Origin of the sequence: Micromonospora sp. TSRI0369 (genome assembly GCF_001905625.1) — a bacterium.
Lineage (GTDB): Bacteria > Actinomycetota > Actinomycetes > Mycobacteriales > Micromonosporaceae > Micromonospora > Micromonospora echinospora_A.
Genome location: NZ_LIVU01000006.1, coordinates 114,937 through 172,607 on the forward strand (window position 1 = coordinate 114,937; position 57,671 = coordinate 172,607).

The 57,671-nt window shown below is 73.7% G+C and carries 52 protein-coding genes and 1 pseudogene (2 of these 53 only partly in view); 23 read left to right on the plus strand and 30 right to left on the minus strand.

Annotated elements, in window-relative coordinates; translation table 11 throughout:
• Positions 1–48 carry the 5' portion of a trypsin-like peptidase domain-containing protein gene (locus AMK25_RS21280; protein WP_073830159.1) on the minus strand. 1,425 nt of this gene lie to the left of the window's left edge, so only the first 48 of its 1,473 coding nucleotides appear in the window; its start codon is at positions 46–48; its stop codon lies off the left edge, out of view.
• Between the two features lie 234 nt (positions 49–282).
• Here AMK25_RS21280 and AMK25_RS21285 point away from each other — a divergent pair, with 234 nt between their 5' ends.
• The 4 genes from AMK25_RS21285 to AMK25_RS21300 all read left to right on the plus strand — a co-directional run bounded on the left by AMK25_RS21285 (position 283) and on the right by AMK25_RS21300 (position 5,891).
• Positions 283–1,605: a ribonuclease D gene (locus tag AMK25_RS21285; protein WP_073830160.1), complete on the plus strand. Its 1,323-nt coding sequence runs from the start codon at positions 283–285 to the stop codon at positions 1,603–1,605.
• A 101-nt stretch (positions 1,606–1,706) separates the two neighbouring features.
• The gene (locus tag AMK25_RS21290; RefSeq protein ID WP_073830161.1) at positions 1,707–2,900 is read left to right on the plus strand and encodes a thiolase family protein; all 1,194 of its coding nucleotides are present in this window, start codon (positions 1,707–1,709) and stop codon (positions 2,898–2,900) included.
• The gene (locus AMK25_RS21295) at positions 2,897–4,963 is read left to right on the plus strand and encodes a 3-hydroxyacyl-CoA dehydrogenase NAD-binding domain-containing protein (protein WP_073830162.1); all 2,067 of its coding nucleotides are present in this window, start codon (positions 2,897–2,899) and stop codon (positions 4,961–4,963) included. The genes AMK25_RS21290 and AMK25_RS21295 overlap by 4 nt, the downstream gene beginning before the upstream one ends.
• Before the next feature lie 184 nt (positions 4,964–5,147).
• The gene (locus AMK25_RS21300; protein WP_073830163.1) at positions 5,148–5,891 is read left to right on the plus strand and encodes a hypothetical protein; all 744 of its coding nucleotides are present in this window, start codon (positions 5,148–5,150) and stop codon (positions 5,889–5,891) included.
• A gap of 56 nt (positions 5,892–5,947) precedes the next feature.
• Here the strand turns inward: AMK25_RS21300 and AMK25_RS21305 are convergent, their stop codons facing one another.
• From AMK25_RS21305 to AMK25_RS21320, 4 genes are all read right to left on the minus strand, one after another.
• A complete protein-coding gene (locus AMK25_RS21305) occupies positions 5,948–6,334 on the minus strand; it encodes a VOC family protein (RefSeq protein WP_073830164.1) in 387 nt (128 codons plus the stop codon).
• A gap of 246 nt (positions 6,335–6,580) precedes the next feature.
• Positions 6,581–9,127, minus strand: coding sequence for a malectin domain-containing carbohydrate-binding protein (locus AMK25_RS21310; RefSeq protein WP_073830165.1), 2,547 nt, complete (start codon positions 9,125–9,127; stop codon positions 6,581–6,583).
• Between the two features lie 204 nt (positions 9,128–9,331).
• On the minus strand, positions 9,332–10,489 hold the full coding sequence (locus tag AMK25_RS21315; protein WP_176722869.1) for a sensor histidine kinase: 1,158 nt from the start codon (positions 10,487–10,489) through the stop codon (positions 9,332–9,334).
• Between the two features lie 2 nt (positions 10,490–10,491).
• Positions 10,492–11,157, minus strand: coding sequence for a response regulator transcription factor (locus tag AMK25_RS21320; protein WP_073830166.1), 666 nt, complete (start codon positions 11,155–11,157; stop codon positions 10,492–10,494).
• Positions 11,158–11,670: 513 nt separating this feature from the next.
• Here AMK25_RS21320 and AMK25_RS21325 point away from each other — a divergent pair.
• Positions 11,671–12,936 carry a peptidase C39 family protein gene (locus AMK25_RS21325; protein ID WP_241826437.1) on the plus strand — a complete coding sequence of 422 codons (1,266 nt, stop codon included), beginning with the start codon at positions 11,671–11,673 and terminating at the stop codon, positions 12,934–12,936.
• On the opposite strand, the gene AMK25_RS21330 is transcribed toward AMK25_RS21325, so the two are convergent.
• Complete coding sequence (locus AMK25_RS21330; RefSeq protein ID WP_073830168.1) at positions 12,937–14,229, minus strand: outer membrane protein assembly factor BamB family protein; 1,293 nt, start codon at positions 14,227–14,229, stop codon at positions 12,937–12,939.
• Positions 14,226–15,467 carry an outer membrane protein assembly factor BamB family protein gene (locus AMK25_RS21335; RefSeq protein ID WP_073830480.1) on the minus strand — a complete coding sequence of 414 codons (1,242 nt, stop codon included), beginning with the start codon at positions 15,465–15,467 and terminating at the stop codon, positions 14,226–14,228. Before AMK25_RS21335 ends, AMK25_RS21330 begins: the two co-directional genes overlap by 4 nt.
• 93 nt (positions 15,468–15,560) lie before the next feature.
• Here AMK25_RS21335 and AMK25_RS21340 point away from each other — a divergent pair, with 93 nt between their 5' ends.
• On the plus strand, positions 15,561–17,429 hold the full coding sequence (locus tag AMK25_RS21340) for a hypothetical protein (RefSeq protein WP_198937641.1): 1,869 nt from the start codon (positions 15,561–15,563) through the stop codon (positions 17,427–17,429).
• A gap of 13 nt (positions 17,430–17,442) precedes the next feature.
• On the opposite strand, the gene AMK25_RS21345 is transcribed toward AMK25_RS21340, so the two are convergent.
• Complete coding sequence (locus AMK25_RS21345; RefSeq protein ID WP_073830170.1) at positions 17,443–19,224, minus strand: hypothetical protein; 1,782 nt, start codon at positions 19,222–19,224, stop codon at positions 17,443–17,445.
• Entirely contained in the window at positions 19,182–21,026 is a 1,845-nt protein-coding gene (locus AMK25_RS21350) for a hypothetical protein (RefSeq protein ID WP_443189923.1), read from the minus strand. The genes AMK25_RS21345 and AMK25_RS21350 overlap by 43 nt, the downstream gene beginning before the upstream one ends.
• 240 nt (positions 21,027–21,266) lie before the next feature.
• Between AMK25_RS21350 and AMK25_RS21355 the strand changes: the two genes are divergently transcribed.
• The gene (locus tag AMK25_RS21355) at positions 21,267–22,457 is read left to right on the plus strand and encodes a hypothetical protein (protein ID WP_073830481.1); all 1,191 of its coding nucleotides are present in this window, start codon (positions 21,267–21,269) and stop codon (positions 22,455–22,457) included.
• A 255-nt stretch (positions 22,458–22,712) separates the two neighbouring features.
• Here the strand turns inward: AMK25_RS21355 and dxs are convergent.
• The 4 genes and pseudogenes from dxs to AMK25_RS21375 form a co-directional block, all read right to left on the minus strand.
• Positions 22,713–24,723 (minus strand): annotated as a pseudogene (gene dxs, locus AMK25_RS21360) (1-deoxy-D-xylulose-5-phosphate synthase).
• 58 nt (positions 24,724–24,781) lie between these two features.
• Complete coding sequence (locus AMK25_RS21365; protein WP_338013377.1) at positions 24,782–25,975, minus strand: anhydro-N-acetylmuramic acid kinase; 1,194 nt, start codon at positions 25,973–25,975, stop codon at positions 24,782–24,784.
• A 43-nt stretch (positions 25,976–26,018) separates the two neighbouring features.
• Positions 26,019–27,251 (minus strand): class I SAM-dependent RNA methyltransferase, encoded by a 1,233-nt coding sequence (locus tag AMK25_RS21370; protein ID WP_073830482.1) that lies wholly within the window; start codon positions 27,249–27,251, stop codon positions 26,019–26,021.
• Between the two features lie 44 nt (positions 27,252–27,295).
• Positions 27,296–29,347 (minus strand): APC family permease, encoded by a 2,052-nt coding sequence (locus tag AMK25_RS21375; protein ID WP_073830174.1) that lies wholly within the window; start codon positions 29,345–29,347, stop codon positions 27,296–27,298.
• Positions 29,348–29,505: 158 nt separating this feature from the next.
• Here AMK25_RS21375 and AMK25_RS21380 point away from each other — a divergent pair, with 158 nt between their 5' ends.
• Both AMK25_RS21380 and AMK25_RS21385 read left to right on the plus strand, forming a co-directional pair.
• A complete protein-coding gene (locus tag AMK25_RS21380; protein WP_073830175.1) occupies positions 29,506–30,171 on the plus strand; it encodes a potassium channel family protein in 666 nt (221 codons plus the stop codon).
• Positions 30,172–30,174: 3 nt separating this feature from the next.
• Positions 30,175–30,864, plus strand: coding sequence for a potassium channel family protein (locus tag AMK25_RS21385; RefSeq protein ID WP_073830176.1), 690 nt, complete (start codon positions 30,175–30,177; stop codon positions 30,862–30,864).
• 7 nt (positions 30,865–30,871) lie between these two features.
• Here the strand turns inward: AMK25_RS21385 and AMK25_RS21390 are convergent, their stop codons facing one another.
• The 4 genes from AMK25_RS21390 to dut form a co-directional block, all read right to left on the minus strand.
• Positions 30,872–31,552, minus strand: coding sequence for a DUF3159 domain-containing protein (locus AMK25_RS21390; RefSeq protein WP_073830177.1), 681 nt, complete (start codon positions 31,550–31,552; stop codon positions 30,872–30,874).
• Positions 31,549–31,929, minus strand: a complete 381-nt coding sequence (locus AMK25_RS21395) for an OB-fold nucleic acid binding domain-containing protein (RefSeq protein ID WP_030502986.1) — start codon at positions 31,927–31,929, stop codon at positions 31,549–31,551. The genes AMK25_RS21390 and AMK25_RS21395 overlap by 4 nt, the downstream gene beginning before the upstream one ends.
• 172 nt (positions 31,930–32,101) lie before the next feature.
• The gene (locus tag AMK25_RS21400) at positions 32,102–32,725 is read right to left on the minus strand and encodes a DUF3710 domain-containing protein (RefSeq protein WP_073830178.1); all 624 of its coding nucleotides are present in this window, start codon (positions 32,723–32,725) and stop codon (positions 32,102–32,104) included.
• Between the two features lie 25 nt (positions 32,726–32,750).
• Positions 32,751–33,248: a dUTP diphosphatase gene (dut, locus tag AMK25_RS21405; RefSeq protein ID WP_184689430.1), complete on the minus strand. Its 498-nt coding sequence runs from the start codon at positions 33,246–33,248 to the stop codon at positions 32,751–32,753.
• An 85-nt stretch (positions 33,249–33,333) separates the two neighbouring features.
• On the opposite strand from dut, the gene AMK25_RS21410 reads away from it, so the two are divergent.
• Complete coding sequence (locus AMK25_RS21410; protein ID WP_073830180.1) at positions 33,334–33,825, plus strand: DUF3093 domain-containing protein; 492 nt, start codon at positions 33,334–33,336, stop codon at positions 33,823–33,825.
• A gap of 54 nt (positions 33,826–33,879) precedes the next feature.
• On the opposite strand, the gene AMK25_RS21415 is transcribed toward AMK25_RS21410, so the two are convergent.
• Together AMK25_RS21415 and AMK25_RS21420 are read right to left on the minus strand one after the other, a co-directional pair.
• Positions 33,880–34,749, minus strand: a complete 870-nt coding sequence (locus AMK25_RS21415) for a hypothetical protein (protein WP_073830181.1) — start codon at positions 34,747–34,749, stop codon at positions 33,880–33,882.
• Positions 34,750–34,885: 136 nt separating this feature from the next.
• Entirely contained in the window at positions 34,886–35,182 is a 297-nt protein-coding gene (locus AMK25_RS21420) for a DUF4193 domain-containing protein (RefSeq protein ID WP_013284790.1), read from the minus strand.
• A gap of 440 nt (positions 35,183–35,622) precedes the next feature.
• On the opposite strand from AMK25_RS21420, the gene AMK25_RS21425 reads away from it, so the two are divergent.
• The gene (locus AMK25_RS21425; protein WP_192900273.1) at positions 35,623–36,138 is read left to right on the plus strand and encodes a LytR C-terminal domain-containing protein; all 516 of its coding nucleotides are present in this window, start codon (positions 35,623–35,625) and stop codon (positions 36,136–36,138) included.
• Positions 36,139–36,209: 71 nt separating this feature from the next.
• Here AMK25_RS21425 and AMK25_RS21430 read toward each other — a convergent pair whose 3' ends face one another.
• Complete coding sequence (locus tag AMK25_RS21430) at positions 36,210–37,031, minus strand: inositol monophosphatase family protein (RefSeq protein WP_073830183.1); 822 nt, start codon at positions 37,029–37,031, stop codon at positions 36,210–36,212.
• A 285-nt stretch (positions 37,032–37,316) separates the two neighbouring features.
• On the opposite strand from AMK25_RS21430, the gene AMK25_RS21435 reads away from it, so the two are divergent.
• Together AMK25_RS21435 and AMK25_RS21440 are read left to right on the plus strand one after the other, a co-directional pair.
• Positions 37,317–38,906 (plus strand): RNA polymerase sigma factor, encoded by a 1,590-nt coding sequence (locus AMK25_RS21435; protein ID WP_073830483.1) that lies wholly within the window; start codon positions 37,317–37,319, stop codon positions 38,904–38,906.
• 245 nt (positions 38,907–39,151) lie between these two features.
• Complete coding sequence (locus tag AMK25_RS21440; protein ID WP_013284786.1) at positions 39,152–39,385, plus strand: DUF7455 domain-containing protein; 234 nt, start codon at positions 39,152–39,154, stop codon at positions 39,383–39,385.
• Positions 39,386–39,547: 162 nt separating this feature from the next.
• Here the strand turns inward: AMK25_RS21440 and AMK25_RS21445 are convergent, their stop codons facing one another.
• The 3 genes from AMK25_RS21445 to AMK25_RS21455 all read right to left on the minus strand — a co-directional run bounded on the left by AMK25_RS21445 (position 39,548) and on the right by AMK25_RS21455 (position 42,370).
• Positions 39,548–41,281 carry a DEAD/DEAH box helicase gene (locus AMK25_RS21445; RefSeq protein WP_143194770.1) on the minus strand — a complete coding sequence of 578 codons (1,734 nt, stop codon included), beginning with the start codon at positions 41,279–41,281 and terminating at the stop codon, positions 39,548–39,550.
• Between the two features lie 179 nt (positions 41,282–41,460).
• A complete protein-coding gene (locus AMK25_RS21450) occupies positions 41,461–42,111 on the minus strand; it encodes a trimeric intracellular cation channel family protein (protein ID WP_073830185.1) in 651 nt (216 codons plus the stop codon).
• Positions 42,112–42,151: 40 nt separating this feature from the next.
• Positions 42,152–42,370: a DUF3039 domain-containing protein gene (locus AMK25_RS21455; protein ID WP_007456912.1), complete on the minus strand. Its 219-nt coding sequence runs from the start codon at positions 42,368–42,370 to the stop codon at positions 42,152–42,154.
• 88 nt (positions 42,371–42,458) lie between these two features.
• Between AMK25_RS21455 and AMK25_RS21460 the strand changes: the two genes are divergently transcribed.
• A complete protein-coding gene (locus tag AMK25_RS21460) occupies positions 42,459–43,385 on the plus strand; it encodes a pseudouridine-5'-phosphate glycosidase (RefSeq protein ID WP_073830186.1) in 927 nt (308 codons plus the stop codon).
• Positions 43,382–44,278, plus strand: a complete 897-nt coding sequence (locus AMK25_RS21465; protein ID WP_073830187.1) for a carbohydrate kinase family protein — start codon at positions 43,382–43,384, stop codon at positions 44,276–44,278. The genes AMK25_RS21460 and AMK25_RS21465 overlap by 4 nt, the downstream gene beginning before the upstream one ends.
• Before the next feature lie 41 nt (positions 44,279–44,319).
• On the opposite strand, the gene AMK25_RS21470 is transcribed toward AMK25_RS21465, so the two are convergent.
• Positions 44,320–44,676, minus strand: a complete 357-nt coding sequence (locus AMK25_RS21470) for a DUF3099 domain-containing protein (RefSeq protein WP_073830484.1) — start codon at positions 44,674–44,676, stop codon at positions 44,320–44,322.
• A gap of 106 nt (positions 44,677–44,782) precedes the next feature.
• On the opposite strand from AMK25_RS21470, the gene AMK25_RS21475 reads away from it, so the two are divergent.
• Together AMK25_RS21475 and AMK25_RS21480 are read left to right on the plus strand one after the other, a co-directional pair.
• Positions 44,783–45,094, plus strand: a complete 312-nt coding sequence (locus tag AMK25_RS21475; protein ID WP_241826439.1) for a hypothetical protein — start codon at positions 44,783–44,785, stop codon at positions 45,092–45,094.
• Positions 45,084–45,395, plus strand: a complete 312-nt coding sequence (locus AMK25_RS21480) for a hypothetical protein (protein WP_073830189.1) — start codon at positions 45,084–45,086, stop codon at positions 45,393–45,395. Before AMK25_RS21475 ends, AMK25_RS21480 begins: the two co-directional genes overlap by 11 nt.
• Before the next feature lie 4 nt (positions 45,396–45,399).
• Here AMK25_RS21480 and AMK25_RS21485 read toward each other — a convergent pair whose 3' ends face one another.
• The 3 genes from AMK25_RS21485 to AMK25_RS21495 form a co-directional block, all read right to left on the minus strand.
• Positions 45,400–46,632 carry a low temperature requirement protein A gene (locus AMK25_RS21485; RefSeq protein ID WP_073830190.1) on the minus strand — a complete coding sequence of 411 codons (1,233 nt, stop codon included), beginning with the start codon at positions 46,630–46,632 and terminating at the stop codon, positions 45,400–45,402.
• Positions 46,633–46,703: 71 nt separating this feature from the next.
• Positions 46,704–47,288: an HhH-GPD-type base excision DNA repair protein gene (locus AMK25_RS21490; protein ID WP_073830191.1), complete on the minus strand. Its 585-nt coding sequence runs from the start codon at positions 47,286–47,288 to the stop codon at positions 46,704–46,706.
• A gap of 118 nt (positions 47,289–47,406) precedes the next feature.
• The gene (locus tag AMK25_RS21495) at positions 47,407–48,627 is read right to left on the minus strand and encodes a S8 family peptidase (RefSeq protein ID WP_073830192.1); all 1,221 of its coding nucleotides are present in this window, start codon (positions 48,625–48,627) and stop codon (positions 47,407–47,409) included.
• 181 nt (positions 48,628–48,808) lie between these two features.
• On the opposite strand from AMK25_RS21495, the gene AMK25_RS21500 reads away from it, so the two are divergent.
• Both AMK25_RS21500 and dtd read left to right on the plus strand, forming a co-directional pair.
• Entirely contained in the window at positions 48,809–50,293 is a 1,485-nt protein-coding gene (locus AMK25_RS21500) for a DUF7782 domain-containing protein (RefSeq protein WP_198937619.1), read from the plus strand.
• Positions 50,293–50,715: a D-aminoacyl-tRNA deacylase gene (gene dtd / locus AMK25_RS21505; RefSeq protein WP_069089362.1), complete on the plus strand. Its 423-nt coding sequence runs from the start codon at positions 50,293–50,295 to the stop codon at positions 50,713–50,715. Before AMK25_RS21500 ends, dtd begins: the two co-directional genes overlap by 1 nt.
• Before the next feature lie 6 nt (positions 50,716–50,721).
• Here dtd and AMK25_RS21510 read toward each other — a convergent pair whose 3' ends face one another.
• Entirely contained in the window at positions 50,722–51,510 is a 789-nt protein-coding gene (locus tag AMK25_RS21510; protein WP_073830486.1) for a sporulation protein, read from the minus strand.
• A gap of 221 nt (positions 51,511–51,731) precedes the next feature.
• Between AMK25_RS21510 and AMK25_RS21515 the strand changes: the two genes are divergently transcribed.
• From AMK25_RS21515 to AMK25_RS21530, 4 genes are all read left to right on the plus strand, one after another.
• Entirely contained in the window at positions 51,732–52,718 is a 987-nt protein-coding gene (locus tag AMK25_RS21515) for a sigma-70 family RNA polymerase sigma factor (protein WP_073830193.1), read from the plus strand.
• 104 nt (positions 52,719–52,822) lie between these two features.
• Entirely contained in the window at positions 52,823–53,164 is a 342-nt protein-coding gene (locus AMK25_RS21520) for an ArsR/SmtB family transcription factor (RefSeq protein WP_198937621.1), read from the plus strand.
• Positions 53,161–53,652, plus strand: coding sequence for an SRPBCC family protein (locus AMK25_RS21525; RefSeq protein ID WP_073830194.1), 492 nt, complete (start codon positions 53,161–53,163; stop codon positions 53,650–53,652). Before AMK25_RS21520 ends, AMK25_RS21525 begins: the two co-directional genes overlap by 4 nt.
• Positions 53,649–54,056: a VOC family protein gene (locus tag AMK25_RS21530; protein WP_073830195.1), complete on the plus strand. Its 408-nt coding sequence runs from the start codon at positions 53,649–53,651 to the stop codon at positions 54,054–54,056. Before AMK25_RS21525 ends, AMK25_RS21530 begins: the two co-directional genes overlap by 4 nt.
• Before the next feature lie 114 nt (positions 54,057–54,170).
• Here AMK25_RS21530 and AMK25_RS21535 read toward each other — a convergent pair whose 3' ends face one another.
• Both AMK25_RS21535 and AMK25_RS21540 read right to left on the minus strand, forming a co-directional pair.
• Positions 54,171–56,726 (minus strand): bifunctional acetate--CoA ligase family protein/GNAT family N-acetyltransferase, encoded by a 2,556-nt coding sequence (locus AMK25_RS21535; RefSeq protein WP_073830196.1) that lies wholly within the window; start codon positions 56,724–56,726, stop codon positions 54,171–54,173.
• Between the two features lie 25 nt (positions 56,727–56,751).
• Positions 56,752–57,671, minus strand: the 3' portion of a protein-coding gene (locus tag AMK25_RS21540) for an acetoin utilization protein AcuC (protein ID WP_073830197.1). The gene runs 262 nt beyond the window's last position; the window shows 920 of its 1,182 coding nt (coding positions 263–1,182); its start codon lies off the right edge, out of view; it ends in the stop codon at positions 56,752–56,754.

Genomic DNA, 57,671 nt, shown 5'->3' on the forward strand with positions numbered 1-57,671 from the left:
ACCGCCCTGCCCCGGCACGCCGTCGCCGGTTCCGTACCCGCCTGTCATGCTCGACCGTCCTCCCCGTCGGCTTCGCCGACGCCCCCAACCGCTGTTGCCCGGCCCCGTGCGCCGCTCGCGGCTCGATGGACCGTACCGGCGGAAACGGGCTTTGTCTCCCCCACTGTCCGACCCTCTCACGGCCCCGCAACCCGGTTCGTTCCGGACACCTGGCGGCCGCCGCGCCGACACGCGCCGGACCGGCTGCGCACACCGGATCGTCCGGCCTACTAGGGTTGTCAGGTGACCGACGAACCACCCCTGCGCCGTCGGACCGCCGAAAGCCGTACGGGAGAGGTCTCCGCCGATCCGACGTCGGCCCTGCCGGAGCCGGCGGGCGCGGGGACCGAGACCGAGCCGGGCGCGGCCGTCCCTCTGACCGCACCGCGCGAGGGCACGCCCGCCCCGGTGGCCACACCAGCCGAGTTGGACGAGGTCGTGGCCCGCTTCGCGGGCGGCACCGGCCCGGTGGCCCTGGACGCCGAACGCGCCTCCGGCTACCGCTACAGCCAGCGCGCCTACCTGGTGCAGCTGCGCCGCGGCGGCGCCGGCACCGCGCTCATCGACCCGCTGCCGCTGCCCGACCTGTCCACCCTCGACGCGGCGATCGCCGAGACCGAGTGGGTGCTGCACGCGGCGAGCCAGGACCTTGCCTGCCTGGCCGAGCTGGGCCTGCGCCCGCGCCGGCTGTTCGACACCGAACTGGCCGCCCGGCTGGCGGGATTCGAGCGGGTCGGCCTGGCCGCGCTGACCGAACAGCTGCTCGGGTTCAGCCTGGAGAAGCACCACTCCGCCGCGGACTGGTCGAGCCGGCCGCTGCCGGAGTCATGGCTGACGTACGCGGCCCTGGACGTCGAAATGCTGGTGGACCTGCGCGACGCGCTGGACGAGGAGCTGGAGCGGCAGGGCAAGTCCGGCTGGGCCGCGGAGGAGTTCGACGCGCTCGTGCGCAACGGCGCGCGCCCGCCGCGGGTGCGCGCCGAGCCGTGGCGGCGCACCTCCGGCATCCACCGGGTACGCGGCGCGCGCGCCCAGGCCCGGGTGCGTTCCCTCTGGTACGCGCGCGACCAGATCGCCGCCCGCCGGGACGCCGCGCCGGGCCGGGTGCTGCCCGACTCGGCCATCGTGGCCGCCGCCGAGCTGGACCCGAAGGACGAGAAGACGCTGCTCACGCTCCCCGGTTTCGGTGGGCGCTCGGTGCGCCGGCTGGCGCGTACGTGGCTGGCGGCGCTCGACGATGCGCGCCAGTTGCCGGACGACGCGCTGCCGGTGAGCCCGACGGTGGAGGGACCACCGCCGCCGCACCGCTGGGCCGAGCGCGACCCGGTGGCGGCGGGTCGGCTGACCCGGTCCCGGGAGGTGGTGGTCGGCACCGCCGGGGCGCACCGGCTGCCGGCGGAGAACCTGATCGCGCCGGACTCGATCCGCCGGCTGGCGTGGCAGCCACCTGCGGAGATCACCGACGACACGGTGGCGGAGGCGCTGCGTGCCCTCGGCGCCCGCGAGTGGCAGATCGGGCTTCTGCTGCCCGCTCTTACCGAGGCGCTGCGGACCCCCCAGCAGTAACGTCGGTGGCAGGTGTGAGGTGGGCCACGCGAGGGGTGGTGCCACGTTTGGTTACTGGCGAGTAGCATCCGGGGAAATGCCCGTGCCGAGGGAGGCTCCAAGTGCCCCGTGAAGTCCGGGATGTCGTCTTCGTCGACGGCGTCCGTACCCCGTTCGGCAAGGCGGGTGGGATGTACGCCAACACCCGCGCCGACGATCTGGTGATCCGCTGCATCCGCGAGCTGATGCGCCGCAACCCGCAACTGCCGCCGGAGAAGGTGGAGGAGGTGGCGATCGCCGCCACCACCCAGATCGGTGACCAGGGCCTGACCATCGGCCGTACCGCCGCCCTGCTGGCCGGCCTGCCCAAGACCGTGCCCGGCTTCGCCATCGACCGGATGTGCGCCGGCGCGATGACCGCCGTCACCACGGTGGCCAGCGGCATCGCCATGGGCGCGTACGACGTGGCAATCGCCGGCGGCGTCGAGCACATGGGCCGCCACCCGATGGGCGAGGGCGTCGACCCCAACCCGCGCATCGTCGCGGAGAAGCTCGTCGACCCGTCCGCCCTGGTGATGGGCTCCACCGCGGAGAACCTGCACGACCGCGTCCCGCACATCACCAAGGAGCGCACCGACGCGTTCGCGCTGGCGTCGCAGCAGAAGACCGCCAAGGCGTACGCCAACGGCAAGCTCCAGGGTGACCTGGTGCCGGTGGCGACCCGCGACCCGGAGACGGGCTGGGGCCTGGCCACCGTGGACGAGGCGCCCCGCGACACCTCCATGGAGAAGCTGGCGAGCCTGAAGACCCCGTTCCGGCCGCACGGCAAGGTCACCGCCGGTAACGCGGCCGGCCTGAACGACGGCGCCACCGCCGCGCTGCTGGTGGCCGAGGAGACCGCCCGTGAGCTGGGCCTGCCGGTCGGCATGCGCCTGGTGTCGTTCGGCTTCGTCGGCGTCGAGCCCGAGGTGATGGGCGTCGGCCCGATCCCGTCGACCGAGAAGGCGCTGCGCATCGCCGACCTGAGCATCGACGACATCGGCCTGTTCGAGCTGAACGAGGCGTTCGCGGTGCAGGTGCTCGCCTTCCTGGACCACTTCGGCATCGCCGACGACGACCCGCGGGTCAACCAGTGGGGCGGCGCGATCGCCATCGGCCACCCGCTCGCGTCCTCCGGCGTCCGGCTGATGACCCAGCTCGCCCGCCAGTTCGCCGAGCACCCCGAGGTCCGCTACGGCCTCACCGCCATGTGCATCGGCATCGGCATGGGCGGCACCGTGATCTGGGAGAACCCGCACTGGGAGGGCAACAAGTGAGCGCGCTCGCCGCACCGAACGAGGTCGTCACCAAGGCGCTGCTGCGCCAGGTGGCGGTACCCGGGCTGGACCGGCCCGCCGCCCTCATCACGCTCGACAACGGCTTCGACCACACCAAGCCGAACAGCTTCGGCCCGGGCGGTCTGACCAGCCTGGACGAGGCGATCACCGCCGCGCTCGCGGCGGAGCCGGCGTTCATCGCGGTCACCGGCAAGCCGTACATCTTCTGCGTGGGCGCGGACATCACCAGCCTGCCCGCGCTGGAGAACCGGGAGCAGGCGCTGGAGATCGGGCGGCTCGGCCACCGGGTCTTCGCCCGGCTCAAGGACAGCGCCGTCCCCACGTTCGCGTTCGTCAACGGCGCGGCGATGGGCGGCGGCCTGGAGCTGGCGCTGCACTGCCACTACCGGACGCTGTCGGCGGGCGCGGCGGCCCTGGCGCTGCCCGAGGTCTCGCTCGGCCTGATCCCCGGCTGGGGCGGTACGCAGCTGCTGCCGAACCTGATCGGCATCCCGGCCGCCACCCAGGTGATCATCCAGAACCCGCTGATGCAGAACAAGATGCTCAAGCCGAAGCAGGCTGCCGAGATGGGCATCGCGGACGTGCTGCTGGAGCCGGCCGACTTCCTGGAGCGGTCGCTGGAGTGGGCCGCCGGCGTGGTCCGGGGCGAGGTCACGGTGACCCGTCCCGAGGTCGACAAGGACATGTGGGCGGGCGTGCTCTACTTCGCCCGGCAGACCCTGGACCAGCGGCTGCACGGCGCGGTCCCGTCCGCGTACAAGGCGCTGGACCTGCTGGAAACGGCGAAGGACGCCGACTTCGCCACCGGCACCGCGGCGGAGGACGAGGCCCTCGCGGACCTGGTCTTCTCCGAGGAACTGCGCAGCGGCCTGTACGCCTTCGACCTGGTGCAGCGACGGGCCAAGCGCCCGGCCGGCGCGCCGGACAAGGGCCTGGCCCGCCCGGTCACCAAGGTGGGCATCGTCGGCGCCGGCCTGATGGCCAGCCAGCTCGCGCTGCTGTTCGCCCGGCGGCTGCAGGTGCCGGTCGTCATGACCGACCTGGACCAGTCCCGGGTGGACAAGGGTGTCGGCTACGTGCACACCCAGATCGAGAAGGCCGTCAGCAAGGGCCGGATGGACAAGGGCACCGCCGCCAAGCTGTACGGCCTGGTCAGCGGCTCGGTCGACAAGTCCGTGTTCGCCGACGCCGACTTCGTCATCGAGGCCGTGTTCGAGGACCTGGGCGTCAAGAAGCAGGTCTGGGCCGAGCTGGAGAAGATCGTCAAGCCGGAGGCGGTGCTCGCCACCAACACCAGCTCGCTGTCCATCACCGAGATGGCCGCCGAGCTGGAGCACCCGGAGCGGGTGGTCGGCTTCCACTTCTTCAACCCGGTCGCGGTGCTGCCGCTGCTGGAGATCGTCCGCGGCGAGCGGACCGACGACGCCACGCTGGCCACCGCGTTCGCTGTCGGCAAGCAGCTCAAGAAGTCGTCGGTGCTGGTGAAGGACGCCCCGGCGTTCGTGGTGAACCGGCTGCTGACCCGCTTCCTCGGCACCGTGTTCGCGGCCGTCGACCAGGGCACCCCGCTGGACGTGGCGAACAGCGCGCTGGACCCGCTGGGCCTGCCGATGCGTCCGCTGGCGCTGCTGCAGCTCGTCGGCCCGGCCGTGGCGTACCACGTCGGCGGCACCCTGCACGAGGCGTTCCCGGACCGGTTCGGGGTCAGCGAGAACCTCAAGCGGATCGCCGACTCGGGCCAGCCGATCGTGGTCGACGACCAGATCAACGACGAGGTGGCGAAGCTGCTGGTGGTCGGCGACGAGCCGCTCACCGGCGAGCAGGTCCGGCAGAACGCGCTGGACGCGCTGGCGCAGGAGATCCGGCTCATGCTCGACGAGGGCGTCGTCGCCGAGGCGCAGGACATCGACCTGTGCATGATCCTCGGCGCCGGCTGGCCGTTCCACCTGGGCGGCGTGACGCCGTACCTGGACCGGACCGGCACCTCCGAGCGGGTGACCGGCAAGCGGTTCCTGCCACGCGGCGTGGCCAGCCTGCGCTGACCGATTCCGCATCGATCGCGGTGGTCGGGCTGTCCGAGACGGACGGCCCGGCCACCGCGATCGGCGTTCGCGGGGCAGGTCACGGGTCGGACGCGGTTTCGTCACACCGGCCTTTTACGGACAGCGGCATGTCGGTGCTCCTGGCTACGATCACGCCTTCAGTTTTCTCACAGGAGCTGCCCACATGTCCCAGCCGCCGTCCAATCCCTACCCCGGCCACTACCCGCCGCCCCAGCACCAGCCCGGCGGCTTCCAGCCGCCCCAGCAGCCGCAGTACGGCGGTGGCTACCCGCAGGCTCCGCAGCAGCCGCAGTACGGCAACCAGTTCGGCGCGCCGGTCCCGCCGAAGAAGTCCGGCGTCGGCAAGATCCTGCTGATCGTCCTCGCGGTGGTCCTGGTGCTCTGCGTCGGTGGCGGCATCGTCACCTGGATCGCCACCAAGGACACTGTCGGCGAGGTGGTCACCGCCACCAAGACCCGGGTGGTCGAGCCGCAGACGCTCGGCGGCCGGCCGAAGGTCACCGACCCGCAGCTGCAGAGCGCCGCGACGCAGATGAAGGTCTCGCTCAGCAAGGACGTGCCGGAGGCGACGAGCACCGCCGGCGCCTTCTACGGCGACCCGGCGAAGAAGGACCTGGTCATGATCGTCGCCGTGTCCGGCGTCATGGCCGACCCGAAGAAGGAACTGGACGACGCCACCGCGGCGGTCACCCCGGATCTGGCCACCAAGGACTTCAAGACGGTCGACCCCGGTCCGCTGGGCGGCGACGCCAAGTGCTCCGACGGCAAGGCCTCGGGTGAGCAGGTGGCCGTCTGCATCTGGGCCGACCGGGGCAGCCTCGGCATGGTGGTCGTCTACTTCAAGTCCGCGGCCGAGCTCCAGAAGGAGTTCGTCTCCATGCGCGGCGAGATCGAGAAGCAGGGCTGACACCGCTACGCACCGGGCCCCCGCCGTCGCGGCGGGGGCCCGGTGTCGTTTCCGGATCAGGCGGACGCGGCCCGTTCGGCCCAGCTCCGGCAGACGCAGAACTCGTTGCCCTCGGGGTCGGCCAGCACCACCCAGCCGCTCCCGTCCGGCCGGCGCCGGTCGGCCACCAGCGTGGCGCCGAGGTCACGCAGCCGCGCCACCTCCTCGTCCCGGGTGCCCTCGGCCGCGTGCAGGTCGATGTGGAACGCGCCCTTGCCGTGCCGCTCACCCACCCGGACGAACAGCAGGTCGGGGCCGTCGCCGGCGGGCGCGGCGAGGACCGCCTCCGGGTCGTCCGGGTGGTCGTCGTCGGCGAGCTGCCGGTCGAGCACGCGGGCCCACCATCCGGCAAGGGTGTACGGGTCGTCGGACTCGACTGTCACACAATGGAACTGTGCACTCATCGGTGCTTCCTCCTGTGGGGAGCGCGCCCCGGCGGAGTCAGGACGTCAGCGGGGAACGCGGGGCGCGGGACGGTTCACGAAAGACATCGACCACACCCCCTTCCACCTCATCGAGCTGACCGGTTGATCATTCCACCGCCCTCCGGCGCGCACAACCCCGCTCATGCAAGGAAGGGCCCCTTGTTAACAGCGAGGTGTTAACAAGGGGCCCTTCCTTTACCGGAGGCGTTAAGAAGGTGCCCTTCCTTACGGGCCGACGAACACGGCCCTCGCGCGCCAGTCGACGCCGTCGACCGCCGGGCCGCTGCGCACGGTGAACGTCGCGGCCGGCACGCCGTTCACCCAGTCGGTGGCGGCCAGGTCACCGGTGTTGCGGTTGACCTTGTAGAGCGTGCTGCCGGAGACGAAGACCGCTCCAGCGTCGGCGAACCCGCTCGCCCCGGCCACCGTGAACCGGTCGGCGCCGACCACGCCGCTGTCCGGGGTGAACCAGCGCCAGAACAGGCCGTTCTGCCCGTTGAGCGTGTAGTAGAGCCGCCCGCCGGAGAAGAACATGCCGGTCACGTTCGGGATCTCGGCGTAGAAGCCGGTGGTCGCGCCGACGTACGTCTGCCCGGTCGGACCGGAGTTGGTCACCACGGTGTCCCAGTAGGCGTCGTGGTACGGATCCACCAGTTCCGGCGCGCCGAACGTGGTGCCGTTGAACGTGCGCCGCCACAGCGCGCCGTCGGCGCCGTAGAACACCGTCCCGCCGACCCAGAACGCGTTGCGCGCGCCCGCCCAGACGGTGCCGTTCGGGTCGGTCACCGGGTCGGGTGCGCCGACCGCGCTCTGCCCGTCGTACGACCGCACCTGCACCGGCGAGCTGGCCGGAGCGGGCGGGGGCCCGGTCTTGACGATCTCGACCGCGTTGACCAGCGGGTTCTCCCGCACGTGGCGGAACTCCAGGTCGATCGAGCCGTCGCTGACCACCGTGAGCTCCCGCATAGTGCCCACGTTGTGCCCGGCGGCGGCGGACAGGTCGAGGTCGTCGAGGACGACAGCGCCCTCCAGCGCCACGTCGAAGATCCGCGTGCCGGCGTTGGCGGTGCCCGCGTACCGGTTGGCCATGTACAGCCGCACGTGTACCTCGGTGCCGTTGGGCACCGGGAACTGCCAGGTCATCTCCGCACCGCCGGACGGGTCGTACCGCTCGTGGTTGTAGAGCTCGACCGGGGTGCCGGCCGGCACCGTCGAGTCCAGGCTCGCGGCGGTGGTGTAGCTGGAGACGCTGCTGCCGGTGTTGTGGTACGGGCTGGGGCTGGAGCTGGTGTCGGCAGCCCAGTCCGGCCCGCCGTCGGTGGCGGCGACGGACGAGCCGCCGGCGTTCACCCGGTACAGCACGTTCGTCGGCTGCGGCAGGCCCGCCTGGTAGACGTTGCCGGGCAGGGTGGCCGTGGTGGTGGGGTGCACCGCCTTCCCACCGGCCAGCGGGAAGAACGCGATCCGCTCCCGGCGGTACTGGAAGTTGCCGATCCACAGCGTGTCGCCGCCGATCCAGAGCCCGGTCGGCGTGACGAGCATCTCGGAGGCGCCGATGCCGCGCGGGTGGCGGCCGGGGTTCCAGGACAGCGGCAGGCCGTTGGCCGGGTCGAGCGCGGCGATGCTGGCCCGGCCGACCGCGCCGGCCCGGGCGTTGTCGGTGCCGGTGGTGTTGTTGAGCCAGCGGAGGTGGCCGCCGACGTAGACCGCCTCTTCGCTGATGCCGACGGACAGGAACGTGTCGCCGCCGCTGTAGTCGACCCAGGTCGGCTGGAGGTTGGCGCCGGTCGCGCCGGCCTCCCAGCGGGCCGCGGTGTCGCAGAGCGTTCCGCTGTACGGGGCGCCGGTGGTCACCACGACGAAGTAGCTGTTGTCCGGGGAGAACGCGACGTCACGGACGTACGAGTCGAACGACTGCCACTTGCAGCGCGGCGTGTAGCGGGCCGTGTTCCAGTCCGCGACGGTAGCGGCGGTGGCACCCAGGTCGATCTTGACGATCTGGTCGTGCAGCACCCCGTCGGCCTTCTTGAAGTTGCCGATGACGACGAGCTGCGTGCCGTCCGGGGAGACGGCGAGCTTCTCCGCGCCGACGCCGGCCTTGGCACCGCTGACGCCGTCCCAGTTGTGGTTCTCGGTCAGCGTGGTGGTGAGGTAGCTGTCCACCGCGCCGGTGGTGGCGTTGAGCGAGGCCAGCCCGCCGCGGGGGTTGGGGTTGCCGGCCGTGGTGAAGATGCCGCCGACCAGCAGCCGGTTGCCGACCAGGGCGATGTCCTTGATGAGCCCGTTGAACGCGGGCGGCGCGAAGCTGGTGACGACCGCCCCGGTGTTGACGTCGAGCAGGGCCACCTTGCGCCGGGTCACGCCGTTGACGGTGTTGAACTTGCCGGCGACGAAGACCGTGTTCGCCGTGGGCCCGGCCGTGACCGCTGTCACCTCGTTGTCGAGCGTGGGCGCGAACGCGGTGTCCACCGCGCCGGTGGCCTTGTCGAACGCGAGCAGATAGTCGCGGGCGATGTCGACGTCGGAGTTGCGGTTCTGCACGCGGGTGAAGGAGCCGCCCGCGATGATCTTCGTACCGGCGTCGTGGATCGCGTCGACCGAGCCGTCCTGGACGTCGGGCGAGGCGGTGGACGGGACGGTGTGGACCACTTTGTCGTGGCCGGGCGCGGCGGCGGCCGCGGGCGTGGCCGGAGAGAGGCCGACGACGGTGAGGGCGCCGGCGGTGAGGACCGCGAGAAGACGGCGGCGGCGCGGGGCCGAGAGGTGGGTCACTGGCAGCTCCGGTGGGTGAGCAGGGTGAGGCGTCGCTGCGCTTACTCTCCGTTGATCACCGCCCCGGGTCCAGCGTGAGCGGCGCATTCTGCCCGGTCACCGGGCCGTCGGGGCCGACCACCGCCGGGTCCGGCCAGGACAGCCGAGGCCGTCCGCACGAAAAGATGAGGTCGTCTCACCGGCCGGGCAGGTCGGGATGGGCGGTCAGGTGGCCGCGGGCGGGTCGGCCGACGGAAGCGTGACGGTCACCTCCAGGCCGCCGCCGGGCTGGGCGACCGCCTTGACCGTGCCGCCGTGCGCGTCGCAGACGGCCCGCACGATCGACAGGCCGAGCCCGGAGCCGCGAGCACCGGTGCGTTCCTGGCCGCCGCGCCGGAACGGCTCGAACAACCCGGGTACGTCGGCCGGGGCGACCTCGAAGCCGGTGTTCCCCACCACCAGCCAGGACCGCTGTCCGTCGGTGCCGGTGCGCACCCAGATCCGCCCGTGCAGGTGGTTGTAGCGGACCGCGTTCTCCACCAGGTTGCCGGCCAGCCGGTCGAGCAGCCCCGGGTCACCGACCACCGGCGCCGGACGCAGCGACGTGTGCACCTTCAGGCCGATCCGCTCGACCTCCCGGGACACCGCGGAGAGCGCGTTGGCGGTGCCGACGGCGAGGTCCGACTCCGCGCGCCGGGCCAGCCGCCGGCCGGTCTGGGCCTCGCTGCGGGCCAGCACCAGCAGCGCGTCGACCAGGCCGTTGGCCCGCTCCGAGGCGTCCCGTACCACCCCGGCCATGCGGCGGTACTCGGCGAGGTCGGCGTCGTCGTCGCTCAGCGTCACGTCGATTTCGGTACGCATCACCGCGAGCGGCGTGCGCAGCTCGTGCGAGGCGTTCGCGACGAACCGTTTCTGCGCCTCGAACGCGCCGCTGATCCGGTCCAGCATCGCGTCGAACGTCTCGGCCAGCTCGGCCACCTCGTCGTCGGCGCCGGACCAGCCGATCCGCTCGTCGAGCGTGGCCTCGCCGAGCCGGCGCGCGGTGGCGGTCACCTGGTGCAGCGGGCGCAGCGCCCGGCCGGCCACCAGGTACGCCCCGGCCACCCCGACGACGCTGATCGCCACGAGCGCGAGCAGTCCCTTGACCAGCAGTTCCTGTGACGCCGCGTCGACCAGTTGCCGCTGCCACTGCCCGGCGTCGAGGGTGCGGCCGTCGGTGAGCACCACTGTGGTGCCGGGCAGCAGCTCGTCGGTGGGGCGCAGCGCGTCGCGGACCAGCAGCCAGGCCAGCAGCACCAGGATCGCCCCGGCTCCGACCAGCAGGACGCCGTTGAGCAGGGTCAGCCGCAGCCGCAGCGTCGGCCGCACCCGCCGGGTGCCCACGCTCACTGCGTGCGGCCGATCCGGTAGCCCGCCCCGACCACCGTGTCGATGAGCGGCGGATCGCCCAGCTTCTTGCGCAGCGTCATCACGGTGACCCGGACGATCGTCGTGAACGGGTCGGTGTTGGCGTCCCAGACCCGTTCCAGCAACTCCTCGCTGGACACCACCGCGCCGCGTGCCTTGAGTAGTTCGGCGAGCACGCCGAACTCCTTGTTGGTGAGGTCGAGCGGCACACCACCACGGCTGACCACCCGCCGGGCCGGGTCGAGCACCAGGTCGGCCACCTCCAGCACCGGAGGCGCGGCCGGGGTGGCCCGGCGACCCAGCGCCTGCACCCGCGCCACCAGCTCGTCGAACGCGAACGGCTTCGCCAGGTAGTCGTCGGCGCCGAGCTGCAGCCCCTCCACGCGGTCGGCGACGGTGCCGCTCGCGGTGAGCATCAGCACCCGCGTCAGCGTGCCGGAGGCAGCCAGGTCGGCGCAGATCCGGTCGCCGTGCACGCCCGGCAGGTCCCGGTCCAGGATCACCACGTCGTACCGGGTGACGAACGCCGCCTCGTGGCCCGCGTCGCCGTCGTAGGCGACGTCCACCGCCATCCCGCGCTTGCGCAGCCCACGCGCGATCGCGTCGGCGAGGTTGCGCTCGTCCTCGACCACCAGTACCCGCATCCCGGCCCTCCCGCCTCGTGACCTCTGACAACCTAGTGCCGCCGGCCAAGGGGTGTCGCCGGAGGAGCCGGCCCGGCGGCGCAGGCGGCTGCTCCACCCGCGGCCCGCCAGGTCTCCCTGCCCCACTTGCGCCGATCCTCGTGACGCTCCGTCACATTGGCACCGATGCGGCGCTGAGTCACGCACTGTTACTGACGCTCGCCCCTTCAAACGAAGCGACTGTCGAGCCACAAGTCCCTGAACCGCAAAGACGCCAAATCAGCCGCCGGGGCCGCCGATGCCCTTCCGTCGACTTTGCTCTGCAGCCAGATACGCAGACGTTGCCGCGAGTCACTGATGCGTCGGTGGCTGCAGAGCAAAGTCGCCCCGGGGTGGGCCCCGCGAGCTTGCGCACAGTTACCTTCGGTGACAGCGAGACGCATCAGGCGGGCCGTCGGGTCGACACACCCCCCGCCGCGGCCGCCGTGGGTGGCAACCCGGCGCGGCGCCCGGGTCCGCCGGCACCCGCCGCCGTTGCACAAAACCTTCGGGTACGCGATGCTCGGCGGCAATGATCGACAACCGCACGGTCCCCGGACCCGGTCCACGCCGGGCGGCATCCTGATGCCCGGCCGCGACATCGCGTACCGCCGTTTCCGCTTTCCGGCGGACCGGAACGTGGGCCGCGCCGACGGGCTCACCGCCGGGCCGGACGGGCTGGCGCTCGACGGCACGCCCGGCAGCCTGACCCACACCGACCCGCACTCCGGGACCACCGCCGAGTACGCCGCCGGGAGCTGGACGTCCCCGGTGACGCCGCTCGGCTTCGCCGCCGCCGAACTGGTGCCCTCCTGGACCGCGCACACCCCGCCCGGCTGCTGGCTGCGTGTGCAGCTGCGCGGCTGGGCCGGCGACGCGGCTTCCACCGGCTGGTACGAGCTGGGCATCTGGGCCGCCGACGACAGCGCGGTGCACCGGGCGTCCGTACCCGGGCAGGAGGACGACCGGGCGCGGGTGGCCGCCGACACGCTGCGGGTGACCGGCGCGACGGTGACCGGCTGGCAGGTGCGGGTGACGCTGCTGCGTCGCCTCGACGTGGCGGACGGTCCGGTGCTGCGCACGGTCGGCGTGGTCGCCTCCACCGACCCGCCCTACGCCGACATGGGTTCAGCCCTGCCGGGCGGGGCGCGAGGGCGGGTGCTGGACGTGCCGCGGTACGCGCAGCGGCTGCACGCCACCGGGGAGACGCGCTGGGGCGGTGGCGGTGACTCCTGGTGCAGTCCCACCTGCGTGTCGATGGTGCTCGACTTCTGGGGCGCGGGGCCCACCCCGGACCGGTACGCCTGGGTGACGCCGCCCGGCCCGCGTCCGCGCGTGGTGCACGCCGCCCGGCACTGCTACGACCACGCGTACGCGGGGGCGGGCAACTGGCCGTTCAACACCGCGTACGCGGCGACGCACGGGGTGGACGCGTTCGTCACCCGGCTGCGCTCGCTGGCCGAGGCGGAACTGTTCGTGGCCGCCGGCATCCCGCTGATCGTCTCGGCCGCGTTCACCGCCGGGCAGGTGCCGGGGCTGGACTACGACACCCGGGGGCACCTCGTCGTGCTGGCCGGCTTCACCGCCGACGGCGACCCGGTGCTCAACGATCCGTACGCGCCGGACGACGAGCGGGTCCGCCGCACCGTGCCGCGCGCGCCGTTCGAGCACGCCTGGCAGGCGGGCAGCGGCGGCATCGCGTACGTGCTTCGCCCCGAGTCGACGCCACTGCCGCCGCCACCGGCGCAGGCCAACTGGTGATCAGCGGCCGGCCGGCCAGATCGCCATGCCACCGGTCGGACGCAGGCACACCAGCTGCGTACCCGTGTCCGCGCACTCGGACCAGGCGCCGGGCAGGATCCCCCGGATCCGCACCTGCCCGGCCGCCACGTCCAGCGCGCCGACGAGCGTCCGGTTCTCGGTGAGCGTGCGCAGCCCGAGCAGCGGCCCGGACGGGAGGTCGTTGCCGGAGACGCGCCAGCGGCCCAGCCGGGCCAGCACCCGGCCGCTCGGCGGGTCCAGCGCCGACAGTTCCAGTTCCTCCCCGACCCCGCGCTCGGCGGCGATCAGCCGGTCGCCGACCGGTCCCATCCCGAGCCACCGCTCGTCGGTCCAGGCCGGGCGGCCGGTGGCCGGGTCGAGGGCCTGCGCGCCGCCCACCTGGTTGCGCAGGCACACCATCCCGGCGCAGTCGGCGAACCAGAGCCCGGCGCGGGAGCCGACGGGCAGACTCCACCGTTCCTCGAGCCGGTCCAGCCCGTACCCGGTGACCGAGCCCCGGGCGTCCTCGACCAGCAGGAGATCGGCCACCACCTGGGCGTACCGGTAGGCGGCGCGGCCGGCCGCGGGCGCCACCCGGCCGGTGTGCGCGACCGCGCCGGAGTCCGCGTCGTACACGGTCACCCGGCCCTGCGGGGTGACCAGCACGAGCTGCGTCACACCGTGGTCGTCGCGGCGGTACCCCACCTCCTGGCCCGGTACGGGCAGCGTCCATCGCACCGCGCCGGAGGCCGGGTCCACGGCCCGCACGGTGCCCGCGCCGGGCGGGCGGGGGTTCTCCAGCAGCAGGCCGCCGGAGGCGGTCGGGACCGGGTAGCCGGGATGCCGCCAGCGCAGCGTGCCGGTCGCCGGGTCGAGCATCGCCGACACCGAGTCGCCGTCCCCGGCCGGGCTGCTCGTCACCAGCAGTCCCCCGGCCACGATGGTGAGGCCGAGCACGTGGTCGCCGTCGGTCAGCGCGAACCGCCACGCCGGTTCCCCGCCGGGCAGCCGGTACGCGGCGACCACCCGCCCGCCGCGGCCGGTCGCGCCCGGGCCGTCGGCCACCACCACCCGGTCCGGCTGGACCACGAACGCCGCGCCCTGCGGGGCGGGAATCCGGATCGGCACGGGCCGGCGCGGCGGCCCGGCGGCGGCCGTCACCACGAGCAGCACCAGTACGCCGAGCAGCGCCACCCGGGCCGCCGGGCCGGGCGGCCGGCGGGGCGGCGCGGGGGCCGGCTCGTCGGCGGACTCGCCGTGCCGCATCTCCCCCAGTTCGATCACCGGGCTCACGGCAGCCGCCGCACCAGGAGGTCGCCGCCGGGCCTGCGGCAGACCAGCAGCGTCGCGCCGGTCGTGCAGTCGGTGCCGGTGATCACTCCCCTGATCGAGGGCGGGTCGCCGGACAGGTCCATCTCGGCCAGGAGTTGCCGGCCGCCGCCCAGCGGCCGGGTGGCCAGCAGCGGGCCGCCGGACTCGTGCTGCGGGGCCAGGGTCCAGCCGCCCAGCTCGGCGATCAGGTGCCCGTCGGTCTGGCCGAGCACCGCCAGGCCGCCGGTGCCGGGGGCGGTGTCGCCGACGAGCAGCCGGTCGTCGCGCGCCGCCACGACGCCCGCCCACCGGTCCACGCTCCAGCGCACGACGCCGGTCGCCGGGTCGAGCGCTGTCATCCCGTCGCCCGGCCGGGCGACACAGAGCAGGGCGCCGCAGCTGTCGACGTAGTCGACGAGCTCCTGTTCGGCGGTCCAGCGCGGTCGCAGCGTGTCCAGGTCGTACGCCTCGATGATCCCGCCGGCGTCGCGGATCTCCAGCAGCAGCCCGGCCACTGTCAGCACGTGGCGCGGGGCGGGCGGTCGCACCGGGTGCAGGTCCCGGGCCGCGACCCGCGCGCCGGTGCGCGCGTCCACGACCACCGTCTGCCCGGTCACCGGGGACAACACCATGCGTTCCGTCCCGGAGCCGTAATCGAACCCCAGCATGCCCGTCGAGGGCAGCGTCCACATCGTACTTCCGTCGGCCGGGTCGACCCGGGTGATCGACGGGCTGGGATCGGACGCGGCGGACTGCGACAGCAGCACCCGGCCGATCGCGAACGCGACGCCGCGCCGGCGCCAGACGTCAGCGCCGGTGGCCGCGTCGTACGTCACCGTCTCCCAGTCCTCGTCGTTGCCGGCCGGGCCGGCCACCATCACCCGGCCGTCCTGCTCCCACACCGACACGGCGGTGCCGATGCCGGGCAGCGGACTGCGCCACAGTTCCCGTCCTTCGCGGTAGGCGACGATCTCCCGCCCGTCACCGCGGTTCGGCCGCACCACGTACACCACGTCGCCGGAGACGAACACGGCCGAGCCCAGGCCGCCGGGCAGCGTCCACTCCGCCGGGCCGCGCGGCGGCGCGGCGGCGGTGAGCGTGAGCAGCGCCAGCAGCAGGAGCGCCAGGGTGCGGGCCGGCCGGCCGACGCTGCGCGGCGGGCGGGGGGTCGCCGGGGGCGGAGCGTCGTGACGCAACTCCCCCAGATCGATGACGGTCACGACCATCCTCTCCCGCGCGCCGGGCCGCCGTCCGGCCGTGACCGGCATTGCCACAATCCGCCTGTACGATGGCGCGTCGTGGCCGTGCCCGTGGTGGACCCCTCGTTGAACCCCTCGTCCGTCGAGGCGGACGCCGTCGTGGCCGATCCGCCGCGCCGTGCCCGTCGCCGGCCGGCCCGCGCCGATCTGCTGGCCATCGGAGCCTATGTGCTGCTCGGCGTTCTCGTCTGCCTCAACTACTGGGGCGACGTGGAGCACCGGGTCTCCTCGCACCTGCCTACCGACCACAGCTGGTTCGAGTGGCTGTTCGCGCACGGCGCGTACTCGGTGCAGCACCTGGAGAACCCGCTGTTCACCACCCGGCAGAACGCGCCGGACGGGGTGAACATGATGGCGAACACCTCGCTGCTCGGGGTGACGCTGCCGCTTGCGCCGCTGACGCTGCTGCTCGGCCCGCAGGTGATGTACGCGCTCTACCTGGGCGCGGCGCTGTCCGCGACCGCCGCCACGTCGTACTGGGTGCTGTCGCGGCACCTGGTCCGGTCGCGGGCCGCCGCGTTCGCCGGTGGCGCGTTCCTCGGCTTCGCACCGGGCATCGTCCATCACGCCAACGGACAGCCCAACTTCGTGTCGAACTTCCTGCTGCCGCTGATCGTGGCGCGGGTGCTGCGGCTGGGCGAGCCGGGACGGTGGCGGCGCAACGGGCTGGCGCTCGGGCTGCTGGTGGCGTACCAGGTCTTCATCAACGAGGAGATGCTGCTGCTCACCGCGCTGGCCTGTTTGGTCGTCGTGGTGGCGTACGCGGTGCAGCGGCCCCGCGCGGCCCGCGAGCGGGCCGGGTCGTTCCTCGCCGCGCTCGGCCTCGGCGGCGGGCTGGCGCTGCTGCTGACCGCGTACCCGATCTGGTTCCAGTTCAACGGGCCGCAGTCCTACCGGGGGTTGCAGGGTGGCGTCTTCCACAACTGGGGCGAGGACCTGGTGGCCTTCGTCACGTTCGCCCGGGACACGATCGCCGGTGACGAGGCGGTGGAGAAGACCATCGGGCTGACCGAGCAGAACACCTGGTTCGGCTGGCCGCTGGTGCTGGTGGCGCTGGGCGCGCTGGTGCTGCTGGTCCGCCGGTCGGTGGCGGCCCGGATCCTGGCCGTGCTGGTGGTCGTCTTCACGATCGCCTCGATCGGCCCGGTGGTGCGGTTCAACGGCGCGGAGACCGACATCGACGGTCCGTGGGCCTACATCCCGGACGACCTGCCGCTGGTCGAGATGATGATGCCGACCCGGTTGAGCCTGATCGTGGTGGCCGCCGTGGGAGTGCTGCTCGCCCTGGCGTGGGACACGCTGGCCGGCGCCGGCCGTCCGCCGGTGCCCGCCCCCCGCGCCGCCGCCGACGACAGCACGGACGACGACGGCGACGGGACGGCCGCGCGCGACACGCGCCGCCGGGTGCTGCGGCTGGCCGGGTACGCCGCGATCGTGGCCGCCCTGGTGCCGCTGATCCCGCGCCCGCTGCCGGCGCAGGACATCGACCCGCCGCCGCGTTTCATCACCGCCGGTGGCTGGCGGCCGTACGTGCCGGAGGGCCGCACGCTGGTGCCGGTGCCGATCCCGAGCAACGTGCACGGGCTGCACACGCTGCGCTGGAGCGCGCTGACCGGGCACGAGTTCCCGATCCCGGGTGGCTACTTCATCGGCCCGAACGAGCGCGGCGAGGGCGTCTTCGGCGCGCCGAACCGCCCCACCAGCACGCTCATCTACTCCACGATGGACAAGAACGTCGTGCCGGAGATCACCGAGGAGAACCGTCGCCAGGCCGTGGACGACCTGCGCTTCTGGCGGGCGTCGGTGGTGGTGCTCGGGTCCGGGCCGCGCGAGGCGGTGCTGCGCGACCTGATGGCCGAGCTGCTCGGCCCGCCGCAGCGGGTGGACGACGTGTGGCTCTGGGACGTGCGCGACCGGGTCTGAGGCGGCGTGCCGCTCAGCCGGCGAGCGCCCGGACGTCCCACAGATGCCCGCCGGGCACGTCCCGGCCGGGACCGACCAACGCGTCCAGCGTGGCGCGTACCGGGTCGGCCGGCGTCGAGTCGGCCTGCACCAGCGCCGCCGCCCGCCAGTGCCGCAGATCAGCGACCGCCTGCCGGCGTTCCGCGTCGCCGACCGGCGGCACCTGACCGGTCTCGGCGGCCCGGCGCAGCAGCAGCGACGTGGGCCGGTCCGGCGCGCCCCAGCGGGCGGCCGGGTCGTCCGCGGAGCGCGGGCCGATGAAGTAGCCGCCCGGCGCGTCGAACGCCAGCGCGGTGCGCGCCGACCAGAACATGGCCGGGCTGACCGCCGCCCCGGTCACCGGCGGCACCGGAACCAGCGTGCGGCCCTCCGGCACGTACGCCTGCCAGCCGCCGCCGGACACGACGGCCGGGACCGGCGCGACCGGCACCGTGCGGATCGGGGTCGGCGCCAGCGGCAGCAGCGCGGCGGCGACCGCGCCGGCCCACGGCGCCCAGGTGCGGACGGCGCCGCGCCGGACCCGGTCGACTGCCAGCGCCAGCAGCACCCCGAGCACCGGTACGCAGACCAGCGCGAAACGCGCCGGCACCACCAGGTCCAGCAGCGGCACCCCGGCGAGCAGGCGGTACGGGCCGGGCAGCCCGGTGTCGTCGCGGTTCACCACCACCGAGGCGCCGAGCGACAGCGCCGCGAACAGCAGGCCGCACGCGGCGAGCGCGCGCACCAGCGGCCGCCGCCACAGCCGCACCACCACGAGCAGCGCCAGCAGCGGCAGGAACGGGCCGAAGAACGAGTTCTGCTCGGTCGGGTTCGGCGACAGCAGCCCGGCGCGGCGGGCGTCCCCGGCGACGGTCTGCCGCGCGGAGGCGACGAACGAGACCACGTCCAGCCGGTAGCCCTCGGTGTGGAACGGCATCCCCCGGTAGTGGCCCGGCCCGGCGAACTGGAACCACAGCGGGTACGCCAGCAGCACGCCCGCCACCAGCGCGCCGACGCCCAGCCGGCGGGCCACCACCGGCGTCAGCCGACGCGCGGCGGCCCGGTCGGCGAGCGCGTACGCCCCGGCCAGCACCCCGGCGGCCAGCGCCAGGAAGACGAGCACCTCCTCGCCGAGGAACACCTGGTACGCGACGGCCAGCCCGAGCAGCACGCCGTCGCGGCGTACCCGGTCGGTGGCCGGCCGGAACACCAGCGCGAGGATCACCGGCACCAGGAACTGGGCGGCCATGTGCAGGTGGGCGCCGGCCTGCGCCACCATGCCCGGGGCGAAGCCGCAGACCAGGCCGCCCACCGCGGCGGCGGCCCGGGAGCGGACCAGCCGGCGGGCGAGCAGCGCGTACCAGGCGGTGGCGGTGCCGGCGAGGCTGATCGTCACGGCCACGAGGAACGCCGCCTGGGAGCCGAACGCCACGGTGACCGGGGTGAGCGGCACGCCCAGCCCGAGCACCGACGTGTTCGCCATCAGGTTCACAGCGTCCGGGGCGTTCAGCGCGGCGCTGTGGAGCGGGTTCTCGCCGCCGGTCACCGCGCGGGCGGCCCGGGCCAGCATCCACTCGAACAGGATCTGGTCGCCGGCCTGGTGGAACAGCCGTTCCGGGCGGCGCCACTGGTCGCTGGTGAGCAGCACCGCGAGAGCGAGGTAGCCGGCCACCACCAGCGCGTCGACCGGCCGGGGCCGGCGGCGGGGCGCGGGCGCGGGCCGCTCCGGGCGGGTCAGGCGGGCCGGCTGGTCAGTTTCCGCACGTCCCACAGCCACACGTCCAGCTCCTGCCGCCCGGGCCCGACCAGTTGCTCCACCGTGCGGCGCAGCGGCTCGGCGTTCTGCTCGGCCAGCGGCAGCACCACCACCGCCGCGTTCCAGTGCCGCAACTCGTCCAGATAGCGGCGGCGCTGCCGGTCGTCCAGCTTCGGCGTACGGCCGGTGGACGACACCTCCCGCAGCATGTCGCCGATGCCGCTGGGCCGCCCGCCGAAGCGTCCCGGGTCACCGGTGACGCCGTTGCGCGGCGCGAGGAAGTAGCCGCCGGGAATCTTGAAGTCGAGGTTCGTGCTCGCCGCCCAGCGCATTGGGTCGGTGTTGCCCATCGCCGGCACCGGCACGGACACGAGCGTCTGGTCCGGCCCGACGTACTGCCGCCACCGGTCGGCGGTGATGAACTCCGGCACCGGCTCGCGGGTGGTGACCCGCAACGGCATCGGCGCGATCGGCAGCAGCGCGAAGACCAGGCCGGCGGCGGTGAGCTTGCGGGCGGTCCGCCGGTCCACGCCCCGCAGCGCCCAGGCGCGCCGCACCGCGTACGCGAGCAGGATCGCCACCGTCACGCTGGTGATCAGGCCGAAGCGGGTGGGCACCACGGCGTCCAGCAGCGGCAGCCGCACCAGGAACTCCCACGGCCCGGTGACGAGTTCCCGGTCCCACCAGGAGATCCGCTCGCCGAGGGAGAGCACGGCGAAGAACAGCCCGGTCGCGGCCAGCGCCCGGACGATCACGTCGCGCCGCAGCCAGATCACGATGCCCACGGCAAGCAGCGACAGGCTCCAGCCGAAGAACGCGTTCTCCTCCGAGTAGTTCGGGGCGAGGTTGACGTTGGCGCGCTCGTTGCCGCCGAACGTGGGCGAGCCGGGGGCGAAGTACGCGGCGACGTCGTTGCCGTAGTCGCGTACCGCGTCGCTGAGCCCGTGGTACGCCATCGGGCCGGCGAACTGCACATACAGCGGGTACGCCAGCAGCGCGCCGGCCAGCGCCGCGCAGACCGCCAGCCCGGCGCCGAGCGGTCGCCACGCGACGGTCCACCGCTCGCGCTGCTGCACCACCACGGCGATCAGGAACACGCCCAGCGCGAGGGCGGTGAAGAGCAGGATCTCCTCGTTGATGAACGCCTGCGCGGTGACCAGCAGCGCCAGCAGCACGCCGTCGCGCACCGGCCGGGTCGAGCGGGTCAGCACCAGCACCCGCCACACGATGAACGGCAGCAGGAACTGGCTGATGATGTTCGGGTGCCAGTTGGCGTGCGACAGCATGGCCGGCGAGAACCCGCAGAACCAGGCCGCCACGGCGGCGGCCGGGCGGTGCCGGATCAGGTGCCGGGAGAGCACCCGGTACCAGGCGGCGGCGGTGCCGGCCAGGCCGAGCGTGACCAGCGTGACGAAGGAGACCGCCGGTCCGAACAGGAGGGTCACCGGCACCATCGGGATGCCGAGCGCCAGGATGGCGGTGTTCGCCATCAGGTTGACGCCGTCGGGGTAGTTGAACTGCTCGGTGAAGAACGGGAACTCGCCGTGCAGCACCACCCGTACCGAGTGGGCCAGGAAGAACTGCACCTGCGCCGGGTCGCTGCTGTAGAGCGCGGCCACCCGCCCGGCCGGGTCGGCCCAGATGCCGCTGGTCACCCAGATCGCGGCGAGCAGGAATGCGCCGTACACCGTGAGGTCGATCCGGCGGCGGGTCCACCGCCACCGGCGCACGCGCCGCGCGCCCGGCGTGGCCGGCGCCTCGGGCTCGGCCGGCGCTTCCGGAGGTGTCGTGGTCGCCGGCTCCGGCTCGGCGACGGTGACCAATGGTGGGTCCAGGGTGACGGAGCGGTGGCCCGTCGGGGCGGCGGCGTCCGGCGTCGAGGCGCCGCGGGTCTCGGCAGGCGTCACAATCGGCGGAGTCTACCGGAGCCGGATATTGATACCCGAATCGCCCGTCACGTTCCGCAGTGGTCACCTGGCCGAAAGGGTGAGCCGGGCGCGTCCGGGCGACGGGCCGTCTCGTACCATGTGGGCTTCCGACCGACGACCGGCGAGGGGATCAGGGTGCTTTCAGCCCGCCGAGGCGCTACGACGGGCACCGCGCTGGCAGCTCTGCTGCTGGTCACGGCGGGTTGCGGACCGATCTCGGACCGGAAGCCGGCGGATCTGCGGGTCGGCTACGACAGCCTGGACGGCTCCCTCGCGGTGTGGCCGCCGCGCGGCAGCCTGGCCGGGGACGCCGCGGCGACCGCCGCGATCACCACAGCGGTACGCGAGTGGCGCTCCCCGGTGGACGATCGGGCGCACGTGCCCACCTCCGGCATCCTCTTCTCCGGTCAGGTGGCCGGCTCCGCGCTGGCGCTGGTCGCCGCCGACGTTCCCGGTGACGCCGCCTCCTGGCTGCTGCAACTCGACCGGGACGGGCAGCGCTGGCGGGTCGTCCAGGCGACCGAGTACACGGATCCCGGTTACCTGGTCTACTCCGACGTGCTGCCGGTGCGCGACCCGGACGGCCGCCGCTATCTCACCTCGGCCCGCGTCGAGCGCCTGCTCGGCCCCGACGGCAAGGCCGTCCCGAGCACCGACGGCGTCACCGAGCCGATCCGCGTACCGGCCTGCCAGGCCGTCGAGCTGACCGCGGCCCTGCGGCCCACGGCGTCGCTGCCGCGCGGCAAGGCCACGGACCGCGTCCTCGACCTGGGTACGGCCACCGAAGCGCCCCGCTACCCCCTGGTACGCGACGAGACGGGCGCCGGGAAGCGCGCGCTGACCGGGCTGGACACCTGCGTGCTGGCGGGTGAGCGGGGCCCGTTCGGCAGTGTGCCGCGCCGCATCGGCGACCGCGAGGCGCCCAGCTCCGCGCCGGAGTCCTGGCCGATGGCGAAGATCGCGACCCGTTCGCTCGGTTCGGTGGCGCTCGGCGACGGGGAGCCGGGCGAGCTGGAGCAGTTGAGCTGGGACAGCGCGAGCGGCACGATGACCGCCGTGGTCTACCGGCCCGCGGACGGCGGCACGCCGGTGGTGTCCCCCGCCGACCGGTCCACCACGCTGCAGGCGTACCACCTGCCGATGCCCGGCCGTCCGCTGGCGGTGCTGAGCTGGCGTACGCGCGACGTCTCGTTCTCCGCCCCGCCGGGCACCACTCGCCTGGTGGACCGTCCCGGCCTGGTGGTCGTGGAGCACACCGACCAGAGGCAGACGTTCAGCCTGGCCGACACCGAAAAAACGTGGTACCGCTCCCTCCCCACCCCGTAACCCGGCTCTCCCTCCCGCCCGCCCGCCCCCCGCCCGCCCTTGCCCCCGTCGATCATGAACTTGGCTGCGACAAACCGGACACCCATCCCCGCCAACCTCATGATCACCCCGCCCTCGCGGTGATCAAGGAGTTTGTGTCCCCGGGCAGCCCTTCACGCCCGCAAACTCCTTGGTCAACATGACGAGGCGGCGCAGGGCGGGCCTCGACTCGGCGATCTTGCGGTTGCGGCCCTCCCTTATCGGGCGAAGCCGACATCAGGAGGGCCGCAAGTGCAAGATCAACGCGCTGACCGGGCGGGACCGCGGCGGGCGGGGAGCGGGGTCAGCTCTGGGCTCGGGCTCCGTTTGCGGCGGGGTCCACCGGGGCGGCGTCCAGGCCGGAGATCCAGCCGGTGACGTCGCGCGCCACGTCCTGCGCGGTCAGCCGCAGGTCGGCCAGGATCTGGGCGCGGCTGCCGTGCGGGTGCCAGTCGGCCGGTACGCCCATGTCCTTGACCGGCACCCGGACGTCCGCGTCGCGCATCGCCTGCGCCAGCGCGGAGCCGACGCCGCCGATGCGCACGCCGTCCTCCACGGTGACCACGAGCCGGTGCCCGGCGGCCAGCTCGACCAGTTCGGCCGGCACCGGGCGGACCCAGCGCGGGTCGACCACGGTGACGCCGTACCCCTGCTCGGCGACGCGGGCGGCGACCTCCACGCCGAGGCCGGCGAAGGAGCCGACCGCGACAAGCAGCACGTCGGTACGCGCCGACTCGGCCAGAACGTCGACCGGGCCGACCCGGCGTACGGCCGGCAGGTCGGCGGCGACGGTGCCGGTCGGGAAGCGCAGGATGGTCGGGCCGTCGTCCACGGCGACCGCCTCGCGCAGCTCCTCGCGCAGCGTGGCCGAGTCGCGGGGCGCGGCGATCCGCAGGCCGGGCACCACGCCGAAGACGGACATGTCCCAGATGCCGTAGTGGCTGGGCCCGTCCGGGCCGGTGATGCCGGCGCGGTCCAGCACGAACGTGACGGGCAGCTTGTGCATGGCCACGTCCAGCAGGACCTGGTCGAACGCGCGGTTGAGGAACGTGGCGTAGACCGCCACCACCGGGTGCAGCCCGCCCATGGCCAGGCCGGCGGCGGAGGTGGCCGCGTGCTGCTCGGCGATGCCCACGTCGTACACCCGCTCCGGGTACTTGCGGGCCAGCGTGGCGATGCCGGTGGGCTCGGCCATGGCGGCGGTGATGCCGACCACGTCGGGGCGCTCGTCGGCGATCGCGACCAGCTCGTCGGCGAAGACGTTCGTCCACTTCACCGACGGCACGGCGAGCAGCTTGCCGGTCTCGGCGTCGAACGCGCCGGGGCCGTGCAGGCAGTCGGCCTCGTCGTCCTCGGCGGGACGGTAGCCGTAGCCCTTGCGGGTGACGGCGTGCACGATCACCGGGCCGCCGAAGTTCTTGGCTGCGCGCAGCGCGGCCTCGACCGCCGGGACGTCGTGGCCGTCGACCGGGCCGACGTACTTGATGCCGAGGTCCTCGAACATGGCCTGCGGGGCGACCGCGTCCTTGATGCCCTTCTTGACCGCGTGCAGCACCTCGTACATCGGCTTGCCGACGAACGGGGTGTTGCCGAGCGCGTCCTTGACGGTGTCGAGCACCTTCTCGTAGCCGGGGTTGAGCCGCAGCGACGACAGGTGGTCGGCGAGGCCGCCGATGGTCGGCGAGTAGGACCGGCCGTTGTCGTTGACCACGATCACCAGCGGGTTGCCGGCGGTCGCGATGTTGTTCAGCGCCTCCCAGCACATGCCGCCGGTGAGCGCGCCGTCGCCGACCACCGCCACCACCGAGCGCTTCTCGCCGCGCAGCGCGTACGCCTTGGCGAGGCCGTCGGCGTACGACAGGGCGGTGGAGGCGTGCGAGTTCTCGATCAGGTCGTGCTCGCTCTCCGCCTGGCTGGGGTAGCCGGAGAGGCCACCGCGCTGGCGGAGCTTGTCGAAGCCCTCCTGCCGGCCGGTGAGGATCTTGTGTACGTACGCCTGGTGGCCGGTGTCGAAGAGGAGCCGGTCGCGGGGGGAGTCGAAGACCCGGTGCATGGCGAGGGTCAGCTCGACCACACCCAGGTTGGGGCCGACGTGGCCGCCGGTGCGGGAGACCTTGGCGATCAGGAAGTCACGGATCTCGGCGGCGAGGATGTCCAGCTGCTCGGCGGTCATCCGCTTGACGTCCTGCGGGCCGCGGACGGTGCCCAGCAGCCGACCGTGGTTGGCCGTGCCCTCTTCAACACTCATGACCGGAGAGTCTATCGGCCGTGCGACAGTCCGCAGCCTGGCCGTGCATCGATCCAGGTCAGGCGTCCACCACCAGCCTGCGTGGCGCGGGTGGGCGCGGCGCGGCGGCGGACGGGCCGGCCGGGGTCCACGAGCCCAGCACGGCGGCCCGGGACGCCCCGGTCACCGACGGGACCGCGCCCGGCAGGCCGTGCCAGGACAGCCAGCCCAGCAGCGCGAACGCGTACGCCTCCTTGGCCTGGGCGGGCACGCCCAGCTCGTCGGTGGTGCGCAGCCGCCAGCGCCCCTCGCCCAGCGCGGTCAGCCGCGCCCGCAGTGTGGGATTGCGCACTCCCCCGCCGGCGGCCACCACCTCGGTGACCCGGTGCCTGTCGCAGGCGTCGGCGACGGTGCGGGCGGTCAGCTCGGTGAGCGTGGCCAGCACGTCGTCGGCGGCCACCGGCTCGCCGAGCGCGGCCAGCGCCGCGTCCAGGTAGCCGCCGTGGAACAGCTCCTTGCCGGTCGACTTGGGCGGCGGCGCCGCGTAGTACGGCTCGGCGAGCAGCCGGGCCAGCAGCGCCTCGTGCACCCGGCCCGCCGCGGCCCGCGCCCCGTCGACGTCGCAGGGCCGGTCCAGGAAGCGCCGGGCAGCGGCGTCCAGCAGCGCGTTGGCCGGGCCCACGTCGTACCCGAGGACGGGCCCGCCGGGCGCGACCACTGTGAGGTTCGCGATCCCACCGAGATTCAACGCCGCCCGTGGGCCGGCGGCCGGGTCGAGCAGCAGCGCGTCGAACGCCGGGACCAGCGGCGCGCCCTGGCCGCCGGCCGCCACGTCCGCCGAGCGCAGGTCGTGCAGCACGGGTACGCCCACCCGGGCGGCCACCCGGGCCGGCGCGCCGAGCTGGAGCGTGCCGCGCACGCGGCCCGCCTCGACCCAGTGGAAGACCGTCTGCCCGGGTGACACGACAGCGTCGGCCGCTCCCCCGGCCAGCTCGACACCGGCCGCCGCCGCCTCGGCGAACACCTCGCCGAGCCGGTTGTCCAGGCGGCAGACCGCCTCGATGGTGGTGGCCGCCGGGGGCAGCAGCGCGCCGATCTCGGCCCGCAGGTCGTCCGGGTACGCGAGCTCGCGGTGCCCGAGCGGCCGCAGCCGCAGCGTGTCGCCGTCGGCGGTGAACTCGGCCGCCACCACGTCCACGCCGTCGTAGGACGTGCCCGACATCAGCCCGACGATGCGCAAGGAAGGGCCCCTTCTTAACGGATCCGGTAGCAAAAGGGCCCCTTGTTAACGCGAACGCGCGGGGCCGGGGACGGGCTCAACGCCGCGGGGGCAGGAACAGGCCGACCAGCTCCACGTGCTGGGTCATCGGGAACAGGTCGTACCCGCGCAGCTCGGCCAGCCGCCACCCCGCCTCGGTGAACGTGCGCACGTCCCGGGCGAAGGCGGCCGGGTCGCAGGCCACGTACGCCACCGCGCGCGGCCCGGCGGCCACCACGTCGCGGACCACCGGCGCGCCCGCGCCGGAGCGCGGCGGGTCGAGCACCACCAGGTCGACCGGGCCGGTGATCCGCCGCCGGGACAGCGCAGCCTCCACCCGGGCCGCCACCACCTCGACGCCGGCCAGGTCGGCCAGGTTCTCCCGGGCCGCTGCCACCCCGTCCGGCGCCGACTCGACGAGCGTCACCCGGGCGCCGCCGACCCGGCCGGCGAGCGCGGCGGCGAACAGGCCGGCTCCGCCGTACAGGTCCCAGGCCGTCTCGCCGGGCCGCGGGTCGAGCAGGTCGAGCACCGCGCCGGTCAGCGCGTCCGCCGCCGCCGGGTGCACCTGCCAGAACCCGGAGGCGGGCAGCGTGAAGGACCGCCTGGCCGCCGTCTCCCGGACCCGCTGCGGCCCGCTCACCGCCGTCGCAACCCCCTCGGTGTACGCGACCACGGCGACGTCCCCGCCGGTGCTGGCGACCGTCTCCACCGCGTCGGCGTCGGGCCAGCGGGCGCCGGTGGGCGCAAGCACAGGCAGCTCCTGGATCGCCGGGTGCGCGATCAGGCACCGCTCGATCGGCACCACCTCGTGCGAGCGGTGCTTGAGCAGCCCGGCCCGGCCTGCCGCGTCGACCGCGTACCGGACCCGGGAACGCCAGCCCAGCGGCCCGCCGGGCAGCGCCTCGACGCGTACGCCGAGCGCGTCGATCTGCTCCGTGGTGAGGCCGCCCAGCCGGGTGAGCTGCTCGCGCACCACGGCGAGCTTCCAGTCGAGCTGGGCAGCCGGGGTGACGTGCTGGAGGTCGCAGCCGCCGCACGCGCCGGGCCGGGCGTACGGGCACGGCGGCGTCACCCGGTCCGGCGAGGCGTCCAGGATCTCCACCGCGTCGGCGCGGGCGAAGCCCCGGTGCAGCTCGGTCACCTCGGCGATCACCCGCTCGCCGGGCAGCGCGTGCCGGACGAAGACCACCTGCCCGCCGACCCGGGCCACGCAGTGCCCACCGGGCGCGACCGCGTCGACCGTCAGCTCGACCCGCTCGGCCTCCTCCAGCCCGGGCCGCTCCGCCACCGGCACAGAACCGGACGACGCAGGGCCGGGACGTTCGTCGCCGCTCACTGCTGCTCCTCGCGCTCGGTGGACGGGGTGGACGCCACCGGCGGCGGCAGCGTGCTCTGCGGCGCCACCCGGGGACCGCGCGCCGGGGTACGGCTGAGCGTGGCGTCCAGCCGGTCCAGGTTCTTGCTGGCGGTGGAGGCGAGCTGCCACGGCACGCTCGTCACCATCACGCCCGGCTCGAACAGCAGCCGCCCCTTGAGCCGCAGCGCGCTCTGGTTGTGCAGCAGGTTCTCCCACCAGCGCCCCACCACGTACTCGGGAATGAAGACGGTGACCACGTCGCGCGGCGACTCGCGGCGCACCGACGCGACGAAGTCGAGGATCGGGCGGGTGATCTCCCGGTACGGGGAGTCGATCACGGTGAGCGGCACGGGCAGCTCGCGCCGCTCCCAGTCGGCCTGCAGGTCCCGGGTGTCCTGCTCGTCCACGTTCACGGTGACCGCGGTGAGCGTGTCCGGCCGGGTCGCCCGCGCGTACGCCACGGCCCGCAGCGTCGGCTTGTGCAGCTTGCTGACCAGCACGATGGCGTGGTTGCGGGCGGGCAGGACGCCCCGCTGCTCGGTCGGCTCCAGCTCCTCGGCGATCCGGTCGTAGTGCCGGCGGATGCCGAGCATCACCACGTACATCATCGCCATCGCGACGATCGCGATCCAGGCGCCCAGCAGGAACTTGGTGGCCAGCACGATGACCAGCACCACGGCGGTCATCGCCATGCCGAACGTGTTGATCGCCCGGGAGCGCAGCATCCGGCGGCGCGCCTCCGGGTCCCGCTCGTTGCGCAGGTGCCGGTTCCAGTGCCGGATCATGCCGGCCTGGGAGAGCGTGAACGAGACGAACACCCCGACGATGTAGAGCTGGATGAGCTTCGTCACCTCGGCCTGGAAGCCGATGATCAGCACCACCGCGAAGACGGCGAGGAAGAGGATGCCGTTGGAGAACGCCAGCCGGTCGCCGCGGGTGTGCAGCTGGCGCGGCAGGTAGCGGTCCTGCGCCAGGATCGAGCCGAGCACCGGGAAGCCGTTGAAGGCGGTGTTGGCGGCCAGGAAGAGGATCAGCGCGGTCATCCCGGCGACCACGTAGAGCAGCACCGAGCCGCCGCCGAACACCGTCTCCCCGAGCTGCACGGTCACCGTCTTCTGCACGTAGTCGACCGGGCCGGAGACGATCTGGGTACGCGGGTCCTCGACGAACTGCAGGCCGGTGAGCCGGGACAGCCAGATGATGCCGACCAGCATGGTCACCGCGATGCCGCCGAGCAGCAGCAGCGTGGTCGCCGCGTTCTTCGACTTGGGAGACTTGAACGCCGGTACGCCGTTGGAGATCGCCTCCACACCGGTGAGCGCCGCGCAGCCCGAGGAGAACGTCCGCAGCAGCAGGAACACCAGCGCGAACCCGGTGACGCTGTGCTCGGCCTGGATCTCCAGGCCGGCGCTCGGCGCGCGCAGGTCGTCGCCGAGCACGAAGACGCGGACCAGGCCGGTCAGCAGCATGCCGCCGATGACGATCACGAAGCCGTAGGTGGGGATGGCGAAGGCGGTGCCGGACTCGCGCAGGCCGCGCAGGTTGATCGCGGTGAGCAGCACCACCGCGCTGACCGCGATGAGCACCTTGTGGGTGGCCACGAACGGCACCACCGAGCCGAGGTTCGCCACCCCGGAGGAGACCGAGACGGCGACGGTGAGCACGTAGTCGACGAGCAGCGCGCTGGCCACCGCGAGACCGGCGCGGGGGCCCAGGTTGACGGTGGCCACCTCGTAGTCGCCGCCGCCGGAGGGGTAGGCGTGCACGTTCTGGCGGTAGCTCGCGACGACGGTGAGCATGACGACGACCACCGCGAGCGCGACCCACGGCGAGAAGAAGAACGCCGAGGCGCCGGCGATGGACAGCGTCAGGAGGATCTCGTCCGGCGCGTACGCCACGCTGGAGAGCGCGTCGGAGGCGAAGACCGGTAGCGCGATGCGCTTCGGCAGCAGCGTGTGCTGCAGGCGGTCGGACCGGAACGGTCGACCGAGGAGGAGTCGCTTCAGCAGCGAGGTGGGTCGGGCCACAACCGCCAAGCGTACGACCACCGGGTGCCGGGCGCGGGGGTGGTCGATCTCCGGCGTGCGCGCCCGCGCGGTACGGTTCGGTCCCCCGCCCGGTGGGGGGACGTGGCAGGCTCGCAGGCGACGGGTCGGCGGGCGGCGCCGTGGGAGGAGCGGGCACCGTGCATGTGGTGATCATGGGCTGCGGCCGGGTCGGGTCGACCCTGGCCCACAGCCTGGAGTCGCGCGGCCACTCGGTGGCGGTGATCGACCAGGACGCGGACGCGTTCCGCCGGCTCGGGCCGGACTTCGCCGGCATCACGGTGACCGGCGCGGGCTTCGACGGCGAGGTGCTGCGCCAGGCCGGCATCGAGCGGGCCGACGCGTTCGCGGCGGTCTCCAGCGGCGACAACTCCAACATCATCTCGGCCCGGCTGGCGCGGGAGACGTTCGGCGTGTCCCGGGTCGCGGCCCGCATCTACGACCAGCGCCGGGCGCAGGTCTACGAGCGGCTCGGCATCCCCACCGTGGCGACCGTCCGGTGGACGGCCGACCGCATGCTGCGCCACCTGGTCCCCGAGGGCAACGTGGAGATCTTCCGCGACCCGACCAGCACCGTGTCGATCATCGAGGTGCCGGTGCACAAGGACTGGATCGGCCGGCCGCTGCGGCAGCTGGAGCAGACCGCCGGCGCCCGGGTGGCCTACCTGAACCGGTTCGGCATCGGCACCCTGCCCACCGCCTCCACCGTGGTGCAGGAGGGCGACCAGGTCTTCATGCTGGTGACCGACGACATCAACGGCTCGGTCACGTCGGTGGCGGCGGCGCCGCCGGAAGGGGGGCACTGAGCCATGCGGATCGCCATCGCCGGCGCCGGCAACGTGGGCCGCTCGATCGCCCAGGAGCTGATCGACAACGGCCACCAGGTGATGCTGATCGAGCGGCAGCCCAGGATGCTGCGGCCCGACCGGGTGCCCGCCGCGGACTGGGTGCTCGCCGACGCGTGTGAGCTGGCCAGCCTGGAGGAGGCCAACGTCGCCGGGTGCGACGTGGTGGTGGCGGCCACCGGCGACGACAAGGTCAACCTCGTGGTGTCGCTGCTGGCCAAGACCGAGTTCGCGGTGCCGCGCGTGGTGGCCCGGGTGAACCGGGCGGAGAACGAGTGGCTGTTCACCGACCAGTGGGGCGTCGACGTGGCGGTCAGCAAGCCGCGCGTGATGGCGGCGCTGGTCGAGGAGGCGGTCACCGTCGGCGACCTGGTCCGGCTGATGACGTTCCGGCAGGGCGAGGCGAACCTGGTCGAGATCACCCTGCCGCCGACCGCGCCCTACGTGGGGCAGGCGATCCACGCGGTGCCGATCCCCCGGGACGCGGCGCTGGTGGCGATCGTGCGCGGCAAGCGGGTGCTGGTGCCCACCCCGGACGACCCGATCGAGGCCGGCGACGAACTGGTCTTCGTCTGCACCGCCGCGGTGGAGGACGACGTGCGCACGGTGATCCTCGGCCCGCCCAGCGCCGACCGGCACCGGGACCGCGCCTGAGGCGGCCTCAGGAGCCGGGCAGCGGGGTGGGTGCGGTCTCCCGGGTGACCCGGCGCACCACCCATACGGTGATCAGCAACAGCAACGCGTACGGCGGGTAGCCCAGCGCGAGCCGGGCCACGCCCAGCGCGGTGTCCTGGTGGGCCAGGTAGAGCCCGGCCTGTACGCCCACCTTGGCCAGCCACACCACGCCCCACAGCACGGTGAGCTGGGTGAAGGTGCGTACCAGCTTCGGGTCGTCGCGCCACTCGGAGCGGCCCTTGGCGACCAGCACCGACCAGATCCAGCCGACCAGCGGCTGACGGATCGCGGCGGAGAGCAGCAGCGCCAGGCCGTAGCCGATGCCGTAGAGGATGCCGGGCAGGTAGAAGTCGCGCTCGTCGCCGGTGCGCAGGGCCAGCAGCGCGCCGATCCCGACGCCGAACAGCCCGTTCATCGCGTGCCGCACCGGCTTGCGCTGGGCCAGCCGCAGCCCGGCGATCAGCAGCGCCACCGCCACCGAGGCGTACACGGCGGGGCGCAGCTCGCCGATCACGTTGGCGACCACGAAGACCACCACCGGGATGCTCGACTCGACCAGCCCGCGCCATCCGCCGAGCTGGTCGGCCATCTGCTCGGCGAGGCTGGGCAGCCGCTCCTCGTCCTGCGGGCCGAGACCCGACGGGGTGTGCTGCTGTCCGGTCGTCACTTCGGCGACTCCAGCTCGTAGTACGGGTTGTAGATCACCTTGCGGTCGTCACGTACCGCCACCCGGCCGCGCGCGGTCAGGTGGCGGCCCGGCTCGATCCCGGCGATGTGCCGGCGACCCAGCCAGACCAGGGTGACGACGTCGGTGCCGTCGTAGAGGTCCGCCTCCAGCGTGGGCAGGTTCGTGCGCGGCGTGTAGACCACGGTGCGCAGCCGCCCGGCCACCGACACCACCTGGCCCCTGTTGCACTGGTGGGCCGGCGTGCCGCCGGACTCGGCGCTCTCCCGGCGCAGCTCCTGCGCCTCGATCTCGGCCTCGCTGGCGGTGAGCCGGTGCAGGAGCCGCCGCAGCGACCCCCGGCTCTCGTCGGTCGTCATGACCTCCGCGTCACCCTCTCCACAGCGGGGCCCCGCGGGTGGCGGAACCGTCCCGCCAGCGTACGCCGATGCGGCCCGCCGGCGGGAGCGCCGTCGCGCGCGTACCGCCGCCCGGGACGCGGCACGCCGCGGGCCCGGCGCCGGTACGACGCCGGGCCCGGGCACGTGTGGATCAGACCTCCTGCTGGCCGGCGTCGGCCTGCTGCTCGGCGACCTCGCGGGGCAGCCGCAGCGGCAGCGGCTCGCGCACCGGCTTGGCCTCCTGCCCGCGGTCGACCACCAGGCCGTCCAGGCAGGCCGTCAGCGGCCCGGCGGCGGCCGCGTCGGTGGCCGCGACACCCTGGAAGACGCCGCGCACCATCCAGCGCGGGCCGTCGATGCCGACGAAGCGCAGGTCCGTCGGGCCGTCCGGGGTACGCACCCGGGCGCGCAGCTCGGGACCACGCTCCCCGTCGGCCTCCTGGACGGTGGCGCCGTCGGCGGTGAGCGACTGGCGGATCTCCTCGCGCACCTCGTCCCAGATGCCCTCGGAGCGGGGGGCGGCGAAGACGCCGAGCTGCAGCGCGTTCTGCCCGTGCACCAGCACCACCTGCTGGATCACGCCCTGCGGGTCGGCCTGGACGCGCACCTCCACGTCCGGCACCGCCGGGATCTGGAGGCTGCCCAGGTCGAGCCGGGGCGCTTCGGGGGCCTCGCTGACGTCGTACGGCCCGCGATCCGGCGCCGACGAGGTCTCCTCGGCGTCGAGGACCCCATTGTCACGCGCCTCGTCGGCCCGCTTCCGGGAGAAGATCACTGCGCCCACCCTCCGCTGTTCGCACTCACCCTGCCACCTCTTCGCTCTGCCCGCCGGACGGCGCCGGGACCAGACCGGCGTGCCCGCCTGTGGACCCGTGCCCGCCCGCGCCACGCCGGGACGCGGGCAGCTCGGCCACCGGCCGGAACTCGGCCCGGGCGACCCGCTGGACCACCAGTTGCGCGATGCGGTCGCCCCGGCTGATCTTGGCTGGCGTGTCCCGATCATGGTTGATCAGGTTGACCAGGATCTCACCCCGGTAGCCGGCGTCGACCGTACCGGGCGCGTTGAGCACCGTCACGCCGAGCCTCGCCGCCAGACCTGATCGGGGGTGGACCAGCCCGACGTACCCGTCGGGCAGCGCCACCGACACGCCGGTGGGCACCAGGGCCCGGCCGCCGGGCGGCAGCTCGACGTCCGCGGCGGCCACCAGGTCCGCGCCGGCGTCGCCGGGATGGGCGTACGCCGGCAGCGGCAGCTCCGGGTCGAGCAGCCGCACGGGCACGGGTACGACGTCTGTCACTGTCATCCTCTTCCGTCCGGTCCTGCGGGGGTGCCCTGTCATCCTGCCGGTTGCCCGGCCCGCGACGCGCCGTACCCTCGTCAGTGTGCGTCAGTCGTCATCTCCGGCCGCGCCGCCGGCCAGCGCCGCGCCGTACGCGGAGCGCCTCGGGCTGCCCTGGTGGGCCTGGCCGCTCGGGCTGGCCGCGGCCGCGCTGCTCGCCGTCGAGCTCTGGATGGGCGCGACCGGTGTCCGCGCCTGGCTGCCGTTCGTGCTGCTGATCCCCGCCGCGGTGGCCGCCCTGTGGTGGCTGGGCCGGATCCGGGTCGAGGTGCGCGACGGCGAACTGCTGGTGGACGACGCCCACCTCCCGGTGCGGTACGTCGCGGACGTGGTGCCGCTGGACGCGGCCGGCCGGCGCGAGGTGCTCGGCGTCGGCTCCGATCCGCTGGCCTTCGTGGTGCAGCGTCCGTGGATCGGCGGCGCCGTGCAGGTGGTGCTGGACGACCCGGACGACCCGACCCCGTTCTGGGTGGTCAGCACCCGGCGCCCGGGACAGCTGGCGGCCGCCGTCCTGGCCGCTCGCGACGCGGCCTGACCGTCGGCCCCCGGACGGCATCCGCTTCGGCCGCGGGAGCCGTCCCGACGCCTATCAGGACGGCTTGTCGGGCAGCGCACGGGCGGTACGCCGCAGGTCCTTGCGTAGTTGCTCGCCGAGCGCGCGGGTGGCCCGGCGGTTGAGGTAGCCGGCCACGGCGGCGCCGGTCAGGAACGGCCCGAGCGTGGTGAGGTTGCGCCCGAAGCGGCGCATCAGGCTGTCCCGCAGCTCGCGGCGGGCGGCGGTGCCGAGCACCGCGCTCACCCCGACGCCCGGCATCATCGGGTTGACCCCGCGCTGGGTGGCCCACGACTGCACGAGCGACACCGCGCGGCCGGTGCCGCCGGCGGGCAGCGGCACGCGGTGGACCTCGTGCAGCTCACCGATGAGTTTCAGCTCGATCGCCACCACGGCGACCGTCTCGGCGGCCAGCAGGATGGGGGCGGAGAGCAGCGTGGGCGTCACCGCCCACTCGACCGCGGCCACGCCACCGCCGGCCGCGCCGACCCCGGCGGTGGCCCGGGACGCGTTGCGGACCAGCCGGTCGGCGAGCGCGTCGTCGTCCAGGCCGGGGAAGTGCCGCCGCAGCGTGGCGAGGTCGCGGATCGGCACGTGCGGGGCGATCTCGGCGACCGTGTCGGTCATCCAGCGCACCGCCGCCCGCGGCTTGAACAGATCGGTGACCCCGCGGGCGCGAGCCTGCCCGACCAGCCGGGTCAGCAGTTGCCGCCGGCGGGCCGGAGCGATGTCGTCGGCGGTCAGGGCGGCGACTGTCGCGCCGAGTTCCCCGGCGTCCGCGCCGGGCTCACCGGACGTCGGGCCGGAGCCGGTCGGCTCGGGTGTCGCATCCGGGCCGGTCGATGCCGGTCTCGCCGCTGGAGCCGGGGTCCGGTCGGCGCCGGTCCCCTCACTGCGCTCACTCACCCGTCCGCCCTCCTGCTCCGCGCGGCGTGGCAGCCGCCCGTAACGAGTCAAGCAGCAACCGGCCACCGGCGCACGGCGGCGGCTCGAACAGCGGCGGCCCCGTCGAGGAGGCCGCCGCTGGTGTCCCCGGTCGGGATCAGACGCACTCGCGGCAGATCAGGTCGCCGTTGCGCTCGACCGCCAGCTGGCTGCGGTGGTGGACCAGGAAGCAGCGGGCGCACCGGAACTCGTCCTGCTGCATCGGGAGGACCTTGACCGTGAGCTCCTCGTCGGCCAGATCGGCGCCGGGCAGCTCGAAGCTCTCGGCCACCTCGGCCTCGTCGACGTCCACGGCGCCCGACTGTGAGTCGACCCGCCGGGCCTTGAGCTCTTCGAGGCTGTCCTCGCCGAGGTCGACCTCGTCGCGACGCGGGGCGTCGTAGTCGGTGGCCATCGGTTTCACTCTCCAATATCGATATTGTCGCTGCCGGTTGTAACGCCGGACGACGCCGTTTCGGTTCCCCTGACCGGCCACCATCTCTGTCGGGCACCCGACCCGACGAGCGGTGGGCCGGGCTCGCCGGAGCGCAAACACCCCCGGTGAGCGCGGAACCTTACCCCCCCTGTGGGCGAGGCATGTATACCGCCCTCGCGGTGGAGATGTACGCCTCTGCGCCCGAAGTTGTTCCCAATGTGACTCAGGCGACACGAAGATAGGGGTAGTCCTACCGGTTCACCGCGTGGCGCGCCGGTATGTCGGACTGTTTCCACGCCTGAGCCGGACAACCGTTAACCTCAGCGGCGTACTCGACGGCCGACCGGTCGCGGCCCGACCGCGTCGCCCGCCACCACCCAATCACTGTCCGGGGAGCGCCCAGGATGAGTTTTGCGCGAGTGCGGGCACTCGTTGTCGTCGGACTGCTGGCGCTCGTCGCCCTGGTCTTCGTGGTCATCGCCGTGCTGAAGGACAGTCAGGGCACAGCCGGTACGGCGGCCGACTGCCCGGACGGCTGGCCCCTGGTCGACCTGCGGCTGCGGGAACAGAAGGACGTCAAGATCAACGTCTACAACGCCACCGACGAGGCCGGCCGGGCCGGCAGCGTCGCGGACGACTTCCGCAACCGCAAGTTCCAGGTCAAGAAGGTCGGCAACGAGAAGAAGGCGTTCGAGGGCGTGGCCGAGCTGCGGTTCGGGCCCAACGCCGTGGGCTCGGCGCACCTGCTGCGCGCGTACTTCCTGAACGAGGCCAACCAGAAGTTCGACGCGAACCGCAAGGACGACGTGGTCGACGTGGTCCTGGGCAACCAGTTCCAGCAGCTCGCCACCACCACCGAGGTCAACCAGTCGCTCGGCGACCTCGGCGCGCCGCAGGCGCCGCCCGAGACCTGCCCGAAGCCGATCGAGAAGTAGGCGACGGGCGGCCCGGCCACGCGGGGCGGTCTTCCTCCGGGGAGGCCGCCCTGCCGCGTCTGCGGCACCGGTCACGGCCCGCCGGAGGCGTCCAGGTCGACAAGCCGGGCGTGCAGCGGCCCGTGCAGCGCGGGCGGCGCGGCGAGCACCAGGTCCGGTCCGGCCGGGCGGCCGGACAGGCCGGTCACCAGCAGCCCGGCCTCCCGGGCGACCAGCCCGCCGGCGGCCAGGTCCCAGGCGGCCAGCCCTTTCTCGTAGTACGCGTCCACCCGCCCCTCGGCGGCCAGGCAGAGGTCGAGCGCGGCGGCACCCATCCGGCGGATGTCCCGGATGTGCGGGATCAGCTCGGCCACCACCCGCGCCTGGTGGGCCCGGCGGGCGGCGTCGTAGCCGAAGCCGGTGGCCACGAGCGCCTGGCCGAGATCGGTCGTGGCAGAGCCGCTCAGCCGCTGCCCGTCGCGCCAGGCGCCGCCGCCGAGCGTCGCGGTCCACTCCTCGCCGGTGACGATGTTGCGGACCACCCCGGCGACCACCTCGCCGGCCACCTCGGCGGCCAGCGAGACCGCGCAGTAGGGCAGCCCGTACAGGTAGTTGACGGTGCCGTCGATCGGGTCGAGGATCCAGCGCACCCCGTCGGCGTCGGCGGGGCCGGTCTCCCCCGCGCCGTACTCCTCACCCAGCACCGCGTCGTCCGGCCGCCGCTGCCGCAGCGCGGCCAGGACCTGCCGTTCCACCGCCCGGTCGGCGGCGGTGACCACGTCGGTCACCGTGCTCTTGGTCGCGGCCACCGAGACACCCTCGACCCGCATCCGGTACGCGGTGGCGGCGGCCTCCCGGGCCACGTCGACCGCGATCGTGAGCAACTCCCGCGCCGTAGGCGTCGCGGTGATCATGTTCGTCCCCTTCCCGCACGATCGGGACCGGCCCACTCGTGCGCGGGTATCATCCTTACAAAGTCCACATCTGCGCCGATTCGGCGGTCCCCGACGCCGGTCCGCCGTGCGGCGCGGGATGATCGCGGCAGACGGCGTTACAATTCACCCTGCCCACGCGCCACGGACCGCCAGCGACCGGACGGCCCGGGACACGGGGGTCCTCAACGACTCGCCCGGCACGGCCGTCCCATGCTGCGCCGGACGACCCGGCCGTGCTCGCTCTTTCGCCTCCGGAAGGTCTTCGTGACAGATCCCCGCCAGACCGGCGCCGACGTTCGCTCGCTCACCGACACCCTGATCGCCCACGCGCAGAGCGCCGGTGGTCAGCTCACGTCGGCCCAGCTCGCGCGCACCGTCGAGTCCGCTGAGGTGACCCCGGCCCAGGCCAAGAAGATCCTCCGCGCGCTCTCCGAGGCGGGCGTGACGGTGGTGGTGGACGGCTCGGCGAGCACCCGCCGCCGCGTCGCCGCCGCCCGGTCCGCCACCCCGGCCTCCCGCGCGACCACGGCCAAGACCACCAAGAAGGCCGCCGCGCCCGCCCCGAAGCAGGCGCCGGCCGCCGAGGAGTCGCCCGCCCCGGCCCCCCGGAAGGCGACCGCGCGCAAGGCCACCACGGCCGACGTCGCAAAGGCCGCCGCCCCGGCGAAGGCCACCAAGGCGACCCGCGCCACCAAGGCCACGGTGGCCGCCAAGACCGCCGCGGCGAAGCCGGGGAAGGCCGACGGCCCCGAGGGCGAGATCGACCCGGAGCAGCTGGCCGCCGAGATCGAGGACGTGGTGGTCGAGGAGCCGGCCGAGCTGACCCGGGCCGCCGAGGCCGACGCGGCCAGCTCCGCCACCGACAACGACTTCGAGTGGGACGACGAGGAGTCCGAGGCGCTCAAGCAGGCGCGCCGGGACGCCGAGTTGACCGCCTCCGCCGACTCCGTGCGGGCGTACCTCAAGCAGATCGGCAAGGTTCCGCTGCTCAACGCCGAGCAGGAGGTCGAGCTGGCCAAGCGGATCGAGGCCGGCCTCTACGCCGCCGAGCGGCTGCGCGCCGCCGACGAGGGCGAGGAGAAGCTGGTCCGCGACCTGCAGCGCGACCTGATGTGGATCTCCCGGGACGGCGAGCGGGCCAAGAACCACCTGCTGGAGGCCAACCTGCGGCTGGTGGTCTCGCTGGCCAAGCGCTACACCGGACGCGGCATGGCCTTCCTCGACCTCATCCAGGAAGGCAACCTCGGCCTCATCCGCGCCGTCGAGAAGTTCGACTACACCAAGGGCTACAAGTTCTCCACCTACGCCACCTGGTGGATCCGCCAGGCCATCACCCGCGCCATGGCCGACCAGGCCCGCACCATCCGCATCCCGGTGCACATGGTCGAGGTGATCAACAAGCTCGGCCGGATCCAGCGCGAGCTGCTCCAGGACCTGGGCCGCGAGCCCACCCCGGAGGAGCTGGCCAAGGAGATGGACATCACACCGGAGAAGGTGCTGGAGATCCAGCAGTACGCCCGGGAGCCCATCTCGCTGGACCAGACCATCGGCGACGAGGGCGACAGCCAGCTCGGCGACTTCATCGAGGACTCCGAGGCGGTCGTCGCCGTCGACGCGGTGTCGTTCTCGCTGCTCCAGGACCAGCTCCAGCAGGTCCTCCAGACGCTGTCCGAGCGTGAGGCGGGCGTGGTGCGCCTGCGCTTCGGCCTCACCGACGGTCAGCCGCGCACCCTGGACGAGATCGGCCAGGTGTACGGCGTGACCCGGGAACGCATCCGGCAGATCGAATCGAAGACCATGTCCAAGTTGCGGCACCCCTCGCGTTCCCAGGTGCTCCGCGACTACCTGGACTGACCACCGGACGTCAACAATTCGTGCCGGTTTGATCACCAGCCGTAGAACACTCATCAGTGATCGATCGGTTGCCTGTTTGTGATCGTTGACGTGGCACCCTTGGTGCACGGCACACTGTCTCCCACGCCATGTGTGACCTCGGTCCCCCGCGGGCACACAGGGAAGGCAGGGCCCGAGATGGGTGTTGCACGATAGGTGAGCAACCGAAGAGAGTGTTCATCGGTGACGACCAGAGGAGGAAGGCGATGACCCCGACCCTCACGCCGCCGCCCGAGACGGTGAGCCCCCCGGCCGCCGATGAACGGTGCGACCGCTGCAATGCTGCCGGCAAGCTCCGGATCACTCTGGCGGGTGGGAGTGAGCTGGTGTTCTGTGGGCACCACGCGAACAAGTACGCGGAGGATCTCGTGAAGATCACCGTGCGTTACGCGTCGGACCCGGAGTTCAGCTGGCGTGGTGCCGATCTGATGGCGAACTGAGGTCCGACAGGAAATCCACATCACGACATAACCGGCCGGAGGCACCCACACGGGTCGCCTCCGGCCGGTTTTTGTGCGCGTCCCGCGTGCCCCGTGGTGCGTGGTGCGTGATGTTAAGAAGGGGCCCCTGCACTACCGCAGGCGTTAAGAGGGGGCCCTTCCTTACAGGGTCTGCACGGTGGCGATGCGCTCCTCGAGCTGCTCGATCGTCGCCTGCGCGCTGGGCGGGCCGCCGCAGAGCCGGCGCAGCTCGGCGTGGATCTTGCCGTGCGGCTGGCCGGTGTGATGGTGCCGGGCGGCCACCAGAGCGTTCAGCTGCCGCCGTAGCGCCACGCGGCGCTGGGCGGCACTCATCGGTGGGGGCGCCGCCGCCGGGGCCGCAGCGGCCGGCTCAGCGGTCCGCTGGGCGGCCCGGCGCTTCTGCGCGGCGAGCTGCTCGGCCTGCCGCTTGGTCAGCAGCAGCGAGACCTGGTCGGCGGTGAGCAGACCGGGCAGGCCGAGGTATTCCTCCTCCTCGGGCGTACCGGCCTGGGCGGCGGTGCCGAACGACGCGCCGTCGAAGATGACCTGGTCCAGCTCGGCGGTGGCGGAGAGCGCGGCGAAGCGCTTCTCCAGCTCGCCGCTGGCGCCGTCGTCGCGCTGGGCGCGCTCCAGCAGGTCGTCGTCGAAGCCCTCGCGGTCCTTCGGCTTGCCGAGCACGTGGTCCCGCTCGGCCTCCATCTCGCTGGCCAGTCCGAGCAGGTGCGGCACGCTGGGCAGGAACACCGACGCGGTCTCGCCGGAGCGGCGGGCCCGGACGAACCGGCCGATCGCCTGCGCGAAGTACAGCGGGGTGCTGGCGCTGGTCGCGTACACGCCGACCGCCAGCCGGGGGATGTCGACGCCCTCGGACACCATCCGCACCGCGACCAGCCAGCGTTGCTGGGAGGCGGCGAACGTCGCGATCCGCGCGGACGCGCCCTGGTCGTCGGAGAGCACCACGGCGGCCTTCTCACCGGTCACCTGCTCCAGCAGCTTCGCGTACGCGCGGGCCACCTGCTGGTCGCTGGCGATGACCAGGCCGCCCGCGTCCGGCATGCCGTTGGCGCGCAGCACGCTGAGCCGGGCGTCGGCGGCGCGCAGCACCTGCGGCATCCAGTCGCCGGCCGGGTCCAGCGCGGTACGCCACGCCTGTGCGATCAGGTCCTGCGTCATCGGCTCGCCGAGCCGGGCCGCCAGTTCCTCACCGGCGTTGGTGCGCCACCGGGTCTCCCCCGAGTACGCCAGGAACAGCACCGGCCGGACCACGCCCTCGCGCAGCGCGTCGGAGTAGCCGTAGACCGAGTCGGCGCGGGAACGCAGCAGCCCGTCCCCGCCGCGCTCGTAGCTGACGAACGGGATCGGGTTGTCGTCGGAGCGGAACGGCGTACCGGTGAGCATCAGGCGGCGTACCGCGGGCTCGAACGCCGCCTTGACGCCGTCGCCCCAGGTCCGCGAGTCGCCGGCGTGGTGGATCTCGTCGAGGATGACCAGCGTGCGGCGGGTCATGGTGCGCCGGCGGTGCACCTGCGGCGCCATGCCCACCTGGGCGTACGTGACGACCGCGCCGTGGAAGTCGGCGGCGGAGTGCAGGTCGGCGTTGCGGAACGCGGCGTCGAGCTGGATGCCGACCCGGGCGGCGGCCTGCGCCCACTGGGTCTTCAGGTGCTCGGTCGGCGCGACCACTGTGACCGCCTCGACCGTGCCGTCGGCGAGCAGCTCGGCGGCGATCCGCAGCGCGAACGTGGTCTTACCGGCGCCGGGCGTGGCGACCGCTGTGAAGTCCTCGGTCCGGCGGCGCAGGTACTCCACGAGCGCCTTGCGTTGCCAGGCACGCAGGGGCGGGAACGTGTCGAGCGTCGGCATCCGCGGTGGCACGCGTAGCTCCTCTCCGCCGCGGACGGCGGCGGGCCCGACCGGGGCCACGGGAGCCGCCGCCCATGAAAACGCCCTCGCGCATCCGGTGCCGCGAAGGCGGACTCAGCATAACCAGCGCGGGCCGTACGCCCCACTCGACGCCACGCCTGTCACATCCGCCCGCCCCGGCGCACGGCGGGTCAGGACAGTGGTCCCCCGGTGCCGGTGCGCGGCGGGCGCAGCGTCGCCACCGGCGCGGACCAGCGTCGGCGCAGCGCGATCAGGCGCAGCCCGAACACCAGCAGGACGGCGGCGGTGAGCGGCACGGCGGTGGCCTGTCCGCACGCCGACAGCAGCGCCACGGTTACCGCTCCGGCGAGCGCGGCGAGGGCGTAGATCTCCCGGCGCAGCACCACCGGGATCTCGCCGGTGAGCAGGTCGCGGCCCAGCCCGCCACCGATCGCGGTGAGCATGCCGATCATGCACGCGCCGACCGGCGGCACGGCGGCGTCGAGGGCCTTGAGCGTGCCGATGACTGTGAACAGGCCGAGGCCGGCGGCGTCGAGCACCAGCACCGTGGTGCGCAGCCGGGCGAGCTGCGGGTGCAGCCAGAACACGGCGGCGGCGGTGAGGGAGGCGGTGGCGGCGTACCGCCAGTCGGCGAACGCCAGCGGCGGAACCTCGTCGATCGCCAGGTCGCGGAAGATGCCGCCGCCGAGCGCGGCGACCACGCCGACGAAGACGACCCCGAACAGGTCGAGCCGTTTCGCCACCGCCGCGGAGGCGCCGGAGGCGGCAAAGACCGCCACGCCGGTGAGGTCGGCGAGGAGCAGGGCGGTGGAGGTGGTCACCGCCGCAGGTTACGTGCGCGGGCCGCGACGCCACCCGGCATCACTCGCGGTACGAGTCGTAGATCTCCTTGCACTTCGGGCAGACCGGGGAGCCCGGCTTGGCCGCCTTGGTGACCGGGAACGTCTCGCCGCAGAGCGCGACCACGAAGGTGCCCATGACGGCACTCTCGGCGATCTTCTCCTTGCGGACGTAGTGGAACATCTCCGGACCAGTGTCCGCGTCCTTCAGCTCGGGACGCTCGAGAACCTCTGTGCTCACGACTCCACCTCCGGCGTTCCAGTTTTGCAGGTCGGTCCGTCCTGGTCCACCTGGGCCCCGGGCGGGAGCGGCCCGTACGGTAGCCGACGTGACCAACTTTCACATCAGTCTCGGTAGTGAGGTGGCCGACGCCCTGCGCGACGGCCGCCCGGTCGTGGCGTTGGAGAGCACGATCGTCTCGCACGGGCTGCCCCGGCCGGACAATCTGCGCGTGGCGCGCGAGATCGAGCAGGCGGTACGGGACGCGGGGGCGGTGCCGGCCACCATCGGCATGGTCGCCGGCGAACTGCGGGTCGGGCTGGACGACGCCCAGCTCACCCGCCTCGCCACAGTCGACGGCGTGAGCAAGCTCTCGGTCCGCGACCTGGCCCCGGCGGCGGCCACCGGCGCGGACGGCGCCACCACCGTCGCGGCCACCAGCGCGGTAGCGGCGGCGGCCGGGATCGGCGTGTTCGCCACCGGCGGGCTCGGCGGCGTGCACCGGGAGGCGGCGCAGACGTTCGACGAGTCGGCCGACCTGGTCACGCTGGCCCGGACCCCGATCGCGGTGGTCTGCGCCGGGGTGAAGTCGATCCTCGACGTGGGCGCCACGCTGGAACGGCTGGAGACGCTCGGGGTGGGTGTGGTCGGCTACCGCACCCGCCGGTTCCCCGGCTTCTACCTCACCGACGCCGGCTTCGACCTGGACTGGTCGGTCGAGTCGCCGGAGCAGGTGGCGGACGTGCTGGCCGCCCGCGCGGCGCACGGTGTGCACCACGGCGGCCTGGTGGTGGCCAACCCGCTGCCCGCCGACGAGCAGCTCGACCCGGCGCTGCACGACCGCACGCTCGCCGAAGGGCTGGCCGCGCTGGCCCGGGAGGGGATCACCGGCAAGGCGGTCACCCCGTTCCTGCTGTCGCACTTCCACGCCGCCACCGAGGGCGCCAGCCTGACCGTGAACGTCCGGATCATCCTGCGCAACGCCGACCTCGCGGCCCGGATCGCGGTCGCCGCGGCGACCCGTCGCACCGCATGAGCACCACGCCGCGGATATTCGTCGTCGGCGACGTCATCACCGACGTGCTCGCGGTCCTGTCCGGGCCGCTCGCCACCGGCTCGGACACCGCGGCCGGGATCCGGTTCAGCGGCGGCGGGCAGGCGGCCAACACCGCGGCCTGGCTCGCCGGGCAGGGCGCGGCGGTGACGCTGGTGGCCGCCGTCGGCGACGACGAGACCGGCCGGGAGCGGGTGGACGAGCTGACCCGCATCGGTGTGGACTGCGCGGTGGAGCGGCACGAGGGCTACCCGACCGGCACCGTCATCGTGCTCACCCACGACGGGGAGCGGACCATGGTCAGCCAGCGGGGCGCGAACCTGCGGCTGACCGCCGCGCACGTGGACGCGGCGCTGGCCGCGGCGCCCGACGCCGGGCATCTGCACCTGTCCGCGTACACCCTGTTGGACGTGGGGTCGCGCGGCGCCGGCCTGCGCGCGCTGGCCACGGCCCGCGCGCGCGGGCTGACCGTCAGCGTCGACGCGGCGTCCGCGGCGCCGCTGCGGCGCGTGGGCGGGGCGTTCCTGACCTGGGTACGCGACGTCGACCTGCTGCTCGTCAACACGGACGAGGCGACGGTGCTGGCCGGCGGGCTGGACCCGGCGGCGCAGGCCCGGGCGCTCACGGCGGTGGCGCACCGGGTGGTGGTCAAGCAGGGCGCGGCCGGCGCGGTCTGGGTGGAGCGCGGCGGCGTGGTGGAGTTCGCCCCTGCGCCGGGGGTGGACGTGGTGGACGTGACCGGGGCCGGTGACGCGTTCGCGGCCGGCCTGCTCACCGCGTGGCTGGCCGGCGCCGATCCGCGCGCCGCGCTGGCCCGCGCCGGCGACCTGGGCGCGCTCGCAGTGACGACGGTGGGCGCCCGCCCCACCCCCTGATCCGAGGGTGGCCGGTCCGGGCGGTGATTCGCCCGGGCCGGTCAGGGCTCGGCGTCGATGATCTTGTGCGGGTTCTCCTGCGTGGTCAGCGCAGTGGGCGCGGGCTCCTCGCGGCGGCGGTTCTGGAACCGGTGCGCCAGCCGGTGCTCCTCCTTGGGCGGCCGGTCGTTGGCGAGCAGCACGGCGAGCCAGGGCACGAGCACCATGCCGAGCGCGCACAACGGCAGCCAGAGCCAGAGCAGCGGTGCCTTCGCGCCGACCAGGATCGCGCCCGCCACCAGGCACGCGACCCGGATGGCCATCATCAGCACGTAACGCTTCTGCCGGCTGTTGAGCTGGTCGTCCTGGCTGCGCGGGGCGTCGGTGATCAGGATCGGCTGGTACGCCTGACGCTTCACCACGGACCTCCTACGAGGGGATACGCCTCATCCTGTCACTCCGGACGGATGATCGGCGAAATTCGTGACGACCGGTCGCGTGTTACGTGCGTGGTACGCTGCGGCGGTGGCCAACCGGTTCAGCTTCACCGACGAGGCGCTGGCGAACCTGCGGGTCTACGACGTCACACCCGGGGAAGTCTGGGAGGCCCTGCACAGCAGGCACCGGGTCATCCGGCACCTCGGTGACGACGTGATGGTGGTCTACGCGACCGACCACCGGGGCCGGCGGCTCGCCGTGCTGCTGGCCGAGGCCGAGGGCACCGACAACGACTGGGACATCCTCTCCGCCCGCGAACTGAGCGACGTCGAGGCCAAGCGCTACGACGAGGCGGTGCGGAACTCACGCCGACGAGGAGGCGGTCACGATGCACCGTGACGAGGCGACCAAGCGGTTCCACGCCGGGGGCGACACGTTCGCCGACCTGATCGACGAGACGTCACCGGCGCAACTGCCCACCCCCGACACCGACGTGCCGATGGTGAGCCGGTCGGTCCGGCTGCCGCTGGAGACGTACGAGCGGGTCCGCGCCGCCGCCGACGCGCGCGGCATCGGAGTGACCACGCTGATGCGGCAGTGGATCGAGGCCGGCCTGGCCGACCTGGACGACTCGGCCACCGTCTCGCTGGCCGACGTGCGCCGCGCGCTGGCGTCGCTGTCCCGCCCGACCGCCGCCTGACGGCTCACGCCTCAGGGCCGGCCTCGCCGAGCGTCTCCCGGCCGATCGGCGAGGCGGAGTGCTCCGGTGGGCGGTGCCAGGCCCGGCGGGCGTCGGCGAACGCGACGAGCGCCAGCACGACGGCCACCGCGCCGAGCGCCAGCATCGCCGGCATGGTCGCGAACGCGGGCAGGAGCAGCACCAGGGCCAGCAGCCCGGCCAGCCGGGAGCGGGACACCCGGCCGAAGATCTCGTACTCGAACCGGGAGCGGGCGGCCAGGAAGAGCGCCGGGCCGCCCACCACGAAGACCAGCCAGTTCGGCCGGGACGGGTCGAACGGGTGCGCGATGACCAGCTCGTAACCGGCCGCCGCGCTGAGCACGCCGAGCACCATGAACAGATGGGTCTGCGCCGCGGACTCGGCCAGCCGTCCCGGCGTGCCGGCCGTCCGCAGCGCCTCGGCCAGCAGGTGACCGGCCCGGTGGAAGTAGATGCGCCAGAGCAACGCGGTGATCAGGAACGAGATCGCGAACGCCGCGGCCGCCTCGCCGGAGAACTCCTTCCCGCTGTAGGTCACGCCGATCACCAGGATCGACTCGCCCAGCGCGATGAGGAAGATCTGCTGGTAGCGCTCGGCGAGGTGCTCCCCGGTCACGCGCCACTGCCGGAGGCGCGACGCCCCGAGTCCCGGCAGCGGCCAGCCCAGGAGCGTGCCGAGGTGGTCCACCGCCAGCGCGACGACCCAGAGCGCCAGGCGCGGGCCGGGCATCAGCGCGCCGGCGAGCCACAGCGGGGCGCTGGCCGCCGCCCAGGCGGCCAGCCGCACCGGGACCAGGCGGCGCGGGTGCCCGCGCAACGCCACCGCGATCACCAGCGGCCGGCCGACCATCACCACCACGTACGCCAGCGCGAACGGCAACGCCCGCTCCTCCAGGGCGCGGGGCAGCGTCACGCCCAGCACCAGGCTGCCGAACATGGTGCCGACCACCACCGCCTGGATGACGACGCGCTCCGGCTCGTAGCGGCTGGTGACCCAGGTGGTGATCGTCCAGACCTGCCACAGCACCATGAACAGCAGCAGGGTCTTGCCCACGTCGGCGGCCACCGCACCGGCCGAGCCGTTGATGCCGTCGATCAGGCGCTGCGAGACCCGGGTCAGCGCGAACACGAAGACCAGGTCGAAGAAGAGCTCCAGGAAGGTGGCCCGGCCGGGGCTGGACGCGGTACGCAGCAGCGCACCACCCCGCTGCTCGGCCATCGTCGCCCCCGTCCCCCGTCCTGGCAACAAACGACAGGGGCGGCGGGCCGGTTGCGGCGGTGGGCCGCGGATCAGCCCTTCGCGGCCTTCGCCTCCGCCTTCATCCGCTGCTTGAACTCGCGTACCCGGCGCAGCGACTCCGGATCGGTCACGTCCGCCACCGACCGGTGGGCGTCCGCGTCGCCGTAGCCGCCGGCCGCCTCACGCCAGCCGTCCGGCGTGATCCCGAACCGCTTCCCGAGCAGCGCGACGAAGATCTGCGCCTTCTGCCGGCCGAACCCGGGCAGCTCGCCGACCCGGCGCAACAGCTCCCGCCCGTCGGCCACGTCCGACCAGAGCCGGGCCGGGTCGCCGTCGTACCGCTCGACGAGCGTCCGACACACCTCCTGCACGCGGGCCGCCATCGCCTTCGGGAAGCGGTGCAGCGCCGGCGGCCGGGCGAAGAGCTCCACGAGCGCCTCCGGGTCGTACCCGGCCAGTTCGGCGGCGTCCGGCTCGTGGCCGAGCCGCTGCGCCAGCACGTACGGGGAGGAGAACGCCTTCTCCATCGGCACCTGCTGGTCGAGCACCATGCCGAGGAGCAGGGCCAGCGGGCTGCGCGCCAGCAGCTCGTTGGCCTGCGGGTCGATGGGCAGGGAGAGCGTCATAAGGACCATAGTGCCGTCCCGCCCGGCGGTCGGGGGTGCCGACTCCCCGACGACGTGCCGCGGCCCGGCGGACCCCTGGGAGGTCCACCGGGCCGCGGCCCACTGTTGGGTCAGGTCACCCGTGTCGTCAGTTGACGACGAAGAGCAGCCGGTTCGGCGAGCCCGAGCCCGGGCTGGTCACCTTGCCGGTGGTGGCGTTGCTGGTCAGGTAGCTGGCCACCTGAGCCGGGGTGTAGGAGGTGTTCGCGGACAGCACGAGCGCCGCCGCGCCGGCCACGTGCGGGGACGCCATCGAGGTGCCGCTGATCGAGTTGGTGGCGGTGTCGCTGGTCCGCCACGCCGAGGTGATCGACGAGCCCGGGGCGAAGATGTCCACGCAGGAGCCGTAGTTGGAGTAGGAGGCACGGGCGTCGGTGCTGGTGGTGGCGCCCACCGTGATCGCCGCGGCGACCCGGGCCGGCGACGAGTTGCACGCGTTGGCGCTGGAGTTGCCGGCCGCGAGCGCGTACGTGATGCCGGAGTTGATCGAGTTGGCCACCGCGTTGTCCAGCGTGGTGCTGGCGCCACCGCCGAGGCTCATGTTGGCCACGGCCGGCTTCACCGCGTTCGAGGTGACCCAGTTGACGCCGCTGATCACACCGGCGGTGGTGCCGCTGCCGGAGCAGTTGAGCACCTTGACGGCGACCAGGCGCACGCTCTTGGCCACGCCGTACTTGGTGCCGCCGACCGTGCCGGCGACGTGGGTGCCGTGGCCGTTGCAGTCGGTGTTGTTGGTGTCGACCGTGTTGGTGCCCCAGGTGGCCCGGCCGCCGAAGTCGCTGTGCGTGGTGCGGATGCCCGTGTCGATGATGTAGGCGCGCACGTTGCTGGCGGTGTTCGGGTAGGTGAAGGTGCTGTTCAGCGGCAGGTTGCGCTGGTCGATCCGGTCCAGGCCCCAGGTGGCCCCGGTCTGGGTGCCCTGGGTGGTCATGACGCGGTCCTGCTCGACGTACGCGACGGCCGGGTCGGCCGCGAGCCGGCGCGCCTGGGCGGCGGTCATCTTCGCGCTGTAGCCGGTGAGGGCGGAGCTCCACACCGTGCCGACGTTGCCGCCGTAGCGCTTGGCCAGGCCGGCGGCCCGGTCCGGCACGGCGGTACGGGCGGCGAGGGTGTTCGCGGTGCCGACCGCGTCGCCCTTGAGCACGACCACGTAGCTGCCGCTGACGGCGTCGGCGGCACCGGCGTACCGGACCTCCCCGGTGGGCGCGGCGAGAGCGGGCGTGGAGGCGGCGGCGGCGAAGGCCGCGGCGGCGGCCGTGACGGCGAGCGCACGCAGCGCGCGCCGCCGGGGAAGGGACACGTCGGGCATCGTCTGGACTCCCTACCGGGGCGGCCCGGTTTGTGCCCGGATCACCCCATCGACGGATGTTGGCAGGAATGCTAGCCATAGATCGACACACATAAAAGAGATAGCTGCCGATAGATGCGGTCCACGTTATGGATCGGCGGGTGCGCGTCACGGCGGACGACGCCCGAGGCAGGATGAGCACGTGAACCGTCACGACATGCTGCTCTCCCCCGCCGGGGTCGACGCGCTGCGCACCGCGCTCACGCTTGCCCCCTTCACCGCCAACGGGATCGCCGACCGCCTCGGCGCGCAGGCCACCGGCGGGGTGGCCCGCAACGACCACCGGGCCGCGCTGCGCGCCACCGAGGACCGGGACCGGCTGGCCACGCTGATCCGCGTCTTCATCTGCGACCAGACCGAGCCGGAGGCGGCGGTGGCCGCCGCGCTGGCCCCGCTGACGGTGGACGAGGCGCTCGCCGGGGGCATCGTCGAGCGGCACGGCGACGGCCTGCGCGCCGGGGTCGACCTGGAGCCGTACGGCGACGACTGGTGGGTGCTCGCCGACGTGCCCGCCAGCGCCCGGCCCGGCCGTCCACTGCACGCCGAGCACGTGCTGGGCATCGGCGGCGCCACCCAGACGCTGATCTCGGCGGCCGTACGCCCGGTCGTGGACACCGCGCTCGACCTCGGCACCGGCTCCGGCGTGCAGGCGCTGCACCTGGGCACCCACGCCCGGCGGGTCACCGCCACCGACGTCTCCGAACGGGCGCTGCGCTTCGCCGCCACCACCGCCGCCCTCAACGGCCAGGACTGGGAACTGCTGCGCGGGGACATGGTCGCCCCGGTGGCCGGGCGCCGCTTCGACCTGGTGGTCAGCAACCCGCCGTTCGTGGTCGGACCGGGCACCACCACGCACGTCTACCGCGACTCCGGGCGGGTCGGCGACGCGATCGGCGCGGAGCTGGCCGCCGCCGCGCCGGACCTGCTCACCGAGGGCGGCACCATGCAGTACCTGGCGAACTGGGTGCACGTCACCGGCGAGGACTGGGCCGAGCGGGTCACCGGCTGGTTCGCCGGCACCGGCCTGGACGCCTGGGTCATCCAGCGCGAGGTGGCCGACCCGATGGCGTACGTGAACCTCTGGCTGACCGACGTCGGCGAGAGCGCCGACCCGCAGCGGATGGCGTCCTGGCTGGACTGGTTCGACGCGCACAAGGTGGAGGCGATCGGCTTCGGCATCGTCTCGCTGCGCCGCTCCGGCCACGAGCAGCCGATCGTTCGGGTGGAGGACCTGCGCCAGCGGGTCGAGCCGCCGCTCGGCGACCGGATCGGCGAGTGGTTCACCCGCCAGGACTGGCTGCGCGCCCGGGACACCGAGGGCCTGCTCGCCGCCCGCTACCGCGCCGCCGAAGGGCTCCAGCTGCGGCAGGAGGCCACCATGGGCGACGACGGCTGGGCGGTGGACCGGCAGGTCCTGGCCATGCCGCGCGGGCTGCGCTGGTCGGAGGAGATCGACCCGCTGGTACTCGCCCTGGTCGGCGGCGCCGACGGCCGGCTGCCGCTGCGCGACCAGCTCGCCCTGCTGGCCGCCGCGCACGACGTGACGCCGGACGAGCTGGCCGAGGCGGCCGGGCCGATCGTGGCGCACCTGGTCGAGCGCGGCATCGTCGAGCCGGTGACCGGCTGATGCGGGCGGTGGTGCAGACGGTCGGCCGGGCCCGGGTGACAGTCGACGACGAGGTGACCGGTGAGATCACCGACGGCCTGCTGGTGCTGCTCGGCGTCACCCACACCGACACCCCGCAGGTGGCCGCCACGATGGCCCGCAAGCTGCACGAGCTGCGCATCCTCGACGACGAGCGCAGCGCCGCCGACGTCGGCGCGCCGCTGCTGGTGGTCAGCCAGTTCACGCTCTACGGCGACGCGCGCAAGGGCCGGCGGCCGAGCTGGACCGCCGCGGCGCCCGCCGAGGTGGCCGAACCCCTGGTGGACGCCGTGGTCGAGCAGTTGCGCGCCCGGGGCGCGAAGGTGGAGACCGGCCGCTTCCGCGCCCACATGCTCGTGGAGAGCGTCAACGTCGGTCCCCGGACCCTCGTGCTCGACCTCTGAGGCGGACTAGGAGAACAGCCCCCGGCGGGACAGCGACTGCCGCAGCCAGCCGTCGAGCTGGGCGGCCCAGTCGGTACGGTCCGCCGTGGCGTGGTCCACGGTGAACCGGCCGAACGCGTCGCGGCCCTCGGTGAACAGGCCGCCCCGCTTGTCCAGTTCCAGCACCACGTGCACCTGCTGCGGGTCGGTGACGAAGGTGACCTCCAGCTGGTTCATCGCGCCCGCGTACTGCGGCGCCGGGTAGAACTCGATCTCCTGGTAGAAGGGCAGCTGCTGGCGTACGCCGTAGATGTGCCCCCGCTCGACGTCGGCGCGCGCGAAGCGGAAGCCCAGCCGCAGCAGCGCCTCCAGCAGCCGCTCGTGGGCGGGCAGCGGGTGCACCGACACCGCGTCCATGTCGCCCTTGTCCACCGCCCGGGCCACCTCCAGCTCGGTACGCAGGCCCATCGTCATGCCGTGCAGGTGCTGGCCGTACAGGTCGGTGAGCGGCGTCTCCCAGGGCACCTGGTAGCGGAACGGCACGTCGTGACGCTGCCCCGGCTCCAGCCGGAACGGGCCGGTCATCTGGGCCCGGCCGAACTCCTGGTTGACGTCGTACTCGGAGTCGGAGCTCTCCACCTCGACCCGGGTGACCAGACCGAGCGCGACGTAGCTGACGTCCACCGGGTGGTCGCCGCCGACCACCTGGATCCGGCCCTCCAGGACGCCGCCCGGGCGACAGTTCGGATTGGCCAGCACCGTCTCCACCGACGGTCCGCCCACACCCATCGCCTGCATGAGCCGCTTGAAGACCACCACGTTCTCCGATCGTCAGTTCCGGGTCCGGCCCCGACGGCCGGTCGCTGGCACGGTAACCGCGCCGGGCAAGCAGAGGCCGGATTCCACACCGGATTCCTGTCGGTTCCCCGATCGCCTCACTCCCGTCTCACGCCCCGACCGCCAAGCTGTTTGTCATCGGCCACCACCGCGTGGGCGGCACGGGACCGGTAGGCACGTCGGACACGGGGAGAACAGAGATGACCCAGCAGATGATCGAGCACCAGGACATGGACGTCACCCTCACGGACCTCGACGCCACCGACGAGCGCGGCGTCTCCACCGACCTGGTCCGGGCGTACCTGAACGGCATCGGCCGCACCAAGCTGCTCACCGCGGCGCAGGAGGTCGAGCTGAGCAAGCGGATCGAGGCCGGCCTCTTCGCCGAGGAGAAGCTGGCCACCTGCACCCCCGTCTCCGCCGAGCTGCGCGCGGACCTGGCGCTGATCGCGGCCGAGGGCCGCGCCGCCAAGAACCACCTGCTGGAGGCGAACCTGCGGCTGGTGGTGAGCATCGCCAAGCGCTACACCGGCCGCGGCATGGCCTTCCTCGACCTCATCCAGGAAGGCAACCTCGGCCTCATCCGCGCCGTCGAGAAGTTCGACTACACCAAGGGCTACAAGTTCTCCACCTACGCCACCTGGTGGATCCGCCAGGCCATCACCCGCGCCATGGCCGACCAGGCCCGCACCATCCGCATCCCCGTGCACATGGTCGAGCAGGTCAACCGGATGGTCCGGGTGCGCCGCGAGCTGTCGGTGTCGCTGGGCCGCGAGCCCACAGTGAGCGAGGTGGCCAAGGCGCTGGAGATCCCCGAGTTCCAGGTGATCGAGCTGATCTCCTACGACCGGGAGCCGGTCAGCCTGGACCAGGCCGTCGGCGAGGACGGCGAGAGCGCGCTCGGCGACTTCGTCGCCGCTGTCGACCCGCGTACCGAGCCCGGTGACGCCGCCACCAACGGCGAGCTGCGCAACGAGGTCCGCATCGTGCTGGCCACGCTGTCCCAGCGGGAGCAGGCGGTGATCCGGCTGCGCTTCGGCCTGGACGACGGCCGGCAGCGCACGCTGGACGAGGTGGGCCGCGAGTTCGGGCTGTCCCGGGAGCGGATCCGGCAGATCGAGAAGGTGACGCTGCTGAAGCTGCGCGACCCGGAGCGGGCGAACCGGCTGGAGGCGTACGCCTGCTGATCCACCCCTACCTCGACAGGCCCCGGCGGTTCGCCGGGGCCTGTCGCGCTTGACCTGGGCGCTCCCGGCCGTATAGAACCGACTGGTTACACAACCAGGAGGTTATGAACGTGCCCCCGGATCTGCTCGACGCCACCTTCGCCGCGCTCGCCGACCCCACCCGGCGGGCCATCCTCGCCCGGCTCGCCGCCGGCGAGGCCACAGTCACCGAGCTGGCCGAGCCGTTCGCGATGAGCCAGCCGGCCGTCTCCAAGCACCTCAAGGTGCTCGAACGCGCCGGCCTGGTCACCAGGGGCCGGGACGCGCAGCGCCGCCCCTGCCGGCTCGACGCCCGGCCGCTACGGGAGGCCGTCGCGTGGCTGGCGGACTACCGGGACTACTGGGCCGAGAGCTACGCGCGCCTGGACGAGGTGCTCGCCGAACTGACCGCCGGGGAGCAGCGGTGAACGGCCTGGCCGTGACCCTGCACGGCGACCGGGAGATCCGGCTCAGCCGCGACTTCGCCGCACCCCGGCACCTCGTGTTCGCCGCCTTCACCCGCCCCGAGCTGCTGATGCGCTGGTGGGGCGCGCGCGGCTGGCACCTCGTCGAGTGCGAGGTGGACCTGCGGGTGGGCGGACGCTGGCGGTTCGTCTCCCGCGGACCGGACGGCGACCTGATGGCTCAGGGCGGCACGTACCGGGAGGTCGACGTGCCGGCGCGCCTGGTCTGCACCGAACTCTTCGACGACCAGTCCTACCCGGGCGAGACGCTCGTGCGCCACGACTTCACCGGCTCGGCGAGCCGGACCACAGTCGTCACCCACCTGCGGTACGCCACCACGCAGGGCCGCGACACGGTCCTGCGCTACCCGATGACCCGCGGCGTGAGCGAGGCGTTCGACCGGCTCACCGCCGTGCTGCACACCGTTGCGAAGACAGGAGCGACATCGTGAACTGGACGCTGGAAGTGGTAGTCGTACCGGTCTCCGACGTGGACCGGGCCAAGGAGTTCTACTCCGAACGGCTCGGCTTCGCCGTCGACCACGACACGGATCTGGGCGGCGCGGGGCGGATCGTCCAACTCACACCCCCGGGCTCCGGCTGCTCGATAGTGCTCGGCCGGGGCGTCGTACCGGAGATGCCGCCGGGCTCACTCAAGGGCCTGCAACTCGTCGTCGCCGACCTGGAACGGGCGCACGCCGAGCTGGTCGAGCGGGGCGTCGACGTGAGCGAGATCCAGGTGCTCGGCCAGAACCCGCGTCCGGTGCCGCATCCGCTGGACAACGTCGGCTTCGTCTTCCTCCGCGACCCGGACGGCAACGAGTGGGCGGTGCAGCAGATCTCCGCCCGCGGCTGAGCGCTGCGGCGCGCGCGGCCGGGGCGCTGCGGCGCGCTGCGGCGCACGCGGGCGGCTGGGCGCTGTTAAGAAGGGGCCCTTTCTCTACCTGAGGCGTTAAGAAGGGGCCCTTCCTTACAAGCGGCGGGGGCCGGTGTCGGGGCGGGCGACCTCCGCCCCGGTGCGGATGGTGGCGTGCAGCACCGAGATGCCGTCCGGCCGGGCCAGCACCGGGTTGAGCGTGAGCGACCGCACCCGCGGCTGCTCGTCGGCGAGCCGCCCGACCCGCACCAGCAGGTCGACCAGGGCCGCCCGGTCCACCGGTGCGGCGCCCCGGTGCCCGTGCAGCAGCGGCGCGGCCCGGGGCTCGTCGACCAGCTCGGCGGCGTCCCGGTCGGTCAGCGGCACCGCCCGCCAGGCCCGGTCGCCGAGCAGCTCGGTCGCCACGCCGCCGAGCCCGAACCCGACCACCGGCCCGAACGCCGGATCCTCGACCAGCTCCACCACGCACGCCACGCCGGGCGCGACCATCGGCTGGACCAGCACCTCCGCGCCGAACACCGGCGCCATCTCGGCGTACGCGCGGCGCAGCGCGGCGGCGTCGGCCAGGTCGAGGCGTACCGCGCCGAGGTCGAGGCGGTGCCTCAGCCCGGGGGCGGCGGCCTTGAGCGCCACCGGCCAGCCGAGCCGCTCCCCCACCGCCGCCGCTTCCTCGGCCGAGCGGGCCGGCACCGAGTCCACCACGTCGATCCCGTACGCGCGCAGCAACGCCGCCGCGTCGGCCCCGTCGGGGCGCAGCGCGGCGTGCCCGGCCGCCCGGTCCACGTCGGCCAGTTCCGGCAGCACGCCGGGCGGCCGCCGGAGCCAGTCTGCGTACGCGGTGACCCGGCCCAGCGCGCGCACCGCCTCCTCGACGCTCGGGTACGCGGGCACCCCGGCCGGCACCAGTCCGGCGAGGAACGTCGCCACCACCGGCTTGCCGGTGACCCGCGCGTCGGGCAGCGCCGACGCGAAGTCGGCCACCGGGTCGGCGAGCTGCCCCGGCAGCGGCGGCGCGAACACCGCCACCACGCCGTCCACCCGCTCGTCGGCGACCGCGTCACCGAGCGCGGCGGCGTAAGCGGCGGCACCGGCGCTCGGACCGACGTCCTGCGGGTAGCCGTCGGCAACTGTCAGTCCCTGCGCCGCGCAGGCGGTCGCGGCCAGCCCGGTCAGCGCCGAGGAGTTGCCCACCACCGCGACCCGCCGCCCGGCGGGCAACGGCTGGTGGGCCAGCAGCACACCGACGTCGAGCAGCTCGGACACGGTGTCCACCCGGATCACGCCGGACTGGGCGAACAACGCGCTCACCGCAGCCGCGTCCAGCGCGGGCGCCTCCCCCACGCCCGGCGGCCGGGCCAGCGAGGCGAGCGCCACCACCGGCTTGCTGCGGCCGATGCGCCGGGCCAGCCGGGCGAACTTGCGCGGGTTGCCGAACGTCTCCAGGTAGAGCGTGATGACGTCGGTGGCCGGATCGTCCTGCCAGTACTGGAGCAGGTCGTTGCCGGACACGTCGGCCCGGTTGCCGGCCGACACGAAGCTGGACAGGCCGAGCCCACGGCGGGACGCCTTGGCGAGCAGCGCCACCCCGAACGCGCCGGACTGGCTGAACACGCCGACCCGGCCCGCCGCGGGCAGCACCGGGGCGAGCGTGGCGTTGAGGCGTACCGCCGGGTCGGTGTTGGCGACGCCGAGGCAGTTCGGTCCGACCACCCGCATGCCGGCCAGGTGCGCGGCGCGGACCAGCGCGCGCTGCGCCGCCGCACCGGCCGGCCCGGACTCGGCGAACCCGGCCGAGATCACCACCAGCCCGTGCGCGCCCGCGCGTGCGGCGTCGCGGACCACGTCGGTCACCGCGTCCGGCGGGACCGCCACCACGGCCAGGTCGACGTCCTGGCCGGCGTCGGCCGCCGACGGGTACGCGGGCAGCCCCGCCACTGTCGCCGCGCTCGGGTGCACCGGCACGATCGCGCCGGTGAACCCGCCGTCGCGCAGGTGCCCGAGCAGCGCCGCGCCGACGCCCTGGCCGGTGGTGCTGGCGCCGTAGACGGCGATGCCGCGCGGGGCGAGCAGCCGGGCGATCGAGCGGGCCTCGGTGCGGTGCTCCCGGCCGCGCTGCACCTCAAGGGTCGCCTCGGTCGGCGCGATCGGGAAGGTCAGGTGCACCACGCCGTCGGCGTACTGGCGCTGGACCTGGTAGCCGAAGTCGGCGAAGACCCGCAGCATGGTGCCGTTCGCGGGCAGCACCTCCGCGACGAAGTGCACGATGCCGTTGCGCCCGGCCGCGTCGGCCAGGTGCTCCAGCAGCACCGAGCCGATGCCCCGGCCCTGGTAGGCGTCCTCGACCACGAACGCCACCTCGGCCTCCGGCGAGGCGGGGCCGAGGCGCTCGTACCGGCCGACGGCGACGATCCGCTCGCCGGCGAGCACCACGAACGCCTCGCGGTCGCGGTGGTCGACGTTGACGAAACGCTTCAGGTCGCGTTCCGGAATGCGCGGGTACGGCGAGAAGTAGCGCAGGTAGCGGGTGCGCTCGGAGAAGCGGCCATGCATGGCCACGATCTCGGGCGCGTCCTCGGGACGGATCTGTCGCAGCTGGACGGTCGTGCCGTCGCTGAGCAGCACGTCCACCGGTTGTTCGACGGTGGTCACCGGTCGGTCCTCCCCTGCCGCCGGCTCAGTCGCGCGGGTCGTGCGGGTCGAGCCCGAGCAGCGGGAAGACCGCCTTGCGGGTGGCCGCGACGGCCCGGTCCACCGCGTTCGGCTCGCCGCTGGGCTGCCACGGCAGGTACGACGGGTCGACGTCGTCGGTCATCCGCAGCGGCACCTCGTGCCCGGGTCGCCGCCGCGCGGCCAGGTCCCGCCAGCCCGGCGGGGTGAGCGTGGCCGGGTCGATCGGCTCACCGGTGGCGGTCGCGAGCAGGTGCGTCCAGGCCCGGGGCACCACCTCGACGAGCGCGTACCCGCCGCCGCCGGTGGCGATCCAGCGCCCGTCGCACAGTTCGTCGGCGAGCGCCCGCAGCGTGCGGTAGGTGGCCCGTTGCCCGTCCACCGACAGGTGCAGGTCGGCCAGCGGATCCTTGCGGTGCCCGTCGGCGCCGCACTGGGTGACAAGCACCTGCGGCCGGTACGCGCGCAGCACCGACGGCACGACCGCGTGGAACGCGCGCTGCCAGCCGGCGTCGCCGACCCCGGGCGGCAGCGGCACGTTGACGGCGGTGCCCTCCGCGCCCGGGCCGCCGGTCTCGTCCGGGAAGCCGGTGCCGGGGAACAGCGCGAGCGGCGTCTCGTGCAGGCTGATGGTGAGCACCCGCGGGTCGCGGTAGAAGATCTCCTGCACGCCGTCGCCGTGGTGCACGTCCACGTCCACGTACGCGATCCGCTGCGCGCCGAGGTCGAGCAGGCGGGCGATCGCCACCGCCGGGTCGTTGTAGACGCAGAAGCCGGCGGCGCGGGCGGGCATGGCGTGGTGCAGCCCGCCGGCCACGTTCACCGCGCGGCGCGCCTCGCCGCGCCAGACCGCCTCGGCGGCGGCCACAGTGGCGCCGGCGATCAGCGCGCTCGCCTCGTGCATGCCGTCGAACACCGGATTGTCCG

Excerpts from the sequence above, each read along its gene's own strand:
- AMK25_RS21300 (WP_073830163.1), top strand. The coding sequence starts at position 5,148 with ATGTCCCAGCCGCCGTCCAATCCCTACCCCGGCCACTACCCGCCGCCC.
- AMK25_RS21305 (WP_073830164.1), bottom strand. The coding sequence starts at position 6,334 with ATGAGTGCACAGTTCCATTGTGTGACAGTCGAGTCCGACGACCCGTAC.
- AMK25_RS21320 (WP_073830166.1), bottom strand. The coding sequence starts at position 11,157 with ATGCGGGTACTGGTGGTCGAGGACGAGCGCAACCTCGCCGACGCGATC.
- AMK25_RS21385 (WP_073830176.1), top strand. The coding sequence starts at position 30,175 with ATGCGGATCGCCATCGCCGGCGCCGGCAACGTGGGCCGCTCGATCGCC.
- AMK25_RS21395 (WP_030502986.1), bottom strand. The coding sequence starts at position 31,929 with ATGACGACCGACGAGAGCCGGGGGTCGCTGCGGCGGCTCCTGCACCGG.
- AMK25_RS21420 (WP_013284790.1), bottom strand. The coding sequence starts at position 35,182 with ATGGCCACCGACTACGACGCCCCGCGTCGCGACGAGGTCGACCTCGGC.
- AMK25_RS21430 (WP_073830183.1), bottom strand. The coding sequence starts at position 37,031 with ATGATCACCGCGACGCCTACGGCGCGGGAGTTGCTCACGATCGCGGTC.
- AMK25_RS21440 (WP_013284786.1), top strand. The coding sequence starts at position 39,152 with ATGACCCCGACCCTCACGCCGCCGCCCGAGACGGTGAGCCCCCCGGCC.
- AMK25_RS21465 (WP_073830187.1), top strand. The coding sequence starts at position 43,382 with ATGAGCACCACGCCGCGGATATTCGTCGTCGGCGACGTCATCACCGAC.
- AMK25_RS21480 (WP_073830189.1), top strand. The coding sequence starts at position 45,084 with ATGCACCGTGACGAGGCGACCAAGCGGTTCCACGCCGGGGGCGACACG.
- AMK25_RS21485 (WP_073830190.1), bottom strand. The coding sequence starts at position 46,632 with ATGGCCGAGCAGCGGGGTGGTGCGCTGCTGCGTACCGCGTCCAGCCCC.
- AMK25_RS21490 (WP_073830191.1), bottom strand. The coding sequence starts at position 47,288 with ATGGTCCTTATGACGCTCTCCCTGCCCATCGACCCGCAGGCCAACGAG.
- AMK25_RS21495 (WP_073830192.1), bottom strand. The coding sequence starts at position 48,627 with ATGCCCGACGTGTCCCTTCCCCGGCGGCGCGCGCTGCGTGCGCTCGCC.
- dtd (WP_069089362.1), top strand. The coding sequence starts at position 50,293 with ATGCGGGCGGTGGTGCAGACGGTCGGCCGGGCCCGGGTGACAGTCGAC.
- AMK25_RS21515 (WP_073830193.1), top strand. The coding sequence starts at position 51,732 with ATGACCCAGCAGATGATCGAGCACCAGGACATGGACGTCACCCTCACG.
- AMK25_RS21520 (WP_198937621.1), top strand. The coding sequence starts at position 52,823 with ATGAACGTGCCCCCGGATCTGCTCGACGCCACCTTCGCCGCGCTCGCC.